The sequence below is a fragment of the Streptomyces sp. NPDC051563 genome (assembly GCF_044454225.1).
GTDB lineage: Bacteria > Actinomycetota > Actinomycetes > Streptomycetales > Streptomycetaceae > Streptomyces.
Window position 1 is genome coordinate 164525 of sequence record NZ_JBITDL010000010.1, and the last position, 57671, is coordinate 222195.

Genomic DNA, 57671 nt, shown 5'->3' on the forward strand with positions numbered 1-57671 from the left:
CGCGCGCCCGGCGTTGGGCGTTCTCGCCACCCCACCCCCCCCCCCACCCCCCCCCCCCCCCCCCCCCCCCCCCCCCCCCCCCCCCCCCCCCCCCCCCCCCGCCGGTCCTGCGACACCCTCCAGGGCCTCTTCGTCGCGAGCGCGGGCCGGTACGGCCGGGTGTCCGTACCGGTGGATCCGCACACCGCCCACGCGGCGAAGGCCCTGGTGGCCGCGGCCCGCCAGGTGCACGCCGACGTGGGGCGGCCGAACCTGCTGACGCGCATTCCGGCGACCCGGGCCGGTCTCCTCGCGCTCGAGGACTGCCTGGCGCTGGGCATCAGCGTGGAGGTCTGCCTGGTCTTCTCGGCCGAGAGGTACGAGCAGGCCCTGGGCGCCTGCCTCTCCGGCATGGAGCGGGCGCTGGCCGCCGGACTGGACCTCCGGGGGATCATGGCCACGGCCTCGGTACCGGTGGGCGTGCTCGATGCCGAGGTCAACGCCCGGCTGGCAGCGCTGCCGGGCCCCGCCCCGCGCACGGCCCGGGCCCGCGACACGGCGGCGCTGGCGGTCGCGCGCGCGGTGTACCGGGTACGGGAGCAGCGGCTCACCACCAGCTGGTGGAAGGTGCTCCAGGCCGCCGGGGCCACACCTCCGGGGCTCCTGTGGACCACCGCGGGGCCCCGGCACGTCAGCGCGCTCATCGGGTGGAACACCGCCCAGGCGGTCTCCCCCAAGGTCCTGGAAACGGCCGCGCTGGACGGGGAGCTGCGCGGCGACACCCTCCTGGGCGCGCACGAGGAGGGCCGCCGCGCGCTGGAGGCCCTCGAAGGGCTCGGGATCCGGATGCCCGAGGTCGCGCGGGCCCTGGAGGCGGTGCACATCGCCCGCCTCCAGGACTCCTGGAGGCTCAGGTCCTGAGCCTCTCCCCCCGCCGGCCCGGGAAGCGGGCCTCGGCCAGCGACAGCAGCGGGGTGGCCTTGACCGCCGTCTCCTCGAACTCCGCCTCGGGGTCGGAGAGCGCGATGACGGCCCCGCCCACGCCGTAGCGGACCCGGTCCTCGGTGACCAGGGCCGTGCGGATCACGATGCTCAGATCGGCGGCGCCGCAGAGCGAGAAGTACCCGATCGCACCGGAGTACACCCCGCGCGGTCCTCCTTCGAGCCGGTCGATGATCCGCATGGTCCGGATCTTGGGCGCCCCGGTCATGGAACCCCCGGGGAACGCCGCGCGGACGCAGTCCACGGCGCTGCTGTCGGAGCGCAGGCGCGCCCGCACGGTGCTCACCAGCTGGTGGACGCTGGCGTAGCTCTCGACGCGGAATATCTCGTCGGCCTCCACGGAGCCCGGCTCGGCGCAGCGCCCGAGATCATTGCGGACCAGGTCCACGATCATCAGGTTCTCGGCCCGGTCCTTCTCGTTGCTCAGCAGGTCCGCCACCAGCTCGGCGTCCTCGGCGGCCGTGGCCCCGCGCGGGCGGGTTCCCTTGATCGGCTTCGATTCGACCAGGCCGTCCCGGGAGATCCGCAGGAACCGCTCGGGCGAGGAGCTCAGCACGCCGAGGCCCTCGAACTGGAGCAGCGCGCCGAACGGTGCCGGGCTGGTGCGGCGCAGGCGCAGGTATCCGGACCAGGGGTCCAGCCGTCCGTTCAGCTCCGCCATGTTGGTGAGGCAGACCTCGTAGGTCTCGCCCGCCGCTATCTGCTCCTGGCATTCGGCTATCAGGTCCAGATAGGCGTCGCGGTCGTGGCGCAGGCGGATCTCGCCCAGTCGCGCGGGCGCGGGTGCGGGCGCCGGCAGGGGCTCGCCCTGCGGCAGCCGGGCGAGCCGTCCGGCCATGGCGGCCAGCCGGCCCCGTGCCGCGGTCGAGGACCCGGGCACGTCCTCCTCCGCCAGTGCCAGCAGATGGGTGGTGCCGGTGAGGTGGTCGAGGACCAGCGCCCGGTCGGCGAAGACCATCGTCGCGTCGGGATCCTCCGACTGGTGGGCCAGGTCGCCGCCGCACTCGGCCTTGAGCTCGTAACCCAGGTAGCCGGTCCAGCCGAGGGCGAAGTCGAAGGGCAGCGCGGGGACCTCCGCGGTGGTGCCGCGCAGGTCCTGGTCGATCCAGTCCAGGAAGGCGCCCGCGACGATCTCGGTACCGGCCGCGGAGTCCACGCGGACCGTACCGCTCCACACGTCGGCGCGGGCCACCCGTGCCAGGGGTCCCCACGCGTCGCCCATCACCGAGAAGCGGCCCGCTCCGGCGTCCGGGCGGCTGCTGTCGAGCCAGAAGGCGTACGGATTGCCGCGGAACAGCGTGTCGTAGGCCGTCTCGTCGGCCCAGCCGGTGGGCAGCTCCTGTACGAGCACCCGCAGCCGGCGCGCACCGGGGACGGCTTCCGCCGGGACGGCTTCCGCCGGGACGGCGGGCGCGGGCCCGGGCGCGGCCGCCCGGACCGGCGCGGCGGACGCCCCCGGCCGGGTCCCGTGCCCGGTCCCGCGCCGGGTCCCGGTCAGCTCGGCGAAGTTCCGCAGGAGCTCCACGCCGTACTCACCGCAGATCGACTCGGGGTGGAACTGCAGTCCCCACATCGGCCGGTCCCGGTGCCGCAGCCCCATCAGGACCCCGTCCGGGGTCCACGCCGTGGCCTGCAGCTCGGGCGGCAGGTCGGTCACCGCGAGCGAGTGGTAGCGCACGACCTCCATGGGCGAGGGCACGCCGGTGAACAGGCCCTCGCCGTCGTGCAGGACCGGGGAGATCCGGCCGTGCCGGGGCTCGGGCGCCCGGCCCACCGTGGCGCCGTGCAGCAGTCCGATCGCCTGGTGCCCGAGGCAGATCCCGAGCAGCGGCAGATCGGCCTGCTCGATGATCTCGCGGGAGATCCCCAGGTCGGCCGCCCGGTGGGGCGTACCGGGGCCCGGAGAGATGATGACGTTGTCGAACTCCGCGAGCCGCCGCGTCCACCAGTGCGGATCGTCGTTGCGGACCACCTCGGGCTCCCGGCCGGCGACCTCGGTGATCTGGTGGAAGAGGTTGTAGGTGAACGAGTCGTAGTTGTCGATCAGGAGGGTGCGCACGTCGGTCTCTCGTCACTCCGCCGCGCGGGGCAGGATTTCCAGCAGCATGTGCTCGACCACGTCGTCCCCGTACTCGCCCTCGCGGACCCGGTGGGTGCGCAGGGTGCGCAGCTCCCGGCCGCACTCCTCGGCGATCCGGTGGAGGGCCGGCACGTCGCCCCGGTCGCTGAAGTGCAGCAGCCCGGAGCCGTTCGGGGTCAGCCAGCGCAGCACCTGTTCCATGTAGCGGCGGTGGGCCCGGTAGCCGGCGTCCACGTAGGCGCGCTCGTGGACCGACTGGTACTCGTAGGACTCCGGGGCCAGCACGTAGTTGGAGCTCCAGAAGATGGTGTCGAACCGGTCGCCCTCGGTCAGGCCGGAGAACAGGTCGCTGTGCACGGCGCTCATCCGCCCGTCCACCCCGTGCCGTTCGGCGTTGACCGCCGCGTTCTCCACCGCCCGCGGGTTGATGTCCGAGGCGACCACGTGCTCGTGCCCGGCGAGGGCGGCCATCACGGCCGTGACCCCGGTGCCGCATCCGATCTCCAGGAAGGACCCGCCGCGCGCGGGCCCCGGCCGCCCGTCCAGGTCCAGGAACTCCAGCGCGATCCCGGTCGACGGGGAGAAGACCGGCGCGAACACCTCGTCGAGCAGATCCCACTCGCGTCCGCACATGGAGAAGACCTCCGGCCTGTCCTCTCTCGTCAACGACATGCGACTGCGATGGAGCGAGCGTTCGAAACTCTGGACCTTCAACATCGGACCCCTCGTCGGCAACCGAACTGCGGCACCTGGTCACGGTGCTGAGTAAAGGTTTACCCAAGATGGAGCCCGGCCAGAAGGTGGTGCGGTAACCGCTTCGCTCACGAGGCGTGGTGATCCAGCCACACTCCACCCGCCTGACCTGGCACTATTGGCTTCAACGACTCGTTGAACAGCGGGATCGACCGCATTACGTTCACATGGGGTTATGCGCCAAGCCGCGCGTCGAGGGGGGACGAAGAGGATGCCGGAGATAAAAACGCCGCACCAGGACATGGCCGAGATGCTCGAACTGCTGGCCCGCGAGGCACCCGCCGAGGAGTTCGAGCGCATCGTGCGCGAGGCCCGCGAGGCCGGTGCCCACGAGGAGGAGCTCGCCCGCCTCACCCGGGCCAAGGACCTCTCGTTGAGCATCCGCGGGCTCTTCGCCCGACGCCAGCAGCGCGAAGCGGGGCTGAGCGCCCTGGTCGACACCGCCCGGGACCTCACCCTCCCCTACAACCTCGACACCCTGCTGAAGGTGATCACCCGGCGGGCCCGGCTGCTGCTGGGCCTCGACATGTCCTGGGTGACCTTCCACGCCTTCGAGGAGCGGCAGTCCTACGTCCGCGCCGCCGACGGCCACACCTCGGCGATCACCGTGGGGTTCGGTGTGCCCGTGACCGGCGGGGTCGGCAAGCAGGCGCGGCAGCGCTCCGCGCCCTTCTGGACGGCCGACTACCTCCAGGACGCCTCCTTCGCCCACTCCGACGTCATCGACAACGTGGTGCGGGCCGAGGGCCTCCACGCGCTGATGGCGGTCCCGCTGCGGCACGCGGAGTCCGACCTGGGCAACCTGTACGTCGCGGGCCGGCGCATCCGCCACTTCGAGCCGGACGAGATCTCGCTGATGAGCTCGCTGGCCGACCTCGCCGCGGTCGCCATCGAGAAGACCCGGCTGCTGGACCGGGTCCGGGACGAGGTCGCGGGGCTGGAGCTCAACACCTCGCGCGCCATGAGTTCCTCCTCAGCCGCCATCCACCTGCGGGACACCCACAGCCGCCTGGTCGAGCTGGTGCTGGGCGGCGGCGGCCTGCACGCCCTGACCTCCGAGGCCTCCACCCTGCTCGGCGGCACCCTGGTGATCCGCGACCAGGCCGGACGCAACCTCAACTCCCCCGGGGACCTTCCGGAGCTCGACGAGGGCGAGATCCGCGCCGCCTCCCTCGACGCCCACACCGAGCGCCGGCCCGTCCGGTCGTCGAGCGGCATCTGGACCGCCCCGGCCGTCGCGGGGCAGGAGATGCTCGGCACGCTCCTCCTGATCCCGTACGCCCGCGCCGAGGAGGAGGTGGCCGACACGGCCCACCGGATCCAGCTCCTCGCCCTGGTGGCCCAGGTCGCCGCCCTCCTGCTGATGATGCAGCGCAGCGCGGCCGCGGCCGAGGGCCAGGTCCGCGACGACCTGTTCAACGACCTGCTCAAGGGCGGGGAGCTGCAGACCGCCAAACTCGCCGAACGCGCCCAGCGGCTCGGCGTGGACCTCGACGGCCCCCATGTCCTGGTGGTCGCCCGCCCCGAAGGCGGCTCCCTGGGCCGGGCGGTCATCTGGGCCTCCTCCTACGCGCACCAGCTCTCCGGCCTCAAGAGCGTCGACGAGGGCTGCATCATCCTGATGCTCCCCGGAACCGACCCGGGGCCCGCGGCCCGGGCCGTGTCGCAGGAGCTGTCCTCGGCCCTCAACCACCCGGTGACCGTGGGCACGGCGGGACCGGTCACGGAACTGTCGGCCATCAGCCGCACCTACCAGGAGGCCCGTTGCTGCCTGGACGCCCTGACGGCGCTGGGCGGCACCGGCGGCACCGCGTCACCCCATGACCTGGGCTTCCTGGGGCTCCTGCTCTCCGACAACCCCAACACCGACGGGTTCGTGAACAGCACCATCGGCCCGGTGCTGGACTACGACGCCCAGCAGCGCACCGAGCTGACCCGCACCCTGGAGGCGTACTTCGACTCCGCCGGCAGCCCCACGCGGGCCGCGGAAGCCCTGCACGTCCACCCCAACACCGTCTCCCGCCGGCTGGAGCGCATCAGCGAACTGCTGGGACCGGACTGGCTGGAACCCCGGCAGGCCCTGGAGGTCCAGCTGGCCCTCCAGATGCAGCGCACCCGGCGGGCGCTGATGCGGGGCCGCCGCGATCAGGCGGGGCGCGCCACCGGCTGAGGCCGGTACCCGGCGGTCACCGCCTGCACGGCGTGCGCGGCCGAGGCCAGCGTCGTGTGGCGGTGCCAGCCGCCGAAGGACCTGCCCTCGAAGTCCACCATGCCCACGTCCAGGGAGATCGCGGAGAAGTCGGTGGCGACGCGGCGCGTCAGCTTCGCCAGCCGCAGCAGCGCCCCCCAGGAGATGTCGGTCAGGTCGGTGAGCCAGCAGTGCTGCGGCCACCCGTCCGGGCCGCTCCACTCCCCCAGCAGCAGCAGGCTCCGCCGGGTGCCCGGCAGCCGCACCGGAACGGCCGCCACCAGGCTCGTACGGGTCCCCCCGGTATCCGGGTCCGTCCAGGTCACGGGCCGCCGCAGGGTCCGTACCATCCTCAGCAGCTGGTGCGCGGGCAGCTCCCGGACCTCGTGGCCCGGCAGGGCCGAGGCCGTCGGAGCGACCCGCGCCGAGCCGCGTACGCCCGCCACGAAGGGCAGCCCCGCGGCCCCGAACCGCCGGGCGATCTCCGCCGGATCGCTGTCCGGAAGGTCGAGCACGACCGGGCGCGGCGCGCCGCCGGCCCAGGCCCGCGCCTCCGTCGCCGCCCCGGCCACGCACTCCACCGGGGTCCCGGCCAGACTCGGCTCCGCCGGCCCCGGCCGCCCGAGCCGGGGGCCGTCGCGCCAGTCGTCGGACAGCGTGAGCCGCCAGTTGACCGGGGCGCTCGTCTCCTCGCCGGCGGCCCAGATCCCGTACGCCTCCTGGCTGTTGACCACCTGCCCGAGGCTGGGCACGAACCGCCGCCCGACGCCCACCGAGTGGCGTCCCGCCTTGGGGATGATCACCGGGTGGACCACCCAGGCACGGGGCCCCATCGACCGCTCCAGGTACCGTGCCAGCGCCGCGCGTACCGGATCCCAGTCCCAGGTGGAGGAGGAGATGAAGTGGTGCAGGCTCTGCTCGGCCGCCCGGTCCCCCACACAGGCCGCGATGTTCCGCATCGACTTCCGGCCCCCGGCGGACAGCAGACCGCGCAGGTACATCTCGCCCTTGCTCCGCTGATCACTGCGCGACAGCGGCGCGAAGATCTCCGCGCACAGTTCACCCAGGGCGCTGTCCGGCACCCGGTGGCTGTCCTGTTCTTCCCAAACGAGCTGCATCCCCACGACGTCTTCCCCACCCTCGGCATCCCGCGACTCTCTACGGGACCCCTACCGTGTCCCGCAGCCCGCGGCCTTGCCCAGGTGCGCCGATCACACACCTGCCCCCGCCGGTGCACCCCCGCCCACCCCCCGGCCCCCCGGCCCGCCACCCCGCCGGAACCCCCCGCGCAGAGCCACCTCCACCCCCGGTGCCGCGGCCACCACGGCCTGCGCGGCACGCCGGTTCAGCACGAAACGGGGGATCACCGACCAGCCCCACGAGCACCCCCGCCGCAGGCCCGACTCGAGAGCGGTCGCGGCGGTCACATCAGTCGATCGCCCCGACCGGCCGACCCCGGAAACGACGAAGATCCCGCCCGATCTTTCGATCGGACGGGATCTCGTCACCGTTCTCGGGAGCAACCCGTGAACTGTCGTTTGTGGACCTGTGGGGATTTGAACCCCAGACCCCCTCGATGCGAACGAGGTGCGCTACCAGACTGCGCCACAGGCCCTTGCGACGTGTGAAACATTAGCATCCCCTCGCGGGTGCTCCAAAACCGGTATCGGGGAGCGTCCGCGCAGGTCATCGATCACTCGTTCGCGGCGCGCGGGCGCTCGTCGCCCTCGTACTGGTCGAAGAGCGGCGTACGGGCCGCGTCGCGCGAGCGGGGGCGGGGCGACGGGGTCGACGGCTGGGCGCGCAGGCGGGGTTCCGTCGGCTCGGCCGTGCTGGAGCGGGTCGCGCTCCAGGGGTCCGGGGTCGCCGGGCCGGTGGCGCGCGGGGCGACCGGGGCCGTCACGTACGTCGGGAGCGGCACCGGGACGGGCTCCCAGCTGTCACCGCGGGCGGGGCCGCGCTCGCGTTCGCGCTGCTGGTCCACCCACTCGGCGTGGTCGGTCTGCTCGACCAGGGCGCGCCGGCCGGCCTCCTGCGGGGAGACGGGTGGCGCGGGGTCCGGGTCGGAGCCGGCCGACGCCTCGGACTCGCGGCGGCGCGGGCGGTTCTCGCGGAGGTGGCGGGCGGCCGCCTCGGCGCGGCGCCGGTCCATGGTGAACTCGTAGCGGCGGCGCTCCTGGACCCGCAGGTGCACGATGTACGTGCTCAGCAACAGGGCGGGGACGGCCGGGGCCCAGAGGTACTGGAGTCCGCCGACGGCGGCGGCGACCGCGCCGAGGGTGAAGATCAGGAAGAGCAGCGCGGTGGTGCGCCGGCGGCGGGCCAGGACGACGAGGCGCTGCTCGCGGCGGGCCCGCTCCGCGCGGTCGGCCCGCTGGGAGGCGGCCGATCGCGGCTCGGACCGGGTGGGCGGGGGCACGACGACGGCCCGGGCGTCGGCGGCGTCCACGGATTTCACCGTTTCCGTCGCGGCGTCCGGGTCCGCGGGGGGCTGGGGTCCCGCCTCCTCGTCACCGCGCTCACGCAGCCCCTTGGCGTAACGGCGCTCCATTCCCGCCCGGCCGGAAAGCAGCCGGATGGCGGTGGAGAAGCGTTCCGTCGGACGGGCTTCGTTCAGCTCGTCCTGCCTCCGGAGCCACATGGGCACCAAGTAGGCGGCCCAGGCCCCGACGATGACTGCGTAGATGAGGCCGCTGCTGCTCACACCCCACACCGTAGAGGGGCGCGGCCGGGCGGATCCGCCAATTGGGACGGCGTGTCGCACGATCTCGCTGATATCACGGACTTTTTTTGTGATTCTTCGGATCAGGTTATGGGCGAATCGGTCATTGAGCGAAGAAATTCGAACAGATATCGGATTTCTATTGTTCCGGCGGCTTGCCCGGCGCCGCGGGACCGTGCGGATGGTGTTCCCGGTGCCAGCGGCGCAGCAAACCCTCCCGGGCCTCCTCCGCGGTCAGCGCGTAGACGAGGTGGTCGCGCCAGGCCCCGTCGATGTGCAGGTACCGCGGGCGCAAGCCCTCCTCGCGGAAGCCGAGCTTCTCCACCACACGGCGGCTCGGACCGTTCTCCGGGCGGATGCACACCTCGATCCGGTGCAGCCCGACCTTGCCGAAGCAGTGGTCGACCGCGAGCGCGACCGCCGTCGGCATCACTCCGCGGCCCGCCACGTCCCGGTCCACCCAGTAGCCGACGTGGCCCGCGCACATCGAGCCCCAGGTGATCCCGGCGACCGTCAACTGGCCCACCAGGCGGCCCTGGTACTCGACGACGAACGGCAGCATGCGCCCCGCGTTAGCCTCCGCCCGCAGGTGGCGCACCATCTGGCGGTACGTCGGCCGCTGGATCACCGGCCCCCAGGGCGCGGGCGGCGGGATCGTCGCCTCCCACGGCCGGAGCCAGTCGCGGTTGCGGCGGTTGACCTCGCGCCAGGCGGACTGGTCCCGCAGCTTTATCGGCCGGAGCGATACGTCGCCGTCCGTCAGCACCACCGGCCAGGTGGGGCCGTTCAGCTCGTGCTCCCGGGCGGTCTGGCCTCGGGGCGGGGGTGGTCGCCGCCCCGGATCTGGTCGACGGCGTGCAGCAGGACCCGGGACAGGACCGCGATCCCGTCGCGGACCCCGCCCGTGGAGCCGGGCAGGTTCACGATCAGGGTGCGTCCGGCCACGCCCGCCAGGCCCCGGGACAGGGCCGCGGTGGGCACCTTCGCCAACGACTCGGCGCGGATCGCCTGCGGGATGCCCGGGATCTCGTAGTCCAGGATCCGCGCGGTGGCGTCGGGGGTCCGGTCGGTCGGCGAGATGCCGGTGCCGCCGGTGGTCAGGATGACGTCGTACCCGGCGGCCACGCCCTCGCGCAGGGCCGCCTCCACAGGATCCCCGTCGGGGACCACGCGCGGGCCGTCCACCGCGAAGCCGAGCGCGCGCAGGCCCTCGGCGAGCACCGGGCCGCCCTTGTCCGCGTACACGCCCTGCGAGGCCCGGTTGGAGGCCGTGACGACCAGCGCGCGCAGTGCGGGGGTCGCGGGCGCCATCGGCTGCGCCTCGGGCGCATGGGCGTGGCTGTGGACCTCACCGCCGCGCGGGGCGTTCACGAGCGCGCCCAGTCGCCGGACTTGCCGCCCGTCTTCTCCTCGACCCGCACGTCGGTGATGACCGCGCCCTTGTCGACGGCCTTGACCATGTCGATGACGGTGAGCCCGGCGACCGCGACGGCGGTCAGCGCCTCCATCTCGACGCCCGTGCGGTCGGTGGTCTTGACGGTGGCGAGGATCTCGACGGCGTCGTCGGTGACCTTCAGGTCCACCTTGACCCCGGAGACGGCCAGCGGGTGGCACAGCGGGATCAGGTCGGGGGTCTTCTTCGCCCCCATGATCCCGGCGATCCGCGCGGTGGCGAGGGCGTCGCCCTTGGGCACGCCCTCGCCCCGCAGCAGTTCGATGACCCGGGGGGAGACGAGCACGCGCCCGCTGGCCCGCGCCGTCCGGGTGGTGACGTCCTTCGCCGAGACGTCGACCATCCGGGCCGCGCCGGCCTCGTCGATGTGCGTCAGCCTGGTGCCGGCGGCGCCGTCGGCGCTGCTCTGCTGAGGGGGTCCGGGGGTTTCTCCCCGGGAAGTCGCTGCCATGTCTGCGTGCCGCTCCCGTCCGGGCCCCGCAAGGGCCTGTGTGGTGCAACACGCTACCCGCATCCGCGGGGCCTCAGCCGAGCAGGATCACTTCCAGCTCGGCCCCGGGCTCCACCGAGGTCACGTCCTCCGGTACGACCATCAGCGAGTCGGCGTGCGCCAGTGCGGCGATCAGGTGCGAGCCCGCTCCGCCGACCGGGCTGACCGTGCCGCCGACCGCGTCGTACTTGCCGCGCAGGAACTGCCGGCGGCCCGCCGGGGAGCCGATCGCCTTGTCCGCCTCCAGCACCGCGCGCACGCTCGGCCGGCTGACCTCGGAGGCGGGCAGGCCCATGAGGGCGCGGATCGCGGGGCGCACGAACAGCTCGAAGGAGACGTAGGAGGAGACCGGGTTGCCGGGCAGGGCCAGCAGCGGGGTGTGGTCGGGGCCGATGGTGCCGAAGCCCTGCGGCTTGCCGGGCTGCATGGCCAGCTTGCGGAAGTCGATGCCCGCGCCGTCCACGTCGTCATCGCCGGTGGCGACGGCGGTGAGGGCCTCCTTGACCACGTCGTACGCGCCGACGCTGACCCCGCCCGTGGTGACGAGCAGGTCGGCCCGGATGAGCTGGTCCTCGATGGTGGAGCGCAGGGTGTCGGCGTCGTCGGCGACGGCTCCGACCCGGTAGGCGATGGCTCCGGCGTCCCGTGCGGCGGCGGCCAGGGCGAAGCTGTTGGAGTCGTAGATCGTGCCGGGCGCCAGGGCTTCGCCGGGCTGGACCAGTTCACTGCCGGTGGACAGGACGACCACGCGCGGGCGCGGACGCACCCGGACGGTGCCGCGCCCGATGGCGGCCAGCAGGGCGATCTGCGGCGGCCCGAGGACCGTGCCCGCGGCGAGCGCCAGGTCTCCGGCCTGTACGTCGCTGCCGCGCGAGCGGACGTGCGCCCGCGCCTCGGCGGCGCGGTGGACCCGTACCTCGCCCGCGGCGCCCTCGGGCGCCTCGCTGGCGGGGGTCATCCCGGAGGCGGCGCCGCCGCCGGTGCCGCCGTCGGTCCACTCGACCGGTACGACGGCTTCCGCGCCGGGGGGCAGCGGGGCGCCGGTCATGATGCGGGCGGCCTGGCCGGGGCCCACGGTCGGCAGCTCGCCGCTGCCGGCCGCCACGTCCCCGATGACCGTCAGCACCGCGGGGAACTCCTCGCTGGCGCCCTGGACATCGGCGGTCCGGACGGCATAGCCGTCCATCGAGCTGTTGTCGAAGGGCGGCAGGGCGACGGGCACGGTGACGTCCTCGACGAGGACGCAGCCCTGGGCGTCCAGCAGCTGGAGCTCGATGGGCTCCAGCGGCCGGACCGTACCGAGGACGTCGGCCAGGTGCTCGTCCACCGACCAGAGGCGCTGGGAGTGACTGTCCTGCGGTGCGTCGGGCTTGCTCAAGGTCCTACATCTCCTCCGTGACGTAATGGTGAAGCCAGGTGCGGAACTCCGGGCCCAGGTCCTCACGCTCGCACGCGAGTCGGACGATGGCCCGCAGGTAGTCCCCGCGGTCCCCGGTGTCGTAGCGGCGGCCCCGGAAGACCACGCCGTGCACCGGGCCTCCGACGGTCTCGTCGGCGGCCAGCTTCTGCAGGGCGTCGGTCAGCTGGATCTCACCGCCGCGGCCCGGCTCGGTCTCCCGCAGTATGCCGAAGATCGCCGGATCGAGTACGTATCGTCCGATGACCGCGTAATTGCTGGGCGCGTCAGCGGCGTCCGGCTTCTCCACGAGACCGGTGATGCGGACCACGTCCGCCTCGTCGGTGGGCTCGACCGCGGCGCAGCCGTACAGGTGCACCTGGGAGGGGTCGACCTCCATGAGCGCGACGACGGTGCCGCCCGCGCTCTGCTGGATCTCGGTCATGCGGCGCAGCAGCGGATCGCGGGGGTCGATGAGGTCGTCGCCGAGGAGGACGGCGAAGGGCTCGTCGCCGACGTGCGGCTCCGCGCACAGCACGGCGTGGCCCAGGCCCCGGGGGTCGCCCTGGCGGACGTAGTGCATGGTGGCCAGGTCGCTGGACTCCTGGACCTTCTTGAGCCGGTCGTCGTCGCCCTTGGCGATGAGCGCCGACTCCAGCTCGTAGTTGCGGTCGAAGTGGTCTTCGAGAGCCCGCTTGTTACGGCCCGTGATCATGAGAATGTCGTCGAGGCCGGCCGACACGGCCTCCTCGACTACGTACTGGATGGCCGGCTTGTCCACCACAGGAAGCATTTCCTTGGGTGTCGCCTTGGTTGCGGGAAGGAACCGAGTGCCGAGGCCCGCGGCCGGGATGACGGCCTTTTTGATCACGGGGTGCAACTGAGTCATGAGCGGAACGATAGTCGCTCGTGCTGTGGGCCACGTGTGCTTCAGATGAACATGATCAGGTTTACCCCGATAGAAAGCGATACGAGCCAACCGTGACAGAGAACCAGCCTCCGAGGGCCAAGGCGGACCTGCGCCGGGAACTCCTCGCGGCCCGCCGCGCCTTGTCCGCCGACGCCCTGCGCAAGGCGGCCGGCGCCCTCGCCCGCTCCGCCCTGCACCTCCCCGAACTCGGCTCCGCCCGCACCGTGGCCGCCTACGTCTCCATCGGCTCGGAGCCCGGCACCCGCGAGCTGCTCGACGCCCTGCGGGCGGCCGGCATCCGCGTGCTGCTGCCCGTCCTGCTGCCCGACAACGACCTCGACTGGGCGGCGTACGAAGGCCCCGGCAGCCTGGCCGAGGCCGCGCATCCGGGGAAGATGCGGCTCCTGGAGCCCGCCGGTCCCCGGCTCGGACCGGACGCGGTGACCGGGGCCGACGCCGTGCTGCTGCCCGGACTGGCCGTGGACCGGCGGGGGATGCGGCTCGGCCGGGGCGGCGGCTCGTACGACCGGGTGCTGGAGCGGCTGGAGCGCGCCGGGGCGCATCCCGCGCTCATCGTGCTGCTCTACGACGACGAGGTGGTCGCGCGGGTCCCGGAGGAACCGCACGACCACCCCGTCCGGGCGGTGGCCACCCCGTCGGGGGTGCTCCGCTTCAGCTCTTAGGCCCCGCTCCTGGGCCCCGCGGTCACGAACCCTCGGGCTGGAGGGTCAGGGTGTCGACGGTGGCCTTCTCCACGGCGTCCTTCCCGAAGGCCCAGTCCAGCAGTTCGCCCTTGGCCCACAGGGACGTCTGGTCCGTGTAGTGGTCGTGGTACGCGTGCCCCGAGGCGCCCGTCAGGTTGATCCAGCGGGACTTGTCGAAGTCGGCGAGGTTCACGACCATCCGCATCGACGGCACCCAGGTGACCCCGTAGCCGCTGGAGGCGTTCCAGCCGGTCGCGTTGACGGTGGCCTCGCCGCCGCCCAGGTTCCAGGGGCCGCGGTTGAGGAGCCACTGGAGGTAGCCGGGGCCCTCGGTGCCGATCGTCTGGTTCTTCAGCATCAGCTGGTGCATGCGGCCCCAGCTCCAGGTCGACTGGTCCTTGCCGAGCTTGGCGGTCAGCTCCCAGCGGGCGTCCTTCATGGCCCGGGCGAAGAGCTGGTCGCGGCTGGTGGTGGCGGCCACGGTGCGGCCGACGGCGGGCGACTGCCACCAGGCCGAGTTCTCGTCCTTGACCAGGCGGCGGACCACCTCGAACCAGCGGTCCCCGCCGTCCGGCTGCGCCGAGTCGGAGCCGCGCTCGCCGCATTCGCGGACCATCTTGACGAGGTCGTCGGCGGGGCCGGTGGTCGACTCGGGGACGTTCATGCAGCTGCCCTCGACCCGCAGCTCCTTGGGCATCTTGTCGCCGAAGGCCAGCTTGAGGATGTTGCGCCAGACCGCGTTGAAGTACGCGGCGGCCGCCGAGTCGGGCTCCTGCGTGTAGTTCCAGCCGTCCAGCAGCTTCTGCGCGGAGCGGACGTCCGGGTCCGAGACGTCGATCTTCGCCAGCATCGGGGTCAGCAGCGCTGCGATCTCGCTGCTGTTGTCCATCTGCATGGTGCGCATGTCGTCGGTGGAGATCTTCCCGCTGTCCTTGATCTTCGCCTCGATGAGGTCGTTGATCCGCTGACTGCGGGCGCCGTAGACCCAGTCGGTGGTCAGGACGTACGGGTACTTGCCCTGGCCGGTCTCGGTGACGGCCTGGTTGGCGGTCACGATGAAGCCGCGCTCGGGGTTGTACACCCAGGGCATCTCGTCCTGCGGGACGTAGCCGGCGTTGCCGTCCTTGCCGCCCTTCCAGGCGTACTTGGAGTCCCAGCCGGGGGCGGGCATCTTGCCGTCGCCGGTGGTGCGCATCGGGATGCGGCCGGGGGCCTGGTAGCCGATGTTGCCGTTGGGGCCCTTGTTGTCGGCGTAGATCAGGTTCTGCGAGGGGACCTCGAAGTCGCGGGCCGCGATGCGGAAGTCCTGGAAGTTCTTGGCCCGGTTGAGCTTGAAGACGGCTTCCATCGACTTGCCCGGGTCCAGCGCGGTCCAGCGCAGGGAGACTCCGTAGCCGTTGCCGCGGTCGGGGGCGGCGCTGCTCACGGGGGCGCGGGCGCCGACCGTGGTGATCTCGTCGCTGCGGTCGGAGATCAGCGGGCCGTTGTTGGTGGACCGGACGGTGATCTTCTTCTCACCGCCGCCGGCGATCTTGATGACCTCTTCGCGGGTGGTGAAGGGGAGCGTCTTGCCGTCGTAGACGTAGCCCTCGGGCTTGACCTGCTCCAGGTAGAGGTCGGTGACGTCGGCGCCGAGGTTGGTCATGCCCCAGGCGATGTCGGCGTTGTGGCCGATGACCACGCCCGGCATGCCGGAGAAGGTGTAGCCGGCCACGTCGTACTGGCACGAGGACGAGACCGCCCGGCAGTGCAGGCCCATCTGGTACCAGACCGAGGGCAGCTGCGGGGAGAGGTGCGGGTCGTTCGCGAGGAGCGGCTTCCCGGTGGTCGTGTACTTGCCGGCGACGACCCAGGAGTTCGATCCGATGCCGCTGCCGGCCGGGCCGAGGATCGCGGGGATCTCGTCGAGGGTCTTGGCCAGCGCGCCGAGCTGCGTGCGCAGGCCGACGGTGGCGCCCTGGGCGGTGGCGTTGCCGGCCAGCCCGGTCTCGCCGACGGTCTGGGTGGACGCCTGCGAGCCGGTCGTGGAGCCCTGGCCGCCGGAGCTCACGGGGCTGCCGGAGCCGGGTCCGGCCGCGGGGGCGTACTTGCCGCCCTTGACGGTGCCGCCCTCGACGATCGGACGGTTCCGGTCGAAGGGGTACGGCGGGTAGAGGTCGTCGATCTGCGCCTGCGAGAGCTTGCCCGTCATCAGCGCGCGGTCGATCTCGTCCTGCATGTTGCCGCGCAGGTCCCAGGCCATCGCCTTGAGCCAGGCCACCGAGTCCACCGGGGTCCACTGCTCGGGCGCGTAGTCGTCGCTGAGCTTGAGGGCGGCGTGCTCGACGGAGAGGTCCTTGCCGGACTTCCCCTTCAGGTACGCGTTGACCCCGTCGGCGTAGGCCTGCAGGTACTTCTTGGTCTCGGCCGACAGCTTGGTGTCGTACTCCTGCTGCGCGACCTGGCGCCAGCCGAGGGTGCGCAGGAAGGCGTCCGTCTCGACCTGGCCGGAGCCGAACATCTCCGAGAGCCGCCCGGAGGTCATGTGGCGGCGGACGTCCATCTCCCAGAACCGGTCCTGCGCGTGCACGAAGCCCTGCGCGCGGAAGAGGTCCTCGTCGGAGTCGGCGTACAGCTGGGGGATTCCGTTGGCATCGCGCTTGACGTCGACGGTCCCGGCCAGGCCGGGCACCTTGAGGGAGCCGGTGGTCTGCGGGAACGAGGCCCGCACGCTGTCCACGCTCCAGTACGCCCCGTAGCCGAGGCCAGCGAAGAGCGCCAGCACCAGGACGAGCACGATCAGACGGGCGCGTCGTCCCTTCTTCTTGACGGAAGGGGCGGTTTCGTTGGCGGGCATCGCTGTCCTTAGAGGGGCAGGGTGGTCCTGGGAGTGCTGGGAGCAACCATAGGCGCAGGACCGGGTGCGTTGATCCGCCAGGGGTCGAGCTCATGACGACAGGTCATGAGGACAGAGGCCCTCAGGCGTTTCACAATGTGGCTATCGAGTAAAGGGCGCGTCAAAGATTAGGTAAGGTAACGAAGTACTTGCCGTCCGTGCCCGTGCCGGAACGATCCGTCAGTCCGACGTCCCCCGTTCCGTCATCGTCAGGCACGTCGAGGAAAGGGCCGCCCGCTGACTGTCCACACGCTCAATGAGCTCCTGCTGGTCTGCTCGCTCGTACTGCTCGTCGCCGTGGCGGCGGTGCGCGTCTCTTCGCGCAGCGGACTCCCCAGCCTGCTCATTTACCTCGGCATAGGCATCGCCATAGGCCAGGACGGCATCGGCAACGTCGTGTTCGACAACGCCGAGCTGACCCAGGTGATCGGCTATGCCGCGCTCGTGGTGATCCTCGCCGAGGGCGGTCTGGGCACGAAGTGGAAAGAGATCAAGCCGGCCCTGCCGGCCGCGATCGTGCTGTCGCTGGTCGGCGTCGCCGTCAGCGTGAGCGTGACCGCGGCGGGCGCGCACTACCTGGTCGGACTCGAATGGCGGCAAGCCCTGCTGATCGGTGCGGTCGTCTCCTCGACCGACGCGGCGGCCGTCTTCTCGGTCCTGCGCAAGGTCCCGCTCCCCTCCCGGATCACGGGTGTGCTGGAGGCCGAGTCCGGCTTCAACGACGCCCCCGTCGTCATCCTGGTCGTGGCCTTCGCCACCGTCGGACCGGTCGACCAGTGGTACGTCCTCATAGGCAAGATCGCGCTGGAGCTGGCGATCGGCGTCGCCATCGGCCTCACCGTGGGCTTCCTGGGCTCCTACGGGCTGCGGCACGTGGCGCTGCCCGCCTCGGGCCTCTACCCGATCGCGGTGATGGCGATCGCGATCACCGCCTACGCGGCCGGCGCGATGGCGCACGGCTCCGGCTTCCTCGCGGTGTACCTGGCGGCGATGGTGCTCGGGAACGCCAAGCTCCCCCACTGGCCGGCCACCCGGGGCTTCGCGGACGGGCTCGGCTGGATCGCCCAGATCGGCATGTTCGTCCTGCTCGGCCTGCTGGTCACCCCGCACGAGCTGGTCCACGACTTCTGGCCGGCGGTGATCATCGGGCTGGTGCTGACGATGGTGGCCCGGCCGCTGGAGGTCTTCGTCTCCCTGCTGCCCTTCCGGCTGCCCTGGCAGGAGCAGGCGCTCATGTCCTGGGCGGGCCTGCGCGGGGCCGTGCCCATCATCCTGGCGACCATTCCCATGGTGTCCGGGATCGAGGGCAGCGAGCGGGTCTTCAACATCGTCTTCGTCCTGGTCGTCGTCTACACCCTGGTCCAGGGCCCGACCCTGCCGTGGCTCGCGCGCAAGCTGAAGCTGGGCAACAGCGACGAGACAGCCTCCGACCTGGGAATCGAGTCGGCGCCGCTGGAGAAGCTGCGCGGGCATCTGCTGTCCTTCGCGATCCCGCCCGCCTCACGGATGCACGGGGTCGAGGTGAGCGAGCTGCGGCTGCCGCCGGGGGCTTCCGTCACGCTGGTCGTGAGGGATGCGCGCAGCTTCGTACCTGCGCCGTCGACCGTGCTGCGGCGCGGGGACGAGCTGCTGGTGGTGGCCACGGACCCGGTGCGGGACGCGGCGGAGGCGCGGCTTCGGGCGGTGGCCCGGGGCGGCAAGCTGGCGGGCTGGCTGGGGACCGGCGGGGAGGAGGGCGCAGGAGGAGCCGCAGGCGGGAAGGCCCGGGCCAAGGGCGCCGGGAAGGGCTCCGGAAAGCGCTCCGGCACGGGTTAGAGCGGCGCTCTAATTCAACATTTTCGATGCTCTATGTCTGGATTCACCCCCGTTTAGGCGGGGCTTGAATGCGAAGTTCCAGTTAATCGCAGGTGAAGACACGCCCTGTAGCCCGAATCACAGGGCGTATCGGCCGATCTGCCTGTACGATTAAGGAACAACACATCGAACCAACTCTGCCTGACGCAGAGCTGGCGCGACCGCAAAGCGGCCGTGGCACCCTCCCGCAGTGGGCGCCCAGGTATCACTCGGTTCGGCGCAAGAGGACAGCTCTCGGGGCTCCCACATGTACGGGTGCGATTCGCTCACAAGGCGCCGCATCGTCCGCAGACGGGGAGTTCTACCAGGCAGCGGAAAGGCCAGGCCGTGACATCCGCGGTCACGACCGACAAGTCCGCCACGTCCACCCGACCCGGCTACGGGCAGCTCCTGCGCACGCCCGGCGCCCTCGGCTTCGTTCTCCCGGGATTCGCCGCGCGACTCCCCTTCGGCATGCTGACGATCAGCATCCTGCTGCTCGTCCAGCACACCACCGGTTCCTACGGAAGCGCCGGCATCGTCGCCGCCTTCACCGGTATCTCCATGGCCGTGTTCGCCCCGGTCATGGGCAAGCTCATCGACCGCCACGGCCAGAGCGCCGTCCTGGTCCCGGTGGCCCTCGTACACGCCACCGCCGTCAGCTCCCTGGTGGCGTTCGCGCTGCTGGGTGCGCCCGTCTGGGCGCTCGCACTGGCGGCCGTCCCCGCCGGTGCCTCCGTCCCGCAGGTCGGACCCATGGTCCGGTCCCGCTGGGCGGCCAAGCTCGAAGGCTCCCCGCTGCTGCCCACGGCCGCCGCGTTCGAGTCCGTCACCGACGAGTTCACCTTCGTCGTCGGCCCGGTGCTCGCCACCGCGCTGTGCACCGGCATCAACCCGGCGGCCGGCCTGGTCACCGAGGCCGCGCTGACCCTGATCGGCGGCCTGCTCTTCGCCGCCCAGCGCGCCACGCAGCCCAAGCCCGTCGCCCGCCCGGCGCACGGTGAGAAGCACGCACCGGCCCTGTCGTTCCACGGCCTGCGCGTCCTGATCGTCGCCTTCATCGGCATCGGCGCCGTCTTCGGCGGCATGCAGGTCTCGCTCGCCGCCTTCTCCGAGGAGATCGGCAACCCGGGAGCCAACGGTCTGCTCTACGGCGTCTTCGCCGCGGGCAACATGATCGCCGGCATCGCCTGCGGCGCCATCGCCTGGAAGATCGGCCCGCGCCGCCGCCTGATCCTCGGCTACATCGGCCTCACCGCGGCCGCCTCGGTGCTGTGGGCCGCGAACTCGATGATCCTGCTGGGCGCGCTCGGCCTGGTCGTCGGCCTGTGCATCGCCCCGGCGCTGATCACCGGCTACACCATGATCGAGAAGCTGATCCCGGCCACCTCGCGGACCGAGGCCTTCACCTGGCTCACCGGAGGCGTCGCCTTCGGTCAGGCCGGCGCCGTGACCCTGGCCGGCCGCCTGACGGACGCGCACGGGTCCTCGTACGGGTTCCTCGTGCCGATGGTGGCCACCATGCTCGCCCTGGCGATCCTGCTGGCGCTGCGTGCGAAGCTGGCCCCGAAGGCCCCGAGCCGGATCGTCAGCTCGTCCAAGCCGACCGCACAGACCGCTCAGACCACCTCCGCGGCACCCGCCGCGGGTGTGAACGAGCGTGGTCTGGGTCACCGCGTGCCGGTGACGGTGGACTGATCCGCCGGAATACGTCACCATGGAGCGTCGTTAGCACTCATTGAGTGAGAGTGCCAGGAGGAAATTCGTGCCGACCTACCAGTACCAGTGCACCGAGTGCGGTGAGGGCCTTGAGGCCGTGCAGAAGTTCACCGATGACGCACTGACCGTGTGCCCGAGCTGCGACGGACGCCTGAAGAAGGTGTTCTCCGCGGTCGGCATCGTCTTCAAGGGATCCGGTTTCTACCGGAACGACAGCCGCGGTTCTTCGTCGAGCAGCACGCCTGCCTCGAAGCCCGCGTCGGCGCCGGCGTCCACCCCGGCCGCGTCGTCTTCGTCGTCCTCGTCCTCGGCTTCTTCGTCCTCGGCTTCTTCGTCCTCGACCTCGACCTCCTCGTCGTCGTCGAGCACGTCGGCCGCCTGACGCGCTCCAAGGCCCCACCGGTTTCCACCGCAGGCCCTGCCGCCCCTACGGGCAGCGGGGCCTTCGGCATGCCCCGTTAGGGTGGCCGCATGGCTAATGCAGAGATCGGCGTCATCGGCGGATCGGGCTTCTACTCCTTCCTGGAGGACGTGACCGAGATCCAGGTGGAGACGCCTTACGGACCCCCCAGCGACTCCCTCTACCTCGGCGAGCTGGCCGGCCGGACCGTGGCCTTCCTGCCCCGGCACGGCCGCGGCCACACCGTGCCCCCGAACAAGATCAACTACCGGGCCAACCTGTGGGCCCTGCGCTCCGTGGGCGTCCGCCAGGTGCTCGGCCCCTGCGCGGTGGGCGGCCTGCGCACCGAGTACGGCCCGGGCACCCTGCTCGTTCCCGACCAGCTGGTCGACCGTACGAAGTCCCGCGCCCAGACCTTCTTCGACGGGGAGCCGCTCCCGGACGGCTCGGTCCCCAACGTCGTGCACACCACCTTCGCCGACCCGTACTGCCCGGTGGGCCGCTCGGTGGCGCTGGCGGCGGCGCGCGGGCGGGACTGGGAGCCGGTGGACGGCGGCACCATGGTCGTCATCGAAGGGCCGCGCTTCTCCACGCGCGCCGAATCGCAGTGGCACGCGGCGGCCGGCTGGTCGGTGGTCGGCATGACGGGCCACCCCGAGGCGGTCCTCGCGCGCGAGCTGGGGCTCTGCTACACCTCGATGGCGCTGGTCACGGACCTGGACGCGGGCGCGGAGACGGGCGAGGGGGTCTCCCACACTGAGGTCCTCAAGGTCTTCGGCGAGAACGTCGGCCGGCTGCGCGAGGTCCTCTTCGACGCGGTGGCCGCCCTGCCCCCGACGGAATCCCGCGCCTGCCTGTGCACCCACGCCCACGACGGCTGGGACCTGGGCATCGAGCTGCCGTAGCCGGGAACGTGTCCGCTCCACCGGGAACGCGGACCGCCCCGCCCCACGAGAGCGTGGGGCGGGGCGGGGCGGAGCGGGTCTGGGCTGGGCTTTCAGGTTCGGCCCGGCTCTAGCGCACGGTGAAGCGGGTCTTGATCACCTTGCCGTTGACCAGGACCTCGGAGGCCATGATCGAGGTGGTGGCCGGGTCCCGGACGGTGAAGTTCAGCGCGAACGTGCCGTCCAGGCCGATGATGCGGGTGACACAGGCGTCGGAGGTCTTCGAACCGTCCGCCTTGCGGCCGCTCACCACCACCGTCGCCACCGGGGCGAAGCTGCGCCCGGTGACCTGCACGACCGTGCCCACGGGACCGCTGTCGGGAGACAGGGCGTACGAGGGCGCGGGCGGCGGCGGGGTGCCGCCGACGGTGAACCGGGCCAGTGCCTTCTTCCCGTTCACGAGCCACTCGTGCGCCTGGAGGGCGACGGTGGCGGGGTCGTTGACCGTGAAGGTCTGGGAGAAGCTGCCGTCCAGGCCGACCACCTTGGTCTTGTAGCTGTCACCGGTCTTGTTGCCGTCCGCCTTCAGGCCGTCGATCTGGACGGTGCTGACCGGGGCGAACCCCTGACCCACGACGGTGACCTTCGTACCGGTCGGACCTGTGGACGGGGAGAGCGTGATGAACGTCTTGGCCACCGTGAGCGGGGCCGTGACGTGCAGCCCGCCTGAGGCGACCTGTACCTGGTAGGCCCCTTCGCCCACCGAGGAGGCGAGCGTGACCGTACCGGAGAGCGCCCCCGAGGCGCTGACGCCCAGGTTCACCTTCGCGATCTTCGCCGGGTCGCAGCCGGTGCCGTCCGCCGCGCACAGGGCTGCCGAGGTGGCGGCGCCGGCGGGCCAGCCGGTGCCGGAGAGGGAGAGCGTGGCGCCCGGTTTCACCGTGGCCGCGCCGGTGGCGAGGGTGACGGCGTTGGTGGTGACGGTGAAGGGGACGTTGGTCTCGGTGCCGGCCACGGCGCCTTCGTCGGTGTGGATGAAGGCGATGGCCGGGTCACTGATGGTGAACTCGGTGCTGAACGTGCCGTCGGTGGTGGTGCTCGGATAGACGGCGGTGTCGTCGAGCGTGTTCCCGTCGGCGTCCAGTGCGACCACGTTGAGCTGCTGGTCCTGGTGGTAGTTCTTCCCCGACACCGTGATCACGGAGCCGACCGGACCGTGATCGGGGCTCGCGGTCAGCTCGTACGGGCCCGCCGGGACGTACGCCTTCACCTGGAGCGGAGCCTTGGCCTGCTTCGTACCGTCGCTCACCTGGACGGAGTACGAGCCATCGGGGAGCGTCCAGGAACTCGCGAGGCCGATGCTGCCGCTCAGCCCGCCCGAGGCGTCGATGGCCAGGGTGCTCGACGCGATCATGGCCGCGTCGCAGTTGCCGCCCGCCGCGTCACACAGCGTCGGGGTCGCGGTGGCGCCCGGGGTCCAGCCGCCGCCCGACAGCGTCACGGAGGTACTGGGCTTCACCGGACCGGCCGGGGCCGAGACCGTCGCCTCCGTGCTCCCGCCGCCCTGCGCCGTCACCGTCGCCACGGTCCCGCCGCCGGCGGTCACGTCGCAGGGGGTCTGGTAGGTGCCGCCGAAGACCACGGTGGTGGTGCGGGTCCGCACGGGGGCCAGGTTGACCGCTCCGGAGGCGTTGGCCGGGAGGAAGAAGTCCCCTTCGAAGGGCGGGAGGACGACGGACTGGCCGCTGGTGTAGTCGAGGTTGACCGTCGGCCCCTGGATGGTGACCGTACCCGTGGCCCCGCCGGACAGCGCGAGTTCGATCGCCGGGGTGGTCGGGATGTTGCTGAGGTTGGTGGTGCTCTTCGCCGGGCTGACGCCGAGGGTGATCCTGGCGTGGACCTTGCCGCCCGGCGGGACGCTCGTGGTGCTCAGGTCCACGGTCATGCTCTGCGGACCGGTGGCCTCGCCCTGTCCGGCGGGGAGCGAGCAGTGCACGGTGGGGCTGACGGTGCCGGCCTGGGCCACGGGGGCGAGGGCCAGACCGCCCGCGGCCAGGATCAGGGCGATACCGCCCGTGACCATCGGCGTTCGCCGCGGCAGTCTTCGGTGCGAGAGCATCCGGTCTCCCTTTGTCGGTGGGGGCGTGGGGTGGTGGGGGTGCGGGCCGGGATCCCGCGCGGGTGCGCGGAAGCCCGGCCCGGTGGTGCGTGGTGTGTGGTGCGTGGTGTGTGAGTGCGTGGTGCTTGGTGCGTGGTGCGTGGTGCGGTCCGCGCCGGGACACGGTCGTGCGTGCGCCGGGTCCCGGTGCGGGCTCAGGACAGCGAGAGCGTGAGCGTCGCCGCGTAGTTCCCGCCGGGGACCACCGCCGGTACGTGGAGCTTCAGCCCGGCAGAGGCGTCGTAGACGCCGCCGACCACGCTGCCGCCCGCCTGGACCTGGCAGAGGCCGGCCGGGGTGGCGCCGAGCGCCGCGGGCGCTCCCGCGGTCGGGGTGCCGATCGCGTCGGCGTGCGCCGAGCAGGACGGGGTCCAGCTCACGGCGCCGGCCGGGATCACGGCCGTACCGCCGCCGGCGGCGGTGAAGTCGCCGAGCGTGCCGGTCAGCGACCAGCCGGCGGTGCCGCCCCTCGCGTCCGATACCTGGATCGGGTTGAGGGCGCCCGGGACCTCGTGGCTCGAACCGTCCAGCTGGACGGTTCCGAAGTTCACTTCCCCGCCGGCCTGGCTCATCGAGAGCGGGCCGGGCGTGACGGAGAAGGTGAACTTCTGCGTGCCGGTGCCGCCTTCGCCCGGTTCTCCGCCGGTGGTGACGGTGAAGGGGATCTTGGTGTCGGTCCCTTCCACGCCTCCCTCGTCGGTGTGGATGAAGGCGATCGCCGGGTCGCTGATGGTGAACTCGGTGCTGAACGTGCCGTCGGTGGTCGTGTTCGGATAGACGGCGGTGTCGTCGAGCGTGTTGCCGTCGGCGTCCAGTGCGACCACGTTGAGCTGCTGGTCCTGGTGGTAGTTCTTCCCGGACACCGTGATGACCGTGCCCACCGCGGCCCGGTCCGGGTAGGCCCTCAGCTCGTACGGGCCCGCCGGGACGTACGCCTTCACCTGGAGCGGAGCCTTGGCCTGCTTCGTGCCGTCGCTCACCTGGACGGAGTACGAACCGTCGGGGACCGTCCAGGAGTCGGCGAGGGTGATGCTGCCGCCGAGTGCGCCCGCGGCGTCGATGCTCAGCGAACCGCCGACCAGCTTCGTCGCGTCGCAGCCGCCTCCGCCCGCATCGCACAGGGTCGGGGTCGCGGTGGCGCCGGGGGTCCAGCCGGCACCCGACAGGGTCACGGACGTGCTCGGCTTCACCGGACCGGCCGGCACCGACACGGTCGCCTCTGCGCCGCCGCCGCCCTGTGCGGTGACCGTGGCGACCACGCCACCGCCGCTGACGACCTCGCAGGGGGTGTTGTAGTTGCCGCCGAAGACCACGGTGGCCGTGTTCATCTTGACGGGGGTGAACTGGATCGGCCCGGAGGCGTTCGCCGGGACGAAGAAGTCGCCCTCGTAGGGCGGGATCACGATCGGGGCGGGCGCCGCCGGGACGTCCACCGGGACCGTCGGCCCCTGCACGGTCACCTTGCCCGTGGCCCCGCCGGACATCACGAGGTCGATCGAGGGGGTGGACGGCACGTCGTCGAGTTTGAACGGGCTGGTCGCAGGGCCGGGGCCGAGGGTGACCTTGGCGTGCACCTTGCCGCCCGGCTGCACCGTGGCCGGGGTGAGATCGACGGTGATGTCCTGAGGGCCGGAGGGTTCGCCCTGGCCGGCGGGCAGGACGCAGTGCACGGTGGGGTGAATCGTTCCCGCCTGTGCCGTGGGCGCCAGGACCGCGCCCGCCAGGGCCAGGGCGGTGGTCACACCGCCGGCCAACAGCGCCGATCTACGGGCCACCGGACTTCGCTGGAAGAACACCTGATCTCCTCATTCCCGAGTAGGAGTTCCGGCCTGCTCGTGGATGAGCCGGCCGGCGGTCCGAGCGGCCGGCTGCGAACGGTTTCCCTTTCGGTCACTTTCCGCATCCATCACACGGAATGCCTACGGTGTGTCGAAATGGACGAGGGAATGCCCGCGGGCGGAAGCATGACTCTGTAACGCCCACTCCCCTTTTGATACAGCCCGCCCGGACGGCCGTCCGACCTGATCACAATGCATACGGTCCGGTTGGTCGGCGTGCGCCCGGGCCACTCGGAGCGACAGCGTCGCGCAGCGCGGCAGAGAAGGGAATAGGCAAGTTGACGGTACGTCAGATGAAATTTACGGAGCCACCCGTAAAGTCAACCGCGGCGTGGTGAGTCACGCGGACTTTACACCGCCGACTCACCTCCGTAATCAAAAAGAATTTGACGAAACCGCTTGACTGCCACCCGAAAGCACGGCTTCACTGCAATTCGGGATACCGGATCCAGCCAGAACGGGGCGTCGTCGAACCGGGCGCCTCCGAGCCTCGGCCGCCGTCCTCCCGGGAATTCCCGTCACCAAGCGGCACGCTTCCGCTCCGGCGTGCCCGCGTTCCTGCGACACCCTCATGTCCGCCAGGTCCCCGAAGGGAGCACCACCATGTCCCGCCTCAAGATCGCCGCCATCGCAACGGTCGGCGCGGCCGCCTTAGCGGCCTCGGTCGCACTGTCGACCAGCGCCTACGCCGTCGCCCCGGCCACTACGACCGCCACGTTCAACTGCGCCACCTGGGGAAGCGGCAGCGTGACCCTCACCGCCACCGACTCGGGCGGCGTCAAGAAGATCAAGCTCGCGTCGACCGCCATCAAGGTGCCCGCGGGCACGGCCCCGATCGGTGCCAACACCATCGCGACCGTCGTCAAGGTCACGAAGAACGGCGTCGCCGGAACCACCCAGTTCTCCGGCACCGTCAACCCGCCCATGGTCGCGGGCGGTTCGGTCACCGTCGGCCCGCTCCCGCTCACCACGGGCACCCTGGTCGCCGGCAACACGACCAATGTCGCGCCGCTGGCCGGGGCTCCCGGCGCGGGCAACTTCACCGTCTCGATCACCCCGCCGGGCGTTCCGAGCATCTACTGCACCGCAACCAGCGCGCAGGCTTCCAACTTCACCTGGTAGCACCGGCCCTCACCCGAGGGCACACAACCGGCCGCAAGGACCGGAGGGTGGCGGGCCGGAACCTCGACCCGCCACCCGTTGCCGTGCCGTGCCGTGCCTCATTCGGGCTCACCCGGGACGCGCCCGGGTCCGCCGGAACCCGGCGGAAGGCCCGCCGGATTCCCTCCGAGCGCCGCCGAGCACACTGACGGGGTGAACACCAGCGCCGACCACCAGGTCATCGTCGCCCTCGACTTCGCCGACCGGTCCGCCGCCGAGGCCCTCGTGGCACGCCTCGGGGGCGCCTGCGGGTTCTACAAGGTCGGGCTGGAGCTGCTGACCGCCGCCGGACCGGACCTGGTGCGCGGGCTCGTCGACCGGGGCCACGAGGTCTTCCTCGACCTGAAGCTCTTCGAGATCCCGAACTCCGTGGCCGGCGCCGTCCGCGCCGCGGGCGCCCTCGGCGCGTCCATGGTCACCGTGCACTCCATGGGCGGTACGGGCATCATGACCGCCGCCGTGGACGCCGCGCGGGAGTTCCCCGGGCTACGGGTGCTCGCGCTGACGGTGGTCACCAGCATGACGGGGAGCGACCTCACGGACATCGGCATCGGCAGCGGTCGCGGCGGCAGCGGCAGCGGCAGCGGCGTGAGCACTGACGAACAGGTGCTGCGGCTGGCCCGGCTGGCGGCGGAGGCCGGATGTGACGGGGTCGTCGGGTCACCCCGGGAGGCCGGCCCGCTGCGGAGGCTGCTGGGGCCCGACCGGCTGATCGTCACGCCGGGCGTGACCCTGCCGGGCGGGGAGACGGGCGGGGAGGCGGGCGGGCACGCCCGCTCCGATCACGCCCGCTCCGACACCCCGTGGGCCGCCTTCGCGGCCGGAGCCTCGCACGTCGTGGTGGGGCGGTCGGTGACGCGGGCCACAGATCCGGTGGCGGCGCTGCGGAGGGTCGCGGCGGGGCCGAGGGGTGCGGCGGGGCGGTAGCTCCTGCGGGTGACGGGGATTTCCACAAGCTGGGGACGGTCCACAGGGGCGAGCGGGATCCGGCGGGGCGGCGGATCGTGTGGGGTGTCCGGGCGCTGGGTCCGGGCACCGGACTCCGCTCCCCGGACTCCGGGTTCACTCCGTCAGGTGGTGGCCTTCCATGACCGCGAACTCCCGCGTCCCTTCCCGCTCCGCACCCCACGTCCACACCCCGGTGCGCCCCTCCCCCGTCCCCCGTTCCCCCTCGTCCGGTACGTGTCCCCCCGCGCGCTCCGTTCCCCTCTTCGCCCCGCTCCGCGTGGGGCGGGCCGGGGACCGGCTGCGCCGGGCGGTACGGCGCCGGCGGCGCGGGGCCGCGGCCGGGCTGGCCGTCGTGGCGGCCGTGCTGGCGGTGGGCGGCACCGAGGCACGGGCCTCGCGGGGCTCCGCGCCGCCCTCGGCGCAGCCCCCTCCGGCGGCGGTGCGGCTGGTGTCGGCGCCGGTGCGCATCGCGGACGCGGCGACGGTGCGGCTGCTGCGGCCCGGGGACCGGGTGGACGTGGTCGCGGCGGAGCGCGGCGGGCCGCCCCGGGTGGTGGCGGCGGGGGCCCGGGTCACCGAAGTGCCCGCTCCGGAGCAGGGCGTCGGGGACGGCGGGGCGCTGGTGGTGCTGTCCGTTCCCCGGGACACCGCGCGGGCCCTCGTGGGGGCGGGGACCGTGTCCCGACTGGCGGTGACCTTGTGTTGAATCGCACGAACGTGCAGTCAAGTCACCGTGGGGTGTGGGTCGATTGGACACCCCCGGACCAAACTGCCGTAGCTTTCGGAACCGTTGGCTCCATGTTCGGCAGATACGAAGAAGGGCTCAGTGGTGAGCGAGAAGAAGAAGGTGAGCGTGCTGGCAGGCTTCAAGGCCTTCCTGATGCGCGGCAACGTGGTCGACCTGGCGGTGGCCGTGGTCATCGGCGCCGCGTTCACGAACATCGTGAACTCGGTCGTGAAGGGCTTGATCAGCCCGGTGATCGGCCTCGTCGGCACGCAGAGTCTGGACGCCTACAAGAGCTGCATCAAGGACCCCTGCGGAGTCGGCGCCGACGGCAAGCCGACGGGCGTGGAGCTCCTCTGGGGCTCGGTGCTCAACGCCGCGCTGACCTTCCTGATCACCGCCGCGGTCGTGTACTTCCTCATGGTGCTGCCGATGTCGAAGTACCTCGCCCGGCAGGAGGCGCGCCGCAAGGCGAAGGAAGGCGTCCAGGAGACCATGGAGATCACCGAGCTGGAGGTCCTCAAGGAGATCCGCGACACCCTGGTCGCCCAGCGCGGCGCGGGCGGCGGGCAGGTCCAGTCGGACTCCCCGGGCCCCCGGCTCTAGGCGGGCCCTGCGGTCAGACGTGGTGCGGCGGCTTCTCGTCGAGGAAGCGGGCCAGGTCGGCCGCACTTCCGCCGGCGGGCGGCCGCTCGCCCCAGCCCCGGTCGGTGTCGTCCGAAGACTGCTGGTCCAGCGGGTCTCCGAAGTCCAGGCGCGGCTTCGGCCGGGACTTCGGTTCGGGCTTCGGGACGGTTTGCGGGGCGGGCTTCGGGGTGTGCGGGTCGGTGGCGGGGGCGTCGCTCATGCCTCCAGGGTACGGCCGCCCCCGCCGCCGGCCCCGCTCAGCTGGGGGCCTCGGCGCCCTTGCGGGCGTAGAACCAGTAGCAGACCACCAGGCACGTGGCGTAGAAGCCGATGAAGATCCACAGTGCGTTGGTGACGGCCATGGCCGCGAACATCGCGGGGATGAAGAAGAAGCCGTAGGCCGCGATGGCCGAGGAGAAGCCGGTGACGGCGCCCGACTCCATCTCCGATTGCTTCAGCGCCGCGGCCTGCGCCTCGGGCCCCTTGCCCTCGGCCGCCTTCATGTGGCTGTCCCGGAAGATCACCGGGATCTGCCGGAAGGTCGAGCCGTTGCCCAGGCCGGAGAAGGCGAAGGCCACCAGGAAGCCGATGTAGAAGGGCCAGAAGTTGCCCTCCTGGCCTCCGGACGGGAGCGCGAAGATCACCACGACGAGGGCCGCCGCCATGCCGATGAAGGACAGGATGGTGACCCTGGCTCCGCCGATCTTGTCCGAGAGCCAGCCGCCGCCCCAGCGCGTGAGGGCCCCGATGAACGGGCCGATCCAGGCGTAGGTGGTGGCCTGGTAGCCCTGCCCCTCGAAGTTGTTCTTGATCAGCAGCGGCAGCGCGGCCGCGAAGCCGATGAAGGAGCCGAAGGTGCCGACGTAGAGCCAGGTCATCAGCCAGTTGTGCTTGCGCTTGAAGATGATCTTCTGCTGGCTGAAGGGGGCCGCGGCCACCTTGAGGTCGTTCATCAGGAACCAGGCGGCCAGCGCCATGATGACCAGCAGCGGCACCCAGAGGAAGGCGCCGTTCTGCAGCCAGATGTCGGTGTTCTTCTTCGCGTCGTGCTGGGGTCCGCCCGCCGGGGCGCCCAGGACGGCCGCCGTGACCACCAGCGGGGCGACCAGCTGGACCACGCTCACGCCGAGGTTGCCGAGGCCGCCGTTGAGGCCGTTGGCGCTGCCCTTCTCCCGCTTGGGGAAGAAGAAGCCGATGTTCGCCATCGAGGAGGCGAAGTTCGCGCCGCCGATGCCGCACACGGCCGCGATCAGGGCCAGCTCCCAGTACGGCGTACCGGTGTCCTGGAGCGCGAAGCCCAGCCACAGCATCGGCGCGACCAGGATGATCGTGCTGAAGGCGGTGAACTTCCGCTCGCCGAACATCGGCCCGATGAAGGTGTAGAGGATCCGGAAGGTGCCGCCGGTGATGCCGGGGATGGCGGTCAGCCAGAACAGCTGCGACTTCGAGAACCCGAATCCGACGTCGTTCAGCCTGACCACGGTCACCGACCAGACCTGCCAGACCACGAAGCCGAGCATGAGCGCCGGGATCGAGACCCAGAGGTTGCGCTGGGCGACCCGGTGCCCCTTGGAGTTCCAGAAACCGTCGTCCTCCGGCCGCCAGTCGGCGATGGTGGCCCCGGGCTTGTAGCTTTCCGCGCGGTGGCTGCGGGATGCCGACGGAGTCGGCGTGGGAATCGACATGGTCATCGGTCCTTCGGGTCGAGGAGCCACAGTCCGATCACGACGAGGAAGGACAGGATCAGGAATCCCGCCCCCCACCAGGCCGTACCGGTGTTTCCCTTCATCCACTCGTTGACGGTCACGGTGAGCGCCCAGAGCTGGCCGATCACGACCGTGAGGGCCAGGAGGAGGCGCGCGTTGAGCCGGGAGGAGCGCTCGGGTTCCTGCTCGGTGCCGGCTCCCGGGCCCGGGCCCGTGTGCCGGATCCGGGGGTCCCCGTATCCGCTGGTGGAGCGGATCTGCGGGTACCGCTCGCGCACCGGGCGGTTGAGCCGTGGCTCGGCACTGCCCGGGTGGTACTCCGCGCGGGGCGGCAGCGGTGGCTCGCTCATGTGGCCCTCCTCTGCGTGGTGCCCGCCTGTGCGGCGCCGGGGCAGCCCAGACGGGCCGACTCCACCGGGTGGGAGTCGCCGAACTGCCGGCAGAGCGCGTCCTTGGCCGGCTCCCCCGACCGGGCGGTGGCGACGGCCCAGACGCTGCCGTCGGCCTGCTCGGTCAGGTAGATCCTCGGCAGCGGGCGCGGCGGCGGACCGGCCGTCACCTCGCCGGTGCGGGCGTCGAAGACACCCTCGTGACAGGGGCAGTACAGCTCCCCGTCGGGGCCCCGGTCCTTGCGCCACAGCACGCCGCAGGCCAGGTGGGTGCAGACGGCGGAGTAGCCCACGAGGGAGCCGTCGCCCAGGCGCACGGCCAGGGCCCGGTCGTCCTCGCCGGGGAACCGGAAGGCGACGGACTGGCCGGGAGCCAGCCGGTCGGCGACCTTCTTCGGATCGGGCAGGCCCTCGTTGTCCCCGTGCCGGTGCAGGATGCCCGCGGCGACGCCGACACCGCCGATGGCCAGGCCTCCGGAAACGGTGGCGACGATCCGCAGGTAGTCCCGGCGGGTGGTGAGGGAGTCGGCGCTGATCCGGTCGCGCAGCTGCTCGATCGCGGCGTCGGCGGCCGCCCCGCCGTCGGAGGCCGGACCTGGGTGCGGAGGTGGCTGCTCGGTGACGCTCATCGGACGTCCCTTCCGTTGATCTCGACGACGGGCAGGCCGCCGGGGACGGGCCACTGGACCTTGTCGGCGGGGACGACCATGGCCACGCCGGTCTGGACGACGACGTCGCCGAAGACGAAGGAGTCGGCCACCTGGACGCCGGGGCGCTCCGCCTGGAGCTCTTCGAGGGTTCCGTAGAAGAGGGCCCCGGTCGGGCAGACCGTCGCGCACATGGGGGCGAGGCCGTAGGCGGTGCGGTCGTAGCAGAGGTTGCACTTCATCTGCAGCTTCGCCTGGAGGTCGATCTTCGGGATGCCGAAGGGGCAGGCGTTGACGCAGTTGGAGCAGCCGATGCAGCGGGTGGTGTCGGCCTGCTGGACCACGCCGTCGGCGGTCACCAGGATCGCGTCGGCGGGACAGACCTCGGCGCAGGGGGCGACCGGGTCCTCGCAGTGCATGCAGACGCTCGGGAGGGAGGCGACGGACATGCCCGGTTCGGTGTAGTCCAGGTGGATCATCGACTTCCCGCGGTGCGAATCGCACTCGCGGCAGGCCGAGACGCACGCCTGGCAGCCGATGCAGCGACCCGGGTCGATGAAGATCGTGCGGCCCATCATGGCGGGTCAGCTCCTCTCCGCCGTGCCACGGCCCTGGGGGGACGTGGGCGGCAGGGGGTCGGTGCGGGACACCTGGGTCTCCGGATAGGCCTCACGTCCCGGCGCGGTGGGCGGGGCGGGTACCTCGTCGACGCGTTCGGCGGCCTCGATCCGGGCGGCGCAGACCTTGTACTCGGGGATCTTCGAGCGGGGGTCGAGGGCGTCGATGGTCAGGGCGTTCGCGGAGGTCGGGACGGGCCAGTGGTACGGGATGAAGACGGTGTCGGGGCGGATCGCCTCGGTGACCAGGGCCGGGAACACCTCGCTGCCGCGCCGGGTGACCACCCGTACCGGATCGCCGTTGCGGAAGCCGTGCGAGGGGTGGACCTCCACCCAGGGGCGGGGGGTCTGCTCGACGAGGGCGCCGAGGCGGCGGGTCTGGTTGCCGGAGAGGAAGTGCGCGACGGTGCGGCCGGTGGTGAGGGAGAGGGGGTACTCCTCGGTGTAGGCGTCCATGGGCGGATGCCATTCCACGACCTGCATGTGGATCTTGCCGTCGGGGTGGTAGGTCCGGCCGTCCTCGAACAGCCGGGGGGTACCGGGGTGCTCGGTGGAGGGGCAGGGCCAGGCGATCCCGCCGGTCTCGTCGAGGCGTTCGTAGGTGATGCCGTAGTAGTCGTTGACCGTGCCGGCGGAGGCGACACGCAGCTCCTCGAACACTTCGCGGGAGCCGGGGAAGTCGAAGTGCTTCCCGGCGCCGAGCCGCCTGGCGAGCTCGCAGATGACCCAGGTGTCGGTGCGCACCCCGGCGGGGGGCTCCTGGGCCTTGTTGTGCTTGACCACGCGGGCCTCGGCGTTGGCCATCACGCCCTCGTCCTCGGCCCAGGTGGTGACAGGGAAGACCACGTGGGCGTTGGCCGCGGTCTCGGAGAGGAAGAAGTCGAACTGGGCGTGGAACTCGGCGGTGTCGTAGCCGTCCTTGACCACCGCGTAGTTGGGGAGGGAGACGAAGGGGTTGTTGCAGATGCCGATGAGGCCGCGGATCTCCTTGCGCTGCATCTGCCAGACCATCTCCATCATGGAGGTGCCGGCGGTGGGGAGCTCGGACTCCTCGATGCCCCAGATCCGGCAGATCTGCTTGCGGTGCTCCGGGTTGGTGATGGAACGGCCGCCGGGCAGCAGGTCGGACTTCTGGCCGTGCTCGCGGCCGCCCTGACCGTTGCCCTGCCCGGTGATGGTGCCGTAGCCGGCGCCGGGCTTGCCGATGTGGCCGGTGGCCACACACAGGTTGATCACGGACAGGCAGTTCTCGACGCCCTGGGAGTGGTGCTCGATTCCGCGGGCGTGCCAGGCCATGGCCTTGTCCGCGCCGGCGAAGACGCGTGCCACCTGGACGATCTGCGAGGCCGGCACCCCGCAGATCTCCGCGGAGCGCGACGGCGGGTACGCGGCGACGGTCTTCTTGACCTCTTCCCAGCCGGTGGTGTGCGCGGCGATGTAGGCCTCGTCGGTGAGGCCCTCGGCGATGACCACGTTGAGCACGGCGTTGAAGAAGGCCGAGTCGGTGCCGGGCTTGAGCGCGACGTGGATGTCGGCGGTGCGGGCGATGGCCGTCTCGCGCGGGTCGATCACGATGAGCGAGGCTCCGCGGTCCCGGGCGCCCCACAGGTACTGGGTCATCACGGGGAAGCACTCCCCCACGTTCGACCCGGCGATGAGCAGGCAGTCGCTGAGGAGGATGTCGGAGAAGGGGTTGCCGGCCCGGTCGATGCCGAAGGCGAGCTTGTTGGCTCCGGCGGCGCTGACCATGCACAGGCGGCCGTTGTAGTCCACGTGCTTGGTCTTCAGCGCGACCCGGGCGAACTTGCCGACGAGGTAGGTCTTCTCGGAGAAGAGGCTGGCCCCGCCGAGCAGCCCGAAGGCGTCGTTGCCGTGGGCCTCCTGGATGCGCCGGATCTCGGAGACGGTGAAGTCCAGGGCCTCGTCCCAGGAGCACTCCCGGAACTCCTCGTCCCGGGAGTGCCGCATCAGCGGGGCGGTCAGCCGGTCGGGGTGGTTGACCTGCTGGTAGGCGTTGATGCCCTTGGGGCACAGCCGCATCCGGTTGATGTCGTGGTTGCGGGGCTCCACGCCGAAGACCTTGCCGCCCTTGTCCACGCGCAGGTACATCCCGCACTGCACCCCGCAGAAGCAGCAGTGGGTGGGAACCAGGGTTTCGCCGTTCTGGTCGGCGTGCCACTGGTCCGCGGGGATGCCGCCGGCGTCGCGGAAGTTGCGGGTGCCGGGCGGTGCGATGGAGGGGTCGAGGGAGAGGGGTACGGGCCGGGACGCGGCCTTGATGGGGTCGGTCGCGGTCACTTGAAGCCCTTCTTGACGTGGCTCAGGTAGGCGTTGCCGCGCAGGACCCGCTTGCAGCGCGGGCAGTATTCGGCCCAGGCGTCGAAGTCGAGCTTCAGGTCCTTCATCGTGCCGCGCAGGTTCTCCACGTAGGGCGCGGTGTCGATGGGCTCGGCGCAGCGCTTGCAGAGGAAGATCTGCTCGTCCTGGCGGGCCGTGTACTTGAAGAGCTGCATGCCGACGGCGGCCGGGCGCTGGACGATGTGGAAGAACTTCCCGAACGGGATGTAGATGAGGGTGAACACCACCGACACCATGTGCAGGATCGCGAGGAACTCGTATCCGCCGCCGTGCAGGAAGATCGAGGAGAAGGTCAGCAGCAGACCCGTCACGGAGATCACGATCAGGCAGATGAGCGGCAGCAGGTCGTAGGCGAAGCGCTGGCCGGTCATCGCGCCGCGGTCCCTCATCCGCCGGTACAGGAAGTACGAGGCTCCGGGGATGACGAGGACGGCGGCGATGTCCAGGCCGTGGAACATCAGCCAGCCCAGGACGCTGAGCGCGTCGAAACCGAGGACCTTGATGCCCCAGACCCGCATGTCGTAGCCGGGGCCCGCGCCGCTCTCCGAGGTGAAGGTGAACCAGCCCCAGGTCAGCGGGAAGGTGATCGCCGCGGCGAGGAGGCAGCCCCAGAACATCAGCTGGTGGGCGATCCAGCGGGGGCGCGAGCGGGCGCCGAGGAACTTCTGGAAGCCGAGGTAGGTGGCGATCATCTTCGGCAGGGCGGTGGGCGCCTTGCGGAAGTTCTCCACCGACCAGAAGCTGCCGATGCCCTTTTTGAAGAGGCGCCGCGCGCCGGGGGCCGAGACCCACACGGTGTACCGGTAGGCCACGCCGAAGGCCAGGAAGACGGTGGCGACGGCGTAGGGCAGCAGGGCGGAGTCGAAGTCCCGCAGCAGCCGGCTGCCGAGCACGATCGCCACGATGAGCAGGAGCGAGACGACGGTGCCGGCCAGGGTGGCCCGTGCGGTGACGGACCGCCCGGCCGGCGGCGGGGTCTCGGGCGCCGGTGGGGGCGGCGCGGCTTCGATGACATCTGAGGGCTCGGACACAGCACCACGCTAGGTGGTATGTACCGTTTCAGCCCGTTATGCGGAGCTTATGGATGGGCTGTTCGAGTGAGGACCCGAGTGGACCCGCGCGCGGGCCCCGCACCTCAGACCGCGTTCAGTCCCTGCGCGGCGAAGATCGCCTTCGCCTCGGCGACCTGTGCGGCGGTCGGGGACGGCGTGTCGTGGAGGGTGAACTTCATGTCGAGCGCTTCCCACTTGCTCTCGCCGAGCTTGTGGAAGGGCAGGACGTCGACCCGCGAGATGTTGTCGAGGCCGCCGGCGAAGGCGGCGACGCCCTCGATGTTCTCCCGGGCGTCGGTCAGGCCGGGCACCAGCACGAACCGCAGGTGCACCTCCTTGTCGAGGTCGGCGAGGCGGCGGGCGAAGTCCAGGGTCGGCTCCAGCGGGCGGCCGGTCACCTTCTTGTACGTCTCGCGGTCCCAGGACTTGATGTCCAGCAGGACCAGGTCCACGTCGCGCAGCAGCGCGTCGGTGGCGCGGGCCCCGAGGAAGCCCGAGGTGTCCAGTGCGGTGTGCAGGCCGAGGTCGTTCTTCATCCGGTGCAGCAGTTCGCCCGCGAAGACGGGCTGGAGCAGCGGTTCGCCGCCGGAGATGGTGGCGCCGCCGCCGGAGGCGGAGATGAACTTGGTGTACTTGCGGGCCTCGGCGATGACGTCGTCGGCCGAGGTGCGCTTGCCGTTGCGCATCCGCATGGTGTCGGGGTTGTGGCAGTACAGGCAGGTCAGCGGGCAGCCGGACAGGAAGGTCACGAACCTGGTGCCGGGGCCGTCGACCCCGGTGGACAGGTCCCAGGAGTGCACCGTTCCCTCGCTCGGCCGCTGGGTCGCGGCGGCCGCGGGCGTCTGGCCGGCGCTCAGCTGGCCGGGGCCCACGCTGATCGCGTTGGCGTGGCCGACGGGGAGGCTCGTACCGAAGAGGACGGTCATGGCAGGTGCTCCAGCTTCCAGATTCCGTGGACTGATCTGGTGACGCGCGGTCCCGGGGCCGGGTGAGGGCCGGCCCCGGGCCGCGCGTGCTCGTGGGCTCTCGTAGGGGTCAGAGAGAGCCGTGGAAGGTGCGGTTCAGCACGTCGAGCTGCTGAGCGCGCGTGAGGCGGACGAAGTTCACCGCGTATCCGCTGACGCGGATGGTGAGCTGCGGGTAGTTCTCCGGGTGCTCCATGGCGTCCATGAGCGTGTCGCGGTTGAGCACGTTCACGTTCATGTGGAATCCGTCGACCGACATGTAGCCGTCGAGGACGCCCGCCAGGTTCTTGATCCGCTCCTCGGGGGTGCGGCCCAGGCCGTCGGGGGTGACGGTGTTGGTCAGCGAGATGCCGTCCTCGGCGTCCTCGTACGGGAGCTTCGCGACCGACAGCGCCGAGGTGACGTAGCCGTGGGTGTCGCGGCCGTTCATCGGGTTGGCGCCCGGGGAGAACGGCTCGCCGGCGCGGCGTCCGTCCGGCGTGTTGCCGGTCTTCTTGCCGTAGACCACGTTCGAGGTGATGGTCAGGACCGACTGGGTGTGCTCGGCTCCGCGGTACGTCGGGTGCTTGCGGATCTTCTTCATGAACTCCTCGACCAGCCAGACGGCGATCGAGTCGACACGGTCGTCGTTGTTGCCGTACGCCGGGTAGTCGCCCTCGATGGTGTAGTCCGTGACGAGGCCCGTCTCGTCGCGCACCGCGGTGACCTTGGCGTACTTGATGGCGGCCAGCGAGTCGGCGGCGACCGAGAGGCCGGCGATGCCGCAGGCCATGGTGCGGCGCACGTCGCGGTCGTGGAGCGCCATCTCGATGCGCTCGTAGGCGTACTTGTCGTGCATGTAATGGATGACGTTGAGGGCGTGGACGTAGGTGTCGGCGAGCCATTCCATCTGCTCGTCGAACTTCGCCATGACCTCGTCGTAGTCCAGCACCTCGGAGGTGAGGGCGCCGGTGGACGGGCCGACCTGGGCGCCGGACTTCTCGTCGCGGCCACCGTTGATCGCGTAGAGCAGGGTCTTGGCGACGTTCACGCGGGCGCCGAAGTACTGCATCTGCTTGCCGACCGGCATCGCCGAGACGCAGCAGGCGATCGCGGTGTCATCGCCGAAGCGCGGGCGCATCAGCTCGTCGGACTCGTACTGCACCGAGGAGGTGTCGATCGAGACCCGGGCGCAGAACTCCTTGAAGCCCTGCGGGAGCTGGGGGGACCAGAAGACGGTCATGTTCGGCTCGGGGGCCGGGCCGAGGTTGTAGAGGGTGTGGAGGTAGCGGAACGAGGTCTTGGTGACCAGCGGACGGCCGTCCTCACCCATGCCGGCGATCGACTCGGTGACCCAGGTGGGGTCGCCGGAGAAGAGCTCGTCGTACTCCGGGGTGCGCAGGAAGCGGACGATGCGGAGCTTGATGATGAAGTCGTCGACCAGCTCCTGGGCCTGCTCCTCGGTGAGGATGCCGGCTTCGATGTCGCGCTGGAGGTAGACGTCGATGAAGGTGGAGGTGCGGCCGAGCGACATGGCCGCGCCGTTCTGCTCCTTCACGGCGGCCAGGTACGCGAAGTACAGCCACTGGATGGCCTCGCGGCCGGTGGTGGCCGGGCCGGAGATGTCGTACCCGTAGGAGGCGGCCATCGCCTTGAGCTCGGCGAGGGCGCGGATCTGCTCGGAGAGCTCCTCGCGCAGGCGGATCGTCTCCTCCAGCGAGCGGTTGCCCGCGGGGAGGGAGTTGATCTCCTCCTTCTCCTCCTTCTTGACGGCGATGAGGCGGTCGACACCGTAGAGCGACACGCGGCGGTAGTCGCCGATGATGCGGCCGCGGCCGTACGCGTCCGGCAGGCCGGTCACGATGCCGGCCTTGCGGGCGGCGCGGATGTCGGGGGTGTACGCGTCGAAGACACCGGCGTTGTGGGTCTTGCGGTACTCCGTGAAGACCTTCTCCAGGTCGTCGGAGACCGGGTAGCCGTAGGTCTCCAGGGCGCCGGCGACCATGCGCCAGCCGCCGTAGGGCATGATCGCGCGCTTGAGCGGGGCGTCCGTCTGGAGGCCGACGATCAGGTCCTTGTCGCGGTCGATGTAACCGGGGGCGTGCGCGGTGATCGACGACGGGATGTCGTACGCGACGTCGTAGACGCCCTTCTCGCGCTCCTCCGGGAACTTGTCCGTGATCGCCTTCCACACGGCGGTGGTGCGCTCGGTGGGGCCGGCGAGGAAGGTGTCGTCACCCTCGTACGGCGTGTAGTTCTGCTGGATGAAGTCGCGGACGTCGATGGCGTCGCGCCACAGACCGCCCTTGAAGCCGTTCCAGGCCTCGCCGTTCTTCGTGGTTTCCGCAGGGGTGGCAGTCATCGCCCGCACCTTCCGAGTCGCCTCATTGCTTGTATCCATTGCACGCCTTTTGATCGATCATTTGGCGCCGCGTTGGTCCCGAGCTGGGGCCCGAAAGTCCCCTGATCCCCAGCACCAAGGGTCTCCCATCCCGGCTGACCTGGCACTTTGAGCAGGTCAAAGGTCCATCGTGCGCTTGTGAAAACTTTCACAAAATTCTCGAACCGGTCTGGCGGAGGGAGCGGAAAGCCGCGAGAAGGAGCCGAGCCGGTCAGACAATCTGAACCAGAGCGAAGCCTGTGGATACCGCGACGCACGTGGTGATCAGACCGGGCAGCATGAAGGAGTGGTTGACGACGAAGCGGCCGACCCGGGTGGTGCCGGTCCTGTCGAAGTTGATCGCCGCGATGAAGGTGCCGTAGGTGGGGAGGAGGAAATAGCCGTTCACGGCGGGCCACATCGCGATGAGGAGGGGAGCCGGGATACCGAGGGCGAGCCCGAGGGGCATCAGCGCCTTGGTGGTCGTGGCCTGGCTGAACAGCAGCGCGGAGAGGAGCAGCAGCATGATCGCAAAGAACCAGGGGTGGTCCTGGGCGACCCCGCCGAGGGCGCCGGTGATCCGGGCCTCGTTGGCACCGATGAAGGACAGCCCCAGCCACGACAGCCCGAAGACCCCGATGACGGCGACGAGGCCGGACTTGGCCACGTCCGTGCCGGGTATCCGCTTGGCGTCGACCTTGCACAGCAGCAGGATCAGCGCGGCCACGGCCATCATCAGGATCTCGATGGTGGCCGGCATCGAGAGCGGCCCCTTGGCCGTCTCGGGGCGCAGCGCCGGGAAGAGCCCGCTGAGGACGACGCCGAGGGTCCCGCCGAGGAAGAGGTACGCGGACCAGCGCGCCCGCGGCCGCGGCGACGGGGCGGCTTCGGCCGGGGCCGGAGCCTCGATCTCTCCGGCGGCCAGCCGGCGCAGGTACTCGGTGTCCTTCCCGAGCTCCTTGCCGATCCGGGACTGCACGGTGGCCGCGACGAGCACGCCGAGCAGCGTGGAGGGCACGGCGACGGCCATGATCCGGGGCAGGTTCCAGCCGTCCCCGTCGAACATCACGATCATGGCGGCCATGGCCGCGGAGACGGGTGAGGCGGTGATACCGAAGGTGGCCGCGATGGAGGCGACCGCGATGGGCCGCTCGGGCCGGACGCCGCCCTCGCGGGCCACGTCGTGGATCACGGGGAGCAGGGGGTAGAAGACATGGGCGGTGCCGGCGCCCAGGGTGAAGGCCCAGGAGACGAGGGGAGCCACGTAGACCACCCGGCTGGGCTTGCGGCGGATCGCCTTCTCGGCCAGGGCGACGAGGTAGTCGATGCCGCCGGCCGCCTCCATCGCGGCGGCCGCCATGATCACCGCGAGGATGATCAGCATGACGTCGACGATCCCGGAGGTGTCGGCGGGGGTCACCCCGAAGAACGTCGCGAGCACGAAGACCCCGACGGCTCCCCAGAGCCCCATGGCCACTCCGCCCTTGCGGGACCCGAGCGCGATGGCCGCCACCATGACGGCGAGTTGCAGGAACATGCCGAGCACGGGCCTGGCCTTTCAGTCTGTGTGTATCGCAGCCGGGGGCAGAGCCCCGAAAGGCCCGGGCGGGGTCGGGCGACGCCGGTTCGGCGCCCCGCGACCACACCCGGGCCGGTCCGGCCGGGGCTGCTGACTAGCTGGGGGCTTCCGCGCCCTTGCGGGCGTAGAACCACCAGGCCACGACGACGCAGCTGGCGTAGAAGCCGACGAAGCCCCACATCGCGCTGGTCACGGCGAAGTTGGCGAACATCGCCGGGATGAAGAAGAAGCCGTAGGCGGCGATGGCCGCGGTGAATCCGGTGACCGCGCCCGACTCGATCTCGGCCTGCTTCAGGGCCTTCGCGTACTGCGGGGTGCCCTCCGTCAGGCCGGCGAGGTGCTGGCCGCGGAAGATGACCGGGATCTGGCGGAAGGTCGAGCCGTTGCCGATGCCCGAGAAGAAGAAGGCCGAGAGGAAGCAGAAGAAGAAGCCGTAGAAGGAGCCGGAGTCGGAGCCGGCCGGCAGGAAGGTGATCACGCCGATGATCGACGCGCCCATGCCCACGAAGGACAGGATCGTCACCCGGGCTCCGCCGAACTTGTCGGCGATCCAGCCGCCCGCCCAGCGGGCCAGCGCGCCGAGCGCCGGGCCCATCCAGGCGTAGGTGGCCACGGAGTACGCCGGGAAGGTCGTCTTGATGAGCAGCGGGAGCGCCGCCGCGAAACCGATGAAGGAGCCGAAGGTGCCGACGTAGAGCCAGGTCATCAGCCAGTTGTGCTTGCGCTTGAAGATGATCTTCTGCTGGCTGAAGGGGGTCGAGGCCACCTTCAGGTCATTCTGGCCGAACCAGGCGACGGCCGCGAGGACGATCAGGACCGGCACCCAGACGAACGCGGCGTTCTGGAGGTAGATCTCCGAGCCGTCCGCCTTCTTCTGGCCCGAGCCGATCGCCAGCACCGAGGTGGTGATCAGGATCGGGGTGAGCAGCTGCACCACGGAGACGCCCAGGTTGCCCAGGCCGCCGTTGATTCCGGTCGCGTTGCCCTTCTCCTGCTTCGGGTAGAAGAAGCCGATGTTGGCCAGGGAGGAGGAGAAGTTGGCGCCGCCGATGCCGCAGAGCGCGGCGATGGCGACCAGCGTGCCGTAAGAGGTGGTGGGGTCCTGCACCGCGAAGCCCAGCCACAGCAGCGGCACGATCAGCACGACGGTGGAGACCGCGGTGAAGCGGCGCTGGCCGATCATCGGGCCGATGAAGGTGTAGAGGATGCGGGCGGTACCGCCCGTGATGCCGGGAACGGCGGTCAGCCAGAACAGCTGGGACTGGGAGAAGCCGAAGCCGACGTCCTTGAGGTTGGTCGCCGTGATGCTCCACACCTGCCAGACCACGAAGGCCACCAGCAGGGCCGGTACCGCGATCCACAGGTTGCGGGTGGCGACCCTCTTGCCGGTGGTCTGCCAGAAGGACGGGTCCTCCGGCGTCCACTCCGTGATCGTGCGACCGGGGCGGTACTGCGCCGGATCGGGCGCGTGCACTCGGCCGGTCGCCGCGCGCGCGTCCTGCTGGGCGGAACTCATGGCATGTCCTGTTCGAAGGGGCCTGAACGTCTGAAGGGGTGGAGAAAAATGAAGCTGAAAGCCCTGACCTTCTTAGGGTCCGCCTACAGGGGCGCCCGGCATCAGGGGAGAACGTCGCGTGGGCGACAGGACAAGGTCCCATCGCCCACAGTGCGTTGGTACGGCGGCCGCAGAGCCCTAAGGCTTGAGGTCCACCAGCGGCAGGGACACCTCGGGGTCGTCCAGGCAGATGCCGGTCCGCAGGTCGAAAACCTGCTTGTGCATCGGAGAGGCGACGACGGGCACTCCGTCGCGCGAGCCCATGATGCCGTTGGCGATGACGTCCGCCCCCGAGAAGGGGTCCCGGTTGCCGACCGCGTAGACCTCGCCCGCGCGGTCCTTGAAGACCGCGGCCTCGGTGCCGTCCGGCAGCACGGCGGTGCGCCCGCGGCCCGGCTCCAGCGCCTGCGCGGCGTCTTCGGCGCCCGCGGCCGCCCCGAAGTCCACGGTCCCGAAGCGCTCCAGCGCCGCCGCGTCCTCCAGGACCGCCGACCACTCGTCCTCGTACGCCGATACGTGGCGCTCCATCTGCGCCTCCAGCTCCGCGCAGAGGCCGAGCGAGTCCTCGATCAGGACGGCCTTCAGGTGGTCCAGGCCCGCGGCGCTGCCGCCGAGCCGCTCCAGCCAGGCCGCCGTCCGCTCCAGGCGCTCGCCGGTGCGGATGTAGTACATGAGGAACCGGTCGATCAGCGCGAAGAGTTCGGCGGTGCTCAGGTCGGAGGCCAGCAGGTCGGCGTGGCGCGGGGTCGCACCGCCGTTGCCGCTGACGTACAGGTTCCAGCCGTTGGCGGTGGCGATGACGCCGATGTCCTTGCCCCGCGCCTCCGCGCACTCGCGCAGGCAGCCCGAGACGCCGCCCTTGAACTTGTGCGGGGTGCGCAGACCCCGGTAGCGCAGCTCCAGGTCGATCGCGAGCTGGATCGAGTCGCCCTGCCCGAAGCGGCAGAAGCGGGCCCCCACGCACGACTTCACCGCGCGCAGGGACTTCCCGTACGCCTGCCCGGACTCGAATCCGGCGCCGCCCAGGCGCCGCCAGATGTCGGGCAGCTGCTCCTTGCGGACACCGAAGAGGCCGATGCGCTGGGCTCCGGTGATCTTCGTGTAGAGGCCGTAGTCCCTGGCCACCTCGCCCAGCGCGATGACCTGCTCGGCCGTGATCTCGCCGCCGGCGACGCGCGGGATGACCGAGTAGGTGCCGTTCTTCTGGAGGTTGGCGAGGAAGAGGTCGTTGGAGTCCTGAAGGGCCGCCTGCTCGCCCGCCAGGATGTGTCCGATGCCGAGGTCGGGGGCGAGGGTGCCCAGCACGTTCGCGACGACCGGCTTGCAGACGGCGCAGCCCTCGCCGCCCTCGCCGTAGGACTCCAGCAGCTCGCTGAAGCCGCGGATGTGCTCGGTGCGGATCTTCTCGTAGATCTCGGCCCGGGTCAGGGTGAAGTGTTCGCACAGTCCGCGGGGCTTCTCGATGCCCGCCGCGGCCAGTTCGGCGTCCAGGACCGCCTGCAGCGTGCCGAGGCAGCCGCCGCAGCCCGTGCCGGCCTTGGTGCACTTCTTGATGCCGCCGATGTCGGTGAGGGACTCCGCGACCACCGCCTCGCGCACCCGCCCCTTGGTGATGTTGTGGCAGCTGCACACCACGGCGTCGTCGGGCAGTGCGTCCGCGCCGGGCAGCGCCACGCCCTCGCTCGACGGCAGGATGAAGGCCTCCGGCGGGGCGGGCAGCTGCCGGCCGGCGTGCGGCTTCAGCGAGCCGTACGCCTCCGCGTCGCCGACCAGGATTCCGCCGAGCAGCGCGCCGTCGGGTCCCAGCAGCAGCTTCTTGTAGACGCCCTCGCGGGCGTCGGAGAACACCACCGAGACGGCCCCGTCACGGCCCTCGGGGGCGAAGGGGTCGCCGAAGGAGGCCACGTCGGCGCCCATCAGCTTGAGCTTGGTGGAGGTGTCGGCCCCGGTGAAGGTCAGCTCGCCCGCGCCCGCGAGGGCCTCGGCGACGGTCTCGGCCATCTGGTAGCCGGGCGCGACCAGCCCGTACACCTTGCCGTCGACCGTCTGCGCGCACTCGCCGATCGCATAGACGTACGGGTCGCTGGTGCGGCAGTGGCCGTCCACGACGACCCCGCCCCGGTCGCCCACGGCGAGCCCGCACTCGCGGGCCAGGCGGTCGCGCGGCCGCACACCGGCCGAGAAGACCACGACGTCGGAGCCGATCTCCTCGCCGCTGGTCAGCCGGAGCGCCTGCGCCCGCCCGTCGGGGTGGATCTGCACACCGGCCGCGCCGACGCCCGTGTGCACGGCGACGCCCATGGACTCGATGGTGGCCCGCAGGGCGGCCGAGCCGCCGTCGTCCACCTGCAGGGGCATCAGCCGGGGCGCGAACTCCACTACGTGCGTGGCCAGTCCGAGCGTGCGCAGGGCGCCCGCCGCCTCCAGGCCGAGGAGCCCGCCGCCGATGACGACACCGGTGCGGACCTCGGCGCCGGCGGCGTACGCGGTCAGGGCCTCGACGTCGTCGAGCGTGCGGTAGGTGAAGCAGCCCTCCGCGTCGGCGCCGTCGATCGGCGGGACGAAGGGGTAGGAGCCGGTCGCCAGGACCAGGGCGTCGTAGCCGAGCACGTCTCCGGAGCGGGCGGTGACCGTGCGGGCGGTGGTGTCGATCAGTTCCGCCGGGTCGCCGAGGCGCAGGTCGATGCCGTACTTCTCCAGGAAGCCGGGCTCCACCAGGGACAGCTCTTCGCCGGTGGAGCCGGTGAAGGCCGCGGACAGGTGCACGCGGTCGTAGGCCGGGCGCTCCTCCTCCGCGAGGACGGTGACCTGCCAGCCGCCGCGCTCGGGGCGGGCCGGGTCGGCGAGCGCGTCACGCTCGGCGAGCGCCTCCAGCAGGCGGTGCCCCACCATGCCGTGGCCGATGACAACCAGCGTCTGCCCCATGGATCTCACTCCGTGTGTCCCTGTGCCGCGCGGTCTCCGGGAGGCCAGGACGGCCGGGCGGGGACGCCGCGCGTGCATGCGTTCCGACCTTTCGACGGTAGGTCCGCACCGCCGCCCCGAACGCCCGAAAAGGACCCCTGGGGACGGGGAAACGACCCTTTCCGCACAGGACCTCCGGCCCCTCGCGCGGGCCCTTGGCCAGGCTGCCGGGAGCCCGTACCGGGCCTAGCGTGGGAGGGGGACCCACGGGGTGGAGCAGGGAGGCAGACCACATGCTCGTCATCGCCGTCCACGGCAGCGCGGTTCCCGAGGCCGCCGCGACCATCGACCGGCTCGTCGCCGCCGTCGAGGCCATCAGCGGGGTGCACGCGCTGGTCGGGCACCTCGACGTGCAGCGCCCCTCGCTCGCCGAGGTGGTACGGGAGCACCCGCGCGCCGTGGTCGTCCCCCTGCTGCTCGGCGACGGTTTCCACCGCCGCGTCGACATACCCGCCGTCCTGGAGGGCACCGGCTGCGTGCTCACCGAGGGCCTCAGCGGCGAGCGCGACGTCGCCCGCGCCCTCTACGGCCGGCTGCGCGAGGCCGAGCGGCGCCGCGGCCCGTACACCCGGGCCGACGCGGTGGTGGTGGCCGGCGCCGGCTCCTCCCGCCCCGGCGGCAATGCCGGTACGGAAGCCTGCGCGGCCCAGCTCTCCGCCCTGCTGGAGAACACCGACGACGGCGCCTCCCCCGTCCCCACGCTCCCCGCCTACCTCACCTCCGCCGGCCCGACCGTCCCCGAAGCCCTGGCCGCCTTCCAGGCCGCCGGGTACCGCCGGATCGCGGTGGCGACGCACCTGCTGGCCCCGGGCCGCTTCACGCGCGCCCTGAACGCCTCGGCCGCCTGGACGGTCTCGGAGCCGCTGGCCGACCACCCGCGCCTCGCCGGGCTCGTCGTGGACCGGTACGAGTCCGCCCGGGGCACACGGGCCCTGAGGGCCGCGCGCCTCGCCTGCTGAGCCCCGTAAGGCTGCTGTCCTGGGCGGATGGCTCTGGCTTACGTACCCATGACCGCTCGCAGCCGGGACGAGGGCCACCGTGCCTCGACCCCGCTGGAGCTGTTCTTCGACCTGTGCTTCGTGGTCGCCATCGCGCAGGCGGGTGCACAGCTCGTGCACTCGCTGGCCGAGGGCCATCCCGGTACCGGCGTGATCAGCTACTTCTTCGTCTTCTTCGGCGTGTGGTGGGCGTGGATGAACTTCACGTGGTTCGCCTCCGCCTACGACTGCGACGACGTGCCGTACCGGATCGCGACCCTCGTCCAGATCGCCGGCGTGCTCGTCTACGCGGCGGGCGTCAGCCGGGCGTTCGACCAGAACGACTGGACGGTGCCCGTCATCGGGTACCTGATCATGCGCGTCGCGCTCACGGCGCAGTGGCTGCGCGCCGCCTCCGGCGAGAGCGGCCCGGCCCGCACGGCGGCCCTGAAGTACGCCGCCGGGCTGGTCCTGTGCCAGGCGGGCTGGGTGGCGCTGCTGTTCGCCCCGGACGGGTCCAAGCGCTGGCTGTTCCTGATCCTGGTCGTCGCGGAGCTGATGGTTCCGGTGATGGCCGAGCGCGGCCACCAGACCCCGTGGCACGCCCACCACATCGTGGAGCGCTACGGCCTGTTCACGATCATCGTGCTCGGCGAGACGATCGCGGCGTCCACCGTGGCCGTGAAGTCGGCGCTCGACGAGCACGAGGCCCTGGGCGAGCTGCTGCCGATCGCGGCGGGCGGGCTGCTCATCGTCTTCGCCGCCTGGTGGATCTACTTCGCGGTGCCGATGCACGAGCACCTGACCTCCAACCGGGAGGCGATCCCGTGGGGGTACGGACACCTGCTGATCTTCGCCTCGGGCGCGGCGATCGGCGCGGGCATCGAGGTCGCGGTCGAGCACGCGGTCGGCAAGGCACACGTCTCGCAGCTCGCCGCGAACACGGCCGTCACCGTCCCGTCCGCGCTCTTCCTGCTGATGGTCTGGCTGCTGCACTCCCGCCACTTCAAGCGGGGCCTCGCCCAGCAGCTGACCCTGCCGGTCTCCGCCCTCGTGGTGCTGGCCTGTTCGTGGACGGGCACCTACGCCGTCCTGTACGCGGGTCTGGCCGCGACGGCCACGGTGGTGGTCGGGACGGCCCTGGCCGGCCGCGCCCCGTCACGTCCCGCAGCCGTCTGAGGCGACCTTTCCGGGGCGGCCCTTCCGGGCGGCCTTTCGGCCCCGCCGGACCCGTCACCCCCGCGCCCCCGGCACCGTTTTCAGCCCATGACACTCCCCGCACAGCGCCCCGGCCGGGACCCCGGCAGGGCTGCCGACTCCGCACGGCTGGCCGACCCGGCCTTCTGGCAGGCTCCCCCCGCCCACCGGCTGGCCGTCTTCGCCCGCCTGCGGGCCCTGGACTCCCCGGTGTTCGTCCCCGAAGGCGGCGGGCACTGGGCCCTCGTACGGCACGCGGACGTACAGGAGGCGAGCCGACTGCCCAAGGTGTTCGCCAGCGCGCCCGGGGTGACGACGCCCGAGCCCGCCCGCTGGGTGCGGGCGCTGTTCGGGGACTCGATGGTCAACCTGGACGGCGCCGAGCACGCGCAGCTGCGCAAGATCGTGCAGCGGGCCTTCACCCCCCGGCTGCTGGCGGCCGCCGAGGAGGACATCCACGCGGTGGCGGCACGCATCGTGGACGACGTACTGGACCGCCGGCCGGACGAGTTCGTCGAGGCGGTGGCCTCGAAGCTGCCCCTGGAGGTCATCTGCAACATGATGGGCATCCCGGAGCGCTACCGCGCCGAGATCGCCGACCGCGTCAACCACGCCTCCGAGAACATCGGCGTCGAACGGGGTCTGACGGCCCGGCTGCGCATGCCGGGGCGCGGACTGCGGGCCCTGGCCCGGATGCAGCGGATGGTGGCGGGGATCGGACGGGACCGGCGCGAGAACCCGACCGACGACCTGATCTCGGCCCTGGTCTGCGCGAACGTGGACGGCGAGGCGCTCGGCGCCCGCCAACTCGGCGCTTTCTTCTCCCTGTTGATGGTGGCCGGAGTGGAGACCACCCGCAACGCCATCACCCACGGCCTGACCCTGCTCACCGACCATCCGGACCAACGGGACCTACTGGTGGCGGACTTCGAGGCGCACGCGGACGGCGCGGTGGACGAGATGATCCGCCACTCCACGCCGATCATCCAGTTCCGCAGGACGGTGGCCGCCGAACACACCCTGCGCGGCCACACGTTCGCCCCCGGCGACAAGGTGGTGCTGTACTACGCCTCCGCCAACCGCGACGAGGAGGTCTTCCCCGATCCGGACGCCTTCGACATCACCCGCTCCCCCAACCCCCACCTGGGATTCGGCGGCGGCGGACCCCACTTCTGCCTGGGCGCGCACCTGGCCCGGGTGGAGATGAAGGCGCTCTTCCGCGAGCTCCTGACCCGCCCCGTGGGGCTGCGTGCCGTCGGCCTCCCGGATCTGGCCGGGTCCAGCTTCGACAACCGGGTCCGCTCGCTGCGCTTCGCCTTCGACCGGCCGTAGGCCGGACCACGAAGGGCGGCCCGGAAACGGCGAACCGGCCACCGAGCAGGCTGGGAGCCCGGCGGCCGGAGCGGGGGGCCGACGCGCGGCGGGCGCGCGAGGGGAGGTGCCTAGCGCTGGATGCGCCGTACCGCGAGGACGGCGTGGGCGCTGTGGTTGAGCACCTCGGTGTCACCGGCGAACGCCTGCAGCGTCTCGCCGTCGACCGGCTGTCCGGGCACCGCCTCCGGCCAGGCGCGGGTGGCGAACAGGAAGTACGCCTGCCCGCTGTCGGAGGCCGCCTTGACCCACTCCGGCGGGGCGATGCACTTCGCGTTCATGCCCGGCAGGGTCAGCGCGATCTGGTTGCCCTCCAGGAGGATCTGCACCGGGAAGGAGGCGGGGTTGCGGACCCCGTCCATCACCACGTCGCCGATGGGCAGGCCGATCTCCTCCAGCAGCCCGCGGGCGGCCGCCTCGCTCGCCTCGGGACCGTCGGGACCGTCCCCGAGGATGTAGGCGAGGAGATAGGGAATGTCGTGGGCCTCTTCGGGGTCGCCGATCCACGCGAGCACCGAAAGGGTGCCGAGCTTGGAGCGGTCGAGTTCGGCCTGGGTAGAAGTCATGCGCCGCACCTTAGTGGTCACCGGCCCGGCCCTTTGACGCCGTTTCACCCGGGCGGGCTAGACCGCCCAGAATCCACCTCCGGAATTCGCCAGCATGTTCGCGTCCTGGTACTGGAGCCGTACGATGCGCGCGTTTTCCGGAATTTCGAACACCACCCAGCCTTCGGCCCGCTCACCGACCGAGAGGGAATCGAAGACGAGTGGTTTGCCGGTCGTGAGCTCGCCCGTGGGCACCACCGGGTGGCGCTGCCCCGCGCCGTCGAGCGCCCACATGCGCCCGAGAGCCCCGTACGAGGCCCCGCCGACGTTGACGAAGGACATCGAGGCGGCCACCCAGCGCTTGCCGGCCGCCGGGGCGAAGTTCTTCTCCACGCTGACCGCCGGATCGACGTAGGCCCCCAGCACCACCTGGAGGTGACGGCCCACCTCCCGGCCCCTGACCCGTACGGAGTCACCCACATGGGCGTCCTTCGAGGCGGCCCGCGCCACCCCGTCGCGCTCGGCCGCGGGATCGTCGCCGACGCCCGGCGCACCGTCGTCCACGGGCACGGCGGGGACCGCCGCCGGGGCGAGCGCGGCCCCTTCGGGGGCGCCGGAGCAGGCCGTGGCACCGAACAGCAGGAACGGGAGGAGGGCGGCCGTGGCAAGAGCGGACTGACGCATGCGGGATCCCTTCGGGGACGTATTCCCGTCAGTCTCACGCGCCCGAGCGGGCAATTGCACACACCGACACGAGTCCACGGAACGCATTGACCTCCACATGCCAGCACAATGCGTTCCGGCGGAATTCCGCAATCCCTCGCACACCTCGTCCAACAGGAGGAACGATGGCCACGACCGGCCCCCGCATTGCCTTGGCCGCACTCGCCGCACTGGGCGCCACGGCGGTATTCACCGCCCCGGCGAATGCCGCGCCGTACGGCAGCGCCCTTCGCGGCAGTGACATTTACGTATCTTCGGAAGCGCACATCGCCCCCGACGGCACCATCCACCTTTTCGGTGAATACCACTGCGCCGCGCCGTCACCCTCGGGGACGGTTCAGATCAAGGCGACCATCGAGCAGCAGGACGTCCGCCTCAGCATCGGCGGCGGCGACGCGCAGTGCGACGGCGAGGTGCACGACTGGGCCGCGCACGGCACGCTCCGGCTGACCCCGACCGTGCACGCCGGCGAGGCACTGGCCAAGGCCGAGCTGCAGGAGATCCGCTTCGGCGGCGGGATGCTGCCCCGGTCGATCGACACGGTCGCGCAGGACGTCCGCCCGGTCGAGGTGATCGACCACCGTTAGCCGCCGCGGTGCGCGCGCACGCCCCCCTCCGGTAGCCGCCGCTACCGGGACCCGGGTGCGGGCCACCGCCCCGACGGCACGTCCGCCGACGGCTTGCCCGTCACACGGCACCCCCGTCCGCCGACGGCAGTCCGTCAACGGCACGCGGGCGCCTCGCCCGTCATCGACATGAAGGCCACCGTCTGACACCCCGGGTCCGTGTCCGGACGCCCGGTCGACCAGTCCACCGCCGTCGCCGCCCCGGCCGCGCACAGCAGCAGCGCCAGGACGCCCGTCACCGCGCGCTTGCTCAGCCGGCGCACGGGAGGTTCCACAGAAACCGTTCCATGGCGGCATCATCACCCCGCCCCCACCGCCCCACAACTCGACGTGAGCGAGCGGTCACGCTCCGCGCGCTCACGTTCCGCCCGCTCACGGGGCGCTCCGCGCCGCGCTGCCCGCCGCGGAGAACTCGCACCACACCGCCTTGCCGTCGCCCCGGGACTCCACGCCCCAGTGCGTGGCCAGTGCGTCCACCAGCAGCAGCCCGCGCCCCGTGGTCGCCGCCTCCCCGGGGGTGCGCCGCCGCGGCCACACGCTGGAGCGGTCCTTGACCCACAGCCGGATCCGCCGGACCGGTTCGGGCAGCACCTCCATCGTCAGCACGGCTCCGCCATCCGTGTGCAGCAGGGCGTTGACCAGCAGCTCTCCCGCCGCCAGCTCCACGTCGTCGGCGAGCTCCGGCATGCCCCAGTCGCGCAGGGCCTGCCGCAGGGCGTAGCGGGCCTCCGAGAGCCCCTCCGGGTCCGCCTGGTGGACGTACTGGTGGATGCGCGGTGCCCGGTGCGTGCCCGGGTCGGGGGCCCGGCGCAGCACCAGCAGGGCCACGTCGTCGCCGGAGCCCCAGCGCTCCCACAGCCGGTCCGAGAGGTGGTCGGCGAGCGCCCCGGCCTCCTGCGGGCCGCTGCGGACGGCGTGGGCCAGGGCTTCCATGCCCTGGGTGATGGCGGTGCCGGGCTCCTCCACGAGCCCGTCGGTGCACAGCACGAGGGTCTCGCCGGGGACCAGGTCGAGCCGGGTCTCGGGGAACTCCTCCTGCTCGAAGACCGTGGCCAGCCCGAGGGGCAGGCCGCCGCGCACGTTGGGCCAGCCCGTTCGGCCGTCCGTGTGCCGGATCAGCGGTCCGAGGTGGCCCGCGCGGACCGCCCGTACGCCTCCGGTCTCCAGGTCGACCTGCGCGTACATGCAGGTCGCGAACCGTTCGGTGTCCAGCTCGGCCAGGAAGCGGGAGGCGCGCGCCAGCACGGTGGAGGGCGGATGGCCCTCGCCCGCGTAGGCCCGCAGTGCGATGCGGAGCTGGCCCATGATGGCGGCGGCGTGGGTGTCGTGGCCCTGGACGTCGCCCACGACGATGCCGACGCGGTCGCGGGGCAGGGCGATCACGTCGTACCAGTCCCCGCCGACCTCGCGTCCGCTCCAGGCCGAGTGGTAGCGCACCGCGATCTCCCCGCCGGTGATCTCGGGAATCCGCCGCGGCAGCATGGCGGCCTGGAGCATGGTGGCGAACTCGCGCTCCTGGTCGAAGAGGAGCGCCCGCTGGAGCGACTGGGCGACGATGCCCGCCAGGCCCAGGCAGAGGTTGCGCTCCTCGGGGCTGAAGTCGGTGCGGCGCCGGTAGAAGAGCACCAGTCCGCCGATGGCCTCGGCCTGCGCGATGAGCGGGAGGTAGGCGGCCGCGTCGTACTGGATGCGGCTCAGGTAGTCGGAGAGCGGCGGGAACTCGCCCGCCAGCTCCGCGAGCGAGGTGACGAAACGCGCCTTCCGGCTGAGCACCGCCTGCGACAGCGGCAGGGTGCCGTCCAGCCGGGTGAACTTGCGCTCGCTGAGGATCTCCAGCGACTCCCCGCTGAGCGCGATGATCTTGATGTGGCCGCCCTCGACCAGCCCCAGCGCCATCCCGTCGACGCCGAGCCGTTCCAGCGCCCCCGCCCCGGTCAGCGTGGCCGTCACGTCGTCGACCGTCACCGCCCGCGACAGGGCCTCCGTGGTCCGCTGCACGATGGTCGCCTGCTGGGCGCGCGCCGACTCCAGTTTGCGCAGCACCGTGAGGTGGGCCAGCTCGGCCGTCGCGTCCCGGACGATGCCGACGATGCGCACCGGGCGCCCCTCGTCGTCCCGCAGGACCCGGCCCTGGGTGTGCGTCCACTGGTCGCGGCCGTCGCGCCGCTGCACCGTGAAGTACTGGCCGTACGTCTCCTCACCGCCGTCCAGGACGCCCTGGACGGTGTCCCGGAGCCGCGCGGAGTCGTCGACCGGGATCCGCAGCCCCAGGCTGTCGGGGGTGTGGTCGAACTCGTCCCCCTCCAGGTCGAAGACCGCCATCCCGGCCTCGTCCATGTCCATGGTCCCGGCGCCGAGGTCCCACTCGAAGCTACCCATGCTGTTGAGCGCGAGCCGCTCGCCGGGGCCGATGAGGGGGCTCTGGGCGCTCTGGGCGCTCCCGCTGCTCCCGGTGCTCCCCTCGGTCCCGGGGCCCTCCGGTCTCTTGTCGCGTCGCTCCGCCGCTGCCACGAGACTCACACCACCTAACGGCCGGGCCAGCACGGCTGGGAAATGAGCCGCTCCCACTCCTCGTCAGGATGCCCCGGAAGGGTGCGTCCGGCCTCCTGCCAGCGCTTGACGAGCGAGAGGTAGATCATCGAGGGGTCGTACGGGGCCTGCGGATACGGGGCCTGCGCGTGCCGGCCGGGCGCGTGCGGGTACGTGTCCTGCGCATACGGGGACTGCGCGTACGCGGACTGCCCGTACGGGTGCGGGGGCGCCGCCCTCGTCGTGCCGGGCTGCTCCGCACGGCTGGCCGGGATCCTCACCCAGCCCCGGCCCTGTGCGCGCTCCTCGCTCATCGCGACACCTCTCACGTGTGGTGACCGGCTCTCACGCTCTGTGCCCGGCGGCCGGGGCCCGGTCGGTCCGGGGCGTACCGGTGGAACCCGTCAGCGGGCCCCGGGCCCCCAGACGCTTGCGGACTCCTGACACCAGTCTCCCCGCCGTGAAGCCGGCACCGTGCACGAATCGCATGGAAGGGCCGAATGAGGGAGCGGTCAGCAGCCCCGCGAAGAACAGCCCGGGCCACGAGGACTCGAAGCCGGCACTCAGCTCGGGCGTCCCGCTCCGCCCTACAGTGGCCAGCGCGGCCCGCAGCCCCGCGTCGAGCAGCTCCAGCCGGGCCAGGTCCGGGGTGAAGCCGGTCGCCGCGAGCACGTGCGCGGTGTCCAGGACCACGGACTCCCCGGCGGGGGTGGACAGCTCGAGCCGGGTCCGCCCGCCCACCGGGACCGCCCGCTGCAACCGGTGCCCGAGCAGGACCGGGACCCGCCGCTCGAAGCGCTCCCGCAGCCACCAGGCTCCGGCCGGGCCCAGCGCGGTCGCCGCGATCCGCTCCCGGGTGGGCGCGGGCAGCCGGCGCACGGCCCAGGGCAGCTCCGACCAGGCCCAGCTGCGCCAGCCGGTGCCGAGGCCGCTGTGCGGATCGCGCAGGGCGCGCAGCGGGGTGCGCAGCAGCGGCTGCGGGACGGTGTTCCAGTTCAGCCGGGAACGCCGGGCCACCAGGCAGGGCCGGGCCCCGTTCTCCGCGAGCAGGGCCGCGGTCTCCAGGGCCGCCTGTCCGGCGCCGAGCACGGCGACCTCGCGGCCGGCGAAGCGGGTCAGGTCGCGGTGGCCGCTGCTGTGCGAGTAGTGGGCCGGGGGCAGCTCCCGCAGCGCCTCGGGGTACCGGACGAACGGCATCACGCCCACGGCCAGCGCCACCGTGCGGGCGAGCAGCGGCGGCCCCTCGGCGGTGCGGATCAGGAAACCCCCGCCCTGCGGTGTGACTTCGGTGACGGTCGCCTCCTCCACCGGGGGTGCTGCGTGCCGGGCGAACCAGAGCCCGTACGCGCTGAACGTCCCGATGGGCAGCGGAGTTCCGTGTCCGGCGGCGATCCCGCGGCCCGCGCAGTACTCGGCCAGCGTGTAACGCCCGCCGGGCGCCGACAGGTTGGAGGACCACGGCTCCGATTTGAGGTACATGCCCTCGGGCATGTGGTCCCGCCAGGAGGCCATGGGCCGCCCGAGGATCCGCACCCCGAGCCCCGCACCGGCCGCGTGGGCCGCGATCGACAGCCCGTACGGCCCCGCTCCGACCACCACGAGGTCGTCCATCCGTGTCACCGCAGTCCCTCCAGCCTCATGGTTCGTCCCCTGCCACCTGCACGCCCTGACGGCGTCACCGGGTCACGTGGTCACCGCGACACCGCGACACCCCGACACCGCGTCACCCCGGCACCGCGTCACCCCGGCACCGCGTCACCGCGTCACCGCGTCACCAGTTCGTCCGGCTCCGCCGGGGCCTCCGGCGGGCCGGGCAGCCGGTCCGCCCCGCCGGAGCCCCCCGCCGCCGCGGGCGGGGGCAGCTCCCGGCCCCGCTGGCGCGGGGCGCGGACCACCGCCCGGGCCGTCCGGCGGCCCTGCTCGGGGACCCCGCGCAGCACCCCCAGGCCCTTGAACGCACCCCGCCCCAGGAAGGCGGCGAGCATCGACAGGAACGGCATCGGGTCGTCGGCCGCGAACCACGCCGCTTCCACCTGCCCGCGCTCCCGGCCCCGGCGCGCCGGGGCGGCCGCGGTGCCCGCCCCGGCGGGCGGGGCCGGGGGGCGGTGCGGGAGCGAACGGCCGCGCACCGCCGCGAGCAGGGCGTAGTTCTCCGCCACGAAGACCCGGCCCGGTCCGCCGGAGGGCTCCGGGACCCGCTGACCCGTCAGGTCCAGGTACATCGCCTGGACCACGTCCAGGCCGCCCGCGTCCGTGAAGAGCCGGAACTGCGCCCCCGGCCGCGGGTTGAAGTCCACCAGGCGGAAGACGCCCTGCTCGTCCCGGCGGAAGTCCAGGTCCAGGATCCCCTGGTAGCCGAGCCGTTCGGCGAGCCGCAGGCCCGCCTCCTCCACCGCCGGATCCGGCAGCCAGCGCCCGACGGCCGTCAGCCCCGTACGCACCGGCCAGGACAGCTCCTTGCGCCCGGACCCGGTGAGCAGCGGGCGCCCGCCCCGGGCGAACGCCCCGTGGAAGAACCAGTCGGTGTCCGGCCCGGCCGGCAGGAACCGCTGGAGCAGCAGCCGGCTGCCCGCCTCGGCCGAGCGTTCGTACAGCCGCCGGGCCTCGGCGGCCGCGTGCAGCAGGGTGGTGCTGCGCAGGCCCGTGCCCGCGGGCAGCAGCCACGGCCGGCTCCACTTGGCGATCACCGGGAGCCCGAGCCGCCACGCGGCCTCCGCCGCCTCGGCCCCGCTCGCCGGGATCACGGTCTCCGGGTGCGGTACGTCCCACCGGGCACAGAGCCGCGACAGCTCGGCCTTGTCCGCCACCCGCGCCGGGAGGTCGTCGGGCTGATGGGGGATCCGGAAACGGGCCGTCAGCATGGGTGCGACGCGGGACACGGCGATCGCGCTGAGGTCGTCCATGGCGATGAGCACCGCCGGGCGGCCGATCTGTTCGGAGACCCCGGTCAGGCACTCCAGCAGCGCTTCGGGCGCCTCCGGGTCGAGTCCGCCGGAGGGCCCCGCGTGCACGGCGTGCAGGTAGCGCGAACGCCCCATGGGACCTCCCCCGGCCTCGACGACGGCATGGACCTCCACACCCGCGCGCCCAAGGGATCTGACGGCGCCGAGGGTTCCGTGGTGGAACGGATTCCGATCGAGTCTGAGCAGAACTGCGGGCACTTGGCTGGGATGCGCGTGCATGGAAACGGTGTCTTTCACCTAGTCGGACCAAGCGGGAAGGATGCGCAGGTGCGAATGGCCTACGCGGAGGTCACCGGACAGGCCATTCGTCAGATGTGATGCCTAACGTCTTTGGTAAGCACACCGATTCAGGAAAGCTCGGGAGACGCCATGCCCAGACCACGCCGCCGACTGGCGAGCACCTGCATCGGAGCGGTGACGGCCGGACTGCTCGCCACCGGGGCCGCCCTCGCGGCCCCCGGGGAGCAGGGATCCGAGTCCGACATCGCCATGGGGGCCTACCTCGACTACGGGCCGCCCGGAGTGGCCCGCATCCCGTTCCTGTCGAACTGGCTGGGCGGCAAGGAGATCCGGGTCGGGCACACCTATCTGCCCGGTGACCAGTGGGCCGGCATCGAAGGAGGCGTCAGCTTCCTGGACGACTGGGCACGGTGGCGGCTCCAGCGGGACGACCGGCTGTTCGTCCTCAACGTGCCCATGCAGGAGCGCAACGAGGACCGGATCCCCGACCGCCAGGTGGCGCAGCTGATCCGGGCGGGCGCGCAGGGCCAGTACGACCGGCACTTCAAGAAGCTCGCCGAGCGGCTGGTGGAGCTGGGCGTCCCGGACACGGTGATCGTGCTCGGCTGGGAGATGAACGGCACCACGTACACCCACCGCTGCGGACCCGATCCGGAGAACTGGAAGGCTTACTGGAAGCGCATCGTCAACACGATGCGCTCGGTGCCCGGTCAGAAGTTCAAGTTCGATTTCACCCCGAACCGGGGTACGGACGCGATCGGCTGGACCAAGTGCTACCCGGGCGATGACGTGGTCGACATCGTCGGGATGGATTCGTACGACCAGGCTCCCGGACGGACCTTCGACGACCAGATCAGCCAGCCGTACGGACTCCAGCAGCACGTGGATTTCGCGCGGGCACACGGCAAAGAGATCTCCTACCCGGAGTGGGGGCTGTTCCGCAACGGGGACAACCCGGAGTACGTGCGGCGCATGCTGCAGTGGATCCACAAGCAGAAGCCGCTCTACCACACCATCACCGACTACTGCCCGCACGGCGTCTGGCAGTGCAAGCAGAACCCGGCCTCGACGAAGGTCTTCCGCGAGGCGCTGACCCCGCAGCGGCCCGACCCGGTCATCCCGACCCCGGTCGTCCCGACCCCCGTCGTCCCGACCCCCGTGGTGCCCACGCCGGTCGTCCCGACCCCGCAGATCCCCACGCCGGAGATCCCGACGCCGGTGGTCACCCCGCCGGTCGTGGTCCCCAGCCCGGAGGTCAGCCCGAGCCCGGCCGAGCCGAGCCCGGCCGTCCCCAGCCCGGTCGTCCCCAGTCCGGTCGTCCCGAGCCCGGTCGTCCCGACGCCCTCGCCCGTGGTCCCGAGCCCCGTGGTCCCGAGCCCCGAGGTCCCGGTCGAGCCCAGCCCCGTAGAGCCCAGCCCCGTAGAGCCCAGCCCGGCCGAGCCCAGCCCGGCCGTCCCGAGCCCCG

Annotated in this window: 47 protein-coding genes and 1 tRNA gene (1 of these 48 cut by a window edge); 16 read left to right on the forward strand and 32 right to left on the reverse strand. The window is 71.7% G+C overall.

The features are described 5' to 3' along the window. Positions 1-900: transaldolase family protein (locus tag ACIA8F_RS14355; protein WP_399378656.1), on the forward strand; the 900-nt coding region annotated here is incomplete at its 5' end. On the opposite strand, the gene pabB is transcribed toward ACIA8F_RS14355, so the two are convergent. Together pabB and ACIA8F_RS14365 are read right to left on the reverse strand one after the other, a co-directional pair. Continuing rightward, complete coding sequence (pabB, locus tag ACIA8F_RS14360) at positions 890-3040, reverse strand: aminodeoxychorismate synthase component I (RefSeq protein ID WP_399378658.1); 2151 nt, start codon at positions 3038-3040, stop codon at positions 890-892. The two genes, ACIA8F_RS14355 and pabB, sit on opposite strands and share 11 nt — an antisense overlap. 12 nt (positions 3041-3052) lie before the next feature. Further along, positions 3053-3733 (reverse strand): methyltransferase domain-containing protein, encoded by a 681-nt coding sequence (locus tag ACIA8F_RS14365; protein WP_399378659.1) that lies wholly within the window; start codon positions 3731-3733, stop codon positions 3053-3055. Positions 3734-4025: 292 nt separating this feature from the next. On the opposite strand from ACIA8F_RS14365, the gene ACIA8F_RS14370 reads away from it, so the two are divergent. Then, entirely contained in the window at positions 4026-5984 is a 1959-nt protein-coding gene (locus tag ACIA8F_RS14370; protein WP_399378661.1) for a helix-turn-helix domain-containing protein, read from the forward strand. Here ACIA8F_RS14370 and ACIA8F_RS14375 read toward each other — a convergent pair. From ACIA8F_RS14375 to galU, 8 genes are all read right to left on the reverse strand, one after another. After that, on the reverse strand, positions 5960-7120 hold the full coding sequence (locus ACIA8F_RS14375; protein WP_399378663.1) for an IS701 family transposase: 1161 nt from the start codon (positions 7118-7120) through the stop codon (positions 5960-5962). The genes ACIA8F_RS14370 and ACIA8F_RS14375 overlap by 25 nt on opposite strands. Before the next feature lie 423 nt (positions 7121-7543). Then, positions 7544-7617 (reverse strand) — tRNA-Ala (locus tag ACIA8F_RS14380). Positions 7618-7695: 78 nt separating this feature from the next. Further along, on the reverse strand, positions 7696-8706 hold the full coding sequence (locus ACIA8F_RS14385) for a hypothetical protein (RefSeq protein ID WP_399378665.1): 1011 nt from the start codon (positions 8704-8706) through the stop codon (positions 7696-7698). A 157-nt stretch (positions 8707-8863) separates the two neighbouring features. After that, a complete protein-coding gene (locus tag ACIA8F_RS14390) occupies positions 8864-9493 on the reverse strand; it encodes a GNAT family N-acetyltransferase (protein ID WP_399378667.1) in 630 nt (209 codons plus the stop codon). A gap of 17 nt (positions 9494-9510) precedes the next feature. Beyond that, entirely contained in the window at positions 9511-10035 is a 525-nt protein-coding gene (locus ACIA8F_RS14395; RefSeq protein WP_399378795.1) for a molybdenum cofactor biosynthesis protein B, read from the reverse strand. Between the two features lie 56 nt (positions 10036-10091). Then, the gene (gene moaC, locus ACIA8F_RS14400; protein WP_399378669.1) at positions 10092-10628 is read right to left on the reverse strand and encodes a cyclic pyranopterin monophosphate synthase MoaC; all 537 of its coding nucleotides are present in this window, start codon (positions 10626-10628) and stop codon (positions 10092-10094) included. Between the two features lie 73 nt (positions 10629-10701). After that, a complete protein-coding gene (gene glp / locus ACIA8F_RS14405) occupies positions 10702-12045 on the reverse strand; it encodes a gephyrin-like molybdotransferase Glp (protein ID WP_399378671.1) in 1344 nt (447 codons plus the stop codon). A gap of 4 nt (positions 12046-12049) precedes the next feature. Continuing rightward, a complete protein-coding gene (gene galU, locus ACIA8F_RS14410; protein ID WP_274553115.1) occupies positions 12050-12952 on the reverse strand; it encodes a UTP--glucose-1-phosphate uridylyltransferase GalU in 903 nt (300 codons plus the stop codon). 92 nt (positions 12953-13044) lie between these two features. Between galU and ACIA8F_RS14415 the strand changes: the two genes are divergently transcribed. Continuing rightward, complete coding sequence (locus ACIA8F_RS14415; protein ID WP_399378673.1) at positions 13045-13656, forward strand: 5-formyltetrahydrofolate cyclo-ligase; 612 nt, start codon at positions 13045-13047, stop codon at positions 13654-13656. Between the two features lie 22 nt (positions 13657-13678). On the opposite strand, the gene ACIA8F_RS14420 is transcribed toward ACIA8F_RS14415, so the two are convergent. Continuing rightward, positions 13679-16513 carry a penicillin acylase family protein gene (locus tag ACIA8F_RS14420; RefSeq protein ID WP_399378675.1) on the reverse strand — a complete coding sequence of 945 codons (2835 nt, stop codon included), beginning with the start codon at positions 16511-16513 and terminating at the stop codon, positions 13679-13681. A 303-nt stretch (positions 16514-16816) separates the two neighbouring features. On the opposite strand from ACIA8F_RS14420, the gene ACIA8F_RS14425 reads away from it, so the two are divergent. The 4 genes from ACIA8F_RS14425 to ACIA8F_RS14440 all read left to right on the forward strand — a co-directional run bounded on the left by ACIA8F_RS14425 (position 16817) and on the right by ACIA8F_RS14440 (position 21409). Further along, complete coding sequence (locus ACIA8F_RS14425) at positions 16817-18367, forward strand: potassium/proton antiporter (protein WP_399378796.1); 1551 nt, start codon at positions 16817-16819, stop codon at positions 18365-18367. Positions 18368-18733: 366 nt separating this feature from the next. Then, on the forward strand, positions 18734-20083 hold the full coding sequence (locus tag ACIA8F_RS14430) for an MFS transporter (RefSeq protein WP_399378677.1): 1350 nt from the start codon (positions 18734-18736) through the stop codon (positions 20081-20083). Between the two features lie 67 nt (positions 20084-20150). Beyond that, entirely contained in the window at positions 20151-20486 is a 336-nt protein-coding gene (locus ACIA8F_RS14435; RefSeq protein WP_399378679.1) for an FmdB family zinc ribbon protein, read from the forward strand. Positions 20487-20575: 89 nt separating this feature from the next. Further along, positions 20576-21409 (forward strand): S-methyl-5'-thioadenosine phosphorylase, encoded by an 834-nt coding sequence (locus ACIA8F_RS14440; RefSeq protein ID WP_399378681.1) that lies wholly within the window; start codon positions 20576-20578, stop codon positions 21407-21409. 109 nt (positions 21410-21518) lie between these two features. On the opposite strand, the gene ACIA8F_RS14445 is transcribed toward ACIA8F_RS14440, so the two are convergent. Both ACIA8F_RS14445 and ACIA8F_RS14450 read right to left on the reverse strand, forming a co-directional pair. Then, positions 21519-23507, reverse strand: a complete 1989-nt coding sequence (locus tag ACIA8F_RS14445) for a hypothetical protein (RefSeq protein ID WP_399378682.1) — start codon at positions 23505-23507, stop codon at positions 21519-21521. Positions 23508-23701: 194 nt separating this feature from the next. Next, positions 23702-25342 carry a hypothetical protein gene (locus tag ACIA8F_RS14450; protein WP_399378684.1) on the reverse strand — a complete coding sequence of 547 codons (1641 nt, stop codon included), beginning with the start codon at positions 25340-25342 and terminating at the stop codon, positions 23702-23704. Between the two features lie 645 nt (positions 25343-25987). On the opposite strand from ACIA8F_RS14450, the gene ACIA8F_RS14455 reads away from it, so the two are divergent. The 4 genes from ACIA8F_RS14455 (at position 25988) to mscL (ending at position 28823) form a co-directional block, all read left to right on the forward strand. Then, positions 25988-26506 (forward strand): hypothetical protein, encoded by a 519-nt coding sequence (locus tag ACIA8F_RS14455; protein WP_399378686.1) that lies wholly within the window; start codon positions 25988-25990, stop codon positions 26504-26506. Between the two features lie 192 nt (positions 26507-26698). Continuing rightward, entirely contained in the window at positions 26699-27472 is a 774-nt protein-coding gene (gene pyrF / locus ACIA8F_RS14460; RefSeq protein ID WP_399378688.1) for an orotidine-5'-phosphate decarboxylase, read from the forward strand. Positions 27473-27632: 160 nt separating this feature from the next. Beyond that, the gene (locus ACIA8F_RS14465) at positions 27633-28199 is read left to right on the forward strand and encodes a hypothetical protein (protein WP_399378690.1); all 567 of its coding nucleotides are present in this window, start codon (positions 27633-27635) and stop codon (positions 28197-28199) included. Positions 28200-28319: 120 nt separating this feature from the next. Continuing rightward, the gene (mscL, locus tag ACIA8F_RS14470) at positions 28320-28823 is read left to right on the forward strand and encodes a large conductance mechanosensitive channel protein MscL (RefSeq protein ID WP_399378691.1); all 504 of its coding nucleotides are present in this window, start codon (positions 28320-28322) and stop codon (positions 28821-28823) included. A gap of 13 nt (positions 28824-28836) precedes the next feature. On the opposite strand, the gene ACIA8F_RS14475 is transcribed toward mscL, so the two are convergent. The 12 genes from ACIA8F_RS14475 to nirB form a co-directional block, all read right to left on the reverse strand. Further along, positions 28837-29064 carry a hypothetical protein gene (locus ACIA8F_RS14475; protein WP_399378693.1) on the reverse strand — a complete coding sequence of 76 codons (228 nt, stop codon included), beginning with the start codon at positions 29062-29064 and terminating at the stop codon, positions 28837-28839. Between the two features lie 37 nt (positions 29065-29101). Beyond that, positions 29102-30529, reverse strand: a complete 1428-nt coding sequence (locus ACIA8F_RS14480) for a NarK family nitrate/nitrite MFS transporter (RefSeq protein ID WP_399378695.1) — start codon at positions 30527-30529, stop codon at positions 29102-29104. A gap of 2 nt (positions 30530-30531) precedes the next feature. Continuing rightward, the gene (locus tag ACIA8F_RS14485; protein ID WP_399378696.1) at positions 30532-30900 is read right to left on the reverse strand and encodes a hypothetical protein; all 369 of its coding nucleotides are present in this window, start codon (positions 30898-30900) and stop codon (positions 30532-30534) included. Then, the gene (locus tag ACIA8F_RS14490; RefSeq protein WP_399378698.1) at positions 30897-31568 is read right to left on the reverse strand and encodes a ubiquinol-cytochrome c reductase iron-sulfur subunit; all 672 of its coding nucleotides are present in this window, start codon (positions 31566-31568) and stop codon (positions 30897-30899) included. The genes ACIA8F_RS14485 and ACIA8F_RS14490 overlap by 4 nt, the downstream gene beginning before the upstream one ends. Then, positions 31565-32164, reverse strand: a complete 600-nt coding sequence (locus ACIA8F_RS14495) for a 4Fe-4S dicluster domain-containing protein (RefSeq protein WP_243335392.1) — start codon at positions 32162-32164, stop codon at positions 31565-31567. Before ACIA8F_RS14495 ends, ACIA8F_RS14490 begins: the two co-directional genes overlap by 4 nt. Before the next feature lie 6 nt (positions 32165-32170). Next, positions 32171-34501 carry a molybdopterin oxidoreductase family protein gene (locus ACIA8F_RS14500; protein WP_399378700.1) on the reverse strand — a complete coding sequence of 777 codons (2331 nt, stop codon included), beginning with the start codon at positions 34499-34501 and terminating at the stop codon, positions 32171-32173. Continuing rightward, positions 34498-35592: an MFS transporter gene (locus ACIA8F_RS14505; protein ID WP_399378701.1), complete on the reverse strand. Its 1095-nt coding sequence runs from the start codon at positions 35590-35592 to the stop codon at positions 34498-34500. Before ACIA8F_RS14505 ends, ACIA8F_RS14500 begins: the two co-directional genes overlap by 4 nt. 104 nt (positions 35593-35696) lie before the next feature. Beyond that, the gene (pflA, locus tag ACIA8F_RS14510; protein WP_399378703.1) at positions 35697-36539 is read right to left on the reverse strand and encodes a pyruvate formate-lyase-activating protein; all 843 of its coding nucleotides are present in this window, start codon (positions 36537-36539) and stop codon (positions 35697-35699) included. 109 nt (positions 36540-36648) lie between these two features. After that, positions 36649-38919 carry a formate C-acetyltransferase gene (pflB, locus tag ACIA8F_RS14515; RefSeq protein WP_399378705.1) on the reverse strand — a complete coding sequence of 757 codons (2271 nt, stop codon included), beginning with the start codon at positions 38917-38919 and terminating at the stop codon, positions 36649-36651. A gap of 250 nt (positions 38920-39169) precedes the next feature. Continuing rightward, entirely contained in the window at positions 39170-40474 is a 1305-nt protein-coding gene (locus ACIA8F_RS14520; RefSeq protein WP_399378798.1) for an anaerobic C4-dicarboxylate transporter family protein, read from the reverse strand. 136 nt (positions 40475-40610) lie between these two features. Next, a complete protein-coding gene (locus ACIA8F_RS14525) occupies positions 40611-42032 on the reverse strand; it encodes an MFS transporter (RefSeq protein WP_399378706.1) in 1422 nt (473 codons plus the stop codon). A 177-nt stretch (positions 42033-42209) separates the two neighbouring features. Next, on the reverse strand, positions 42210-44996 hold the full coding sequence (nirB, locus tag ACIA8F_RS14530) for a nitrite reductase large subunit NirB (RefSeq protein WP_399378707.1): 2787 nt from the start codon (positions 44994-44996) through the stop codon (positions 42210-42212). 272 nt (positions 44997-45268) lie between these two features. On the opposite strand from nirB, the gene ACIA8F_RS14535 reads away from it, so the two are divergent. The 3 genes from ACIA8F_RS14535 (at position 45269) to ACIA8F_RS14545 (ending at position 48541) form a co-directional block, all read left to right on the forward strand. Next, complete coding sequence (locus ACIA8F_RS14535; RefSeq protein ID WP_399378709.1) at positions 45269-45994, forward strand: sirohydrochlorin chelatase; 726 nt, start codon at positions 45269-45271, stop codon at positions 45992-45994. 27 nt (positions 45995-46021) lie between these two features. Continuing rightward, positions 46022-47191, forward strand: a complete 1170-nt coding sequence (locus ACIA8F_RS14540) for a low temperature requirement protein A (protein ID WP_399378711.1) — start codon at positions 46022-46024, stop codon at positions 47189-47191. Positions 47192-47278: 87 nt separating this feature from the next. Continuing rightward, positions 47279-48541: a cytochrome P450 gene (locus ACIA8F_RS14545; protein ID WP_399378713.1), complete on the forward strand. Its 1263-nt coding sequence runs from the start codon at positions 47279-47281 to the stop codon at positions 48539-48541. A gap of 110 nt (positions 48542-48651) precedes the next feature. Here ACIA8F_RS14545 and ACIA8F_RS14550 read toward each other — a convergent pair whose 3' ends face one another. After that, the gene (locus ACIA8F_RS14550; RefSeq protein WP_399378715.1) at positions 48652-49146 is read right to left on the reverse strand and encodes a DUF5949 family protein; all 495 of its coding nucleotides are present in this window, start codon (positions 49144-49146) and stop codon (positions 48652-48654) included. A gap of 57 nt (positions 49147-49203) precedes the next feature. Beyond that, complete coding sequence (locus ACIA8F_RS14555; RefSeq protein WP_399378716.1) at positions 49204-49809, reverse strand: DUF4352 domain-containing protein; 606 nt, start codon at positions 49807-49809, stop codon at positions 49204-49206. A 164-nt stretch (positions 49810-49973) separates the two neighbouring features. On the opposite strand from ACIA8F_RS14555, the gene ACIA8F_RS14560 reads away from it, so the two are divergent. Further along, a complete protein-coding gene (locus ACIA8F_RS14560) occupies positions 49974-50435 on the forward strand; it encodes a DUF6299 family protein (protein ID WP_399378717.1) in 462 nt (153 codons plus the stop codon). Positions 50436-50569: 134 nt separating this feature from the next. On the opposite strand, the gene ACIA8F_RS14565 is transcribed toward ACIA8F_RS14560, so the two are convergent. From ACIA8F_RS14565 to ACIA8F_RS14585, 5 genes are all read right to left on the reverse strand, one after another. Further along, positions 50570-50749, reverse strand: a complete 180-nt coding sequence (locus ACIA8F_RS14565) for a hypothetical protein (RefSeq protein WP_267039024.1) — start codon at positions 50747-50749, stop codon at positions 50570-50572. Positions 50750-50846: 97 nt separating this feature from the next. Further along, on the reverse strand, positions 50847-52994 hold the full coding sequence (locus tag ACIA8F_RS14570) for a SpoIIE family protein phosphatase (protein ID WP_399378719.1): 2148 nt from the start codon (positions 52992-52994) through the stop codon (positions 50847-50849). A 5-nt stretch (positions 52995-52999) separates the two neighbouring features. Next, positions 53000-53317, reverse strand: a complete 318-nt coding sequence (locus ACIA8F_RS14575; protein ID WP_399378721.1) for a hypothetical protein — start codon at positions 53315-53317, stop codon at positions 53000-53002. A 31-nt stretch (positions 53318-53348) separates the two neighbouring features. After that, the gene (locus tag ACIA8F_RS14580; protein ID WP_399378723.1) at positions 53349-54614 is read right to left on the reverse strand and encodes an NAD(P)-binding domain-containing protein; all 1266 of its coding nucleotides are present in this window, start codon (positions 54612-54614) and stop codon (positions 53349-53351) included. 152 nt (positions 54615-54766) lie between these two features. Continuing rightward, positions 54767-56041 carry an ATP-grasp domain-containing protein gene (locus ACIA8F_RS14585; protein ID WP_399378724.1) on the reverse strand — a complete coding sequence of 425 codons (1275 nt, stop codon included), beginning with the start codon at positions 56039-56041 and terminating at the stop codon, positions 54767-54769. A 294-nt stretch (positions 56042-56335) separates the two neighbouring features. Between ACIA8F_RS14585 and ACIA8F_RS14590 the strand changes: the two genes are divergently transcribed. Continuing rightward, on the forward strand, positions 56336-57671 hold the 5' portion of the coding sequence (locus ACIA8F_RS14590) for a glycoside hydrolase family 26 protein (protein WP_399378725.1). It continues 284 nt past the right edge of the window; the window shows 1336 of its 1620 coding nt (coding positions 1-1336); it begins with the start codon at positions 56336-56338; the stop codon falls past the right edge of the window.

Bases quoted from the DNA above. Each gene is read 5' to 3' on its own strand.
- ACIA8F_RS14520 (WP_399378798.1), bottom strand. From the start codon at position 40,474: ATGTTCCTGCAACTCGCCGTCATGGTGGCGGCCATCGCGCTCGGGTCC.
- ACIA8F_RS14580 (WP_399378723.1), bottom strand. From the start codon at position 54,614: ATGGACGACCTCGTGGTGGTCGGAGCGGGGCCGTACGGGCTGTCGATC.
- ACIA8F_RS14555 (WP_399378716.1), bottom strand. From the start codon at position 49,809: ATGCGTCAGTCCGCTCTTGCCACGGCCGCCCTCCTCCCGTTCCTGCTG.
- ACIA8F_RS14545 (WP_399378713.1), top strand. From the start codon at position 47,279: ATGACACTCCCCGCACAGCGCCCCGGCCGGGACCCCGGCAGGGCTGCC.
- ACIA8F_RS14560 (WP_399378717.1), top strand. From the start codon at position 49,974: ATGGCCACGACCGGCCCCCGCATTGCCTTGGCCGCACTCGCCGCACTG.
- ACIA8F_RS14445 (WP_399378682.1), bottom strand. From the start codon at position 23,507: ATGCTCTCGCACCGAAGACTGCCGCGGCGAACGCCGATGGTCACGGGC.
- ACIA8F_RS14420 (WP_399378675.1), bottom strand. From the start codon at position 16,513: ATGCCCGCCAACGAAACCGCCCCTTCCGTCAAGAAGAAGGGACGACGC.
- ACIA8F_RS14475 (WP_399378693.1), bottom strand. From the start codon at position 29,064: ATGAGCGACGCCCCCGCCACCGACCCGCACACCCCGAAGCCCGCCCCG.
- ACIA8F_RS14525 (WP_399378706.1), bottom strand. From the start codon at position 42,032: ATGAGTTCCGCCCAGCAGGACGCGCGCGCGGCGACCGGCCGAGTGCAC.
- ACIA8F_RS14395 (WP_399378795.1), bottom strand. From the start codon at position 10,035: ATGGCGCCCGCGACCCCCGCACTGCGCGCGCTGGTCGTCACGGCCTCC.
- ACIA8F_RS14540 (WP_399378711.1), top strand. From the start codon at position 46,022: ATGGCTCTGGCTTACGTACCCATGACCGCTCGCAGCCGGGACGAGGGC.
- ACIA8F_RS14375 (WP_399378663.1), bottom strand. From the start codon at position 7,120: ATGCAGCTCGTTTGGGAAGAACAGGACAGCCACCGGGTGCCGGACAGC.
- nirB (WP_399378707.1), bottom strand. From the start codon at position 44,996: ATGGGGCAGACGCTGGTTGTCATCGGCCACGGCATGGTGGGGCACCGC.
- ACIA8F_RS14550 (WP_399378715.1), bottom strand. From the start codon at position 49,146: ATGACTTCTACCCAGGCCGAACTCGACCGCTCCAAGCTCGGCACCCTT.
- ACIA8F_RS14455 (WP_399378686.1), top strand. From the start codon at position 25,988: ATGTCCCGCCTCAAGATCGCCGCCATCGCAACGGTCGGCGCGGCCGCC.
- ACIA8F_RS14535 (WP_399378709.1), top strand. From the start codon at position 45,269: ATGCTCGTCATCGCCGTCCACGGCAGCGCGGTTCCCGAGGCCGCCGCG.
- ACIA8F_RS14575 (WP_399378721.1), bottom strand. From the start codon at position 53,317: ATGAGCGAGGAGCGCGCACAGGGCCGGGGCTGGGTGAGGATCCCGGCC.
- ACIA8F_RS14440 (WP_399378681.1), top strand. From the start codon at position 20,576: ATGGCTAATGCAGAGATCGGCGTCATCGGCGGATCGGGCTTCTACTCC.
- ACIA8F_RS14370 (WP_399378661.1), top strand. From the start codon at position 4,026: ATGCCGGAGATAAAAACGCCGCACCAGGACATGGCCGAGATGCTCGAA.
- galU (WP_274553115.1), bottom strand. From the start codon at position 12,952: ATGACTCAGTTGCACCCCGTGATCAAAAAGGCCGTCATCCCGGCCGCG.
- ACIA8F_RS14365 (WP_399378659.1), bottom strand. From the start codon at position 3,733: ATGTCGTTGACGAGAGAGGACAGGCCGGAGGTCTTCTCCATGTGCGGA.
- ACIA8F_RS14480 (WP_399378695.1), bottom strand. From the start codon at position 30,529: ATGTCGATTCCCACGCCGACTCCGTCGGCATCCCGCAGCCACCGCGCG.
- pflA (WP_399378703.1), bottom strand. From the start codon at position 36,539: ATGACCGTCCTCTTCGGTACGAGCCTCCCCGTCGGCCACGCCAACGCG.
- ACIA8F_RS14585 (WP_399378724.1), bottom strand. From the start codon at position 56,041: ATGGGGCGTTCGCGCTACCTGCACGCCGTGCACGCGGGGCCCTCCGGC.
- ACIA8F_RS14490 (WP_399378698.1), bottom strand. From the start codon at position 31,568: ATGAGCGTCACCGAGCAGCCACCTCCGCACCCAGGTCCGGCCTCCGAC.
- ACIA8F_RS14495 (WP_243335392.1), bottom strand. From the start codon at position 32,164: ATGATGGGCCGCACGATCTTCATCGACCCGGGTCGCTGCATCGGCTGC.
- moaC (WP_399378669.1), bottom strand. From the start codon at position 10,628: ATGGCAGCGACTTCCCGGGGAGAAACCCCCGGACCCCCTCAGCAGAGC.
- ACIA8F_RS14485 (WP_399378696.1), bottom strand. From the start codon at position 30,900: ATGAGCGAGCCACCGCTGCCGCCCCGCGCGGAGTACCACCCGGGCAGT.
- ACIA8F_RS14465 (WP_399378690.1), top strand. From the start codon at position 27,633: ATGACCGCGAACTCCCGCGTCCCTTCCCGCTCCGCACCCCACGTCCAC.
- pflB (WP_399378705.1), bottom strand. From the start codon at position 38,919: ATGACTGCCACCCCTGCGGAAACCACGAAGAACGGCGAGGCCTGGAAC.